We start from the raw sequence: 57671 nt of genomic DNA on the forward strand, positions 1-57671 counted from the left end.
TGAACTGATATCGGTCAATTGGTTTTGTTGAGAGCCTGCCAATTTAAAAGACTCAGGGATCTGATTGAGAAATTGCTCATAATCGGGCAGGTCGGTTTGCTCGGGCAATGGCTCGACATTGAGATTAAGCTGGCAAGCCACACTAAAAAAAGATGTTTCATCACTCATTTGAGCCAGTGCTCCGAAAATTAACCTAGATCGACATCATAGCAAATTTCTTAAAAAAGCGGGTATTAGGTTTGTTGCAAAAGTTTTGCCACGGTATGATAAGCGCAATTTATTCGAAGGCTTAATATTTGTGCAACGTACTTGGCAATTAGCATTTAAAATAGCGTGGCGTTTTTCAAAAGGTAGTCGCAAACAGCGGTTTGCCAGTTTTGTCAGCGGTTTTTCAACAATCGGTATTACTCTTGGGGTCGCGGCACTCATTACAGTTATCTCTGTGATGAACGGGTTTCAAAATCAGTTAGAGCAACGTATTTTAAATGTTGTTCCTCATTTGCAAATTCCAGCTCAGAGTAAAGTTCCTGCGCCCTTATCCAAGTTACCGAAAGCCCCCTTGGTGAGCGCAAAAGTTGTTTTACAAAGTACATCCGGTTTACATGCCGCTCAATTGCAGGGGATCGATCCAGCATTAGAGCCAGATAGGGCGTTGCTGGAACGTCATATTTTACGAGGGCATTTGAGTGCGCTGAAAAGTGGTAAATTTAATGTCATCCTCGGCTCGGAGATCGCTCAGCAACTGGGGGTTAATGTTGGGGATAATGTCCGGATCATTGCAACTGACACTTTAATTTATACGCCATTCGGTGAAATGCCCTCACAGCGAACGTTTCATGTGGCAGGAATTTTTCAGTTCGCTTCTGAGGTCGATAACCAGTTTATCTGGGTCAATGATGCAGATGCTGCCCGATTGCTACGCAAACCACTTTCGCAGGTACGCCAAACCCGTTTGTTTGTTCCAGATCCGCTTAATATCGAACATTATAGCCAATATTTACCTCCCCATGGGCTTGATTGGCGACATTATTACGGGCAGTTGTTTTCGGCTGTCAAAATGGAAAAAACGATGATGAGCTTTCTATTTTGCCTTGTTATCGCTGTCGCGGCGTTTAATATCCTGTCGGCACTGGTAATGATGGTGGGTGATAAACAGTCCGATGTGGCTATTTTGCAGACATTGGGAATGCCTAAATGGTTATTATTGCGAATATTTATGATTCAAGGTGCTTGGAGCGGTTGTTTAGGAGCATTTGTCGGAGCTGGAGCCGGTATTGTGTTGACGCATCATTTGAATCCTTTATTGGAATTATTAGGGTTGAATATGGCGCTTGGTGTAGGGGGGGTTCCCATTGTGATTGAGCCGATGCAAGTTATCGAGATCACTGTTTTAGCCCTCGTATTAAGTGTTCTTGCTACTTTATATCCCGCATGGCAGGCCAGTCGAATTCAACCCGCAGAGGCATTACGCTATGAATAATCACATTTTAAGTTGCCGAGAGCTCACCAAGTATTATCAGGATGGTGAACAAAAAACGACCGTGCTCAAAGGAATTGATTTAGACGTCCTTAAAGGGGAGTCTGTTGCGATTGTGGGCAGCTCTGGTAGCGGCAAAAGTACTTTGCTTCATCTGCTAGGCGGATTAGATAAACCTTCCAGTGGTGATGTTGTACTTACGGGGCAGTCACTAACGTCGCTCTCTTCACGAAAATTGGCGAGTGTGCGAAATCAACGTCTTGGATTCGTCTATCAGTTTCACCATCTGCTGGGCGAATTTAGCGCGCTTGAGAATGTGGCTATGCCACAACTGATTGCAGGCAAAAGCACGAAGCAAGCTCAAGCTAGTGCGCGCCAGCTTTTGGAACGCGTTGGCTTAGAACATCGCCTCGATAGTCGTCCTAGTGAAATGTCAGGAGGCGAGCGCCAGCGAACAGCTATTGCGCGTGCATTAGTGAATCAACCAGATGTGGTGCTTGCAGATGAACCCACTGGTAATTTGGACAGCCAGACCACTGACTCGGTTTATGAATTACTGCTAGAGCTTAATGAAGAACATGGCACTGCTTTTGTGGTTGTCACTCATGATCGTGAGCTGGCAAGCCGCTTTAATCGGCAGCTCGAGATGAGCGATGGTGCATTGGTCTCGGCACAATCAAGGGTTTTTATTTGATGCGACCATTTTTAGCTTTTTATATCGGACTTCGATATCACCGGTTTGGGCAGCGCCGTGGTTTAGTGAAGTTTATCTCTCGTTCTTCAACGATAGGTATTGCCCTTGGGGTTGCAGTTCTGATTATTGGTTTATCGGTAATGAATGGGTTTGAAAGAGAGCTGAATCAGCGATTCTTGTCGGTGGTTAGTCAAGGAGAGTTGCCCGCTGTACATCCACCATTGCGAAATGCGAGTAGATTGACCCAGATAGCCCAACATACACAAGGTGTAGTGGCTGCAGCCCCTTATATCAGCCTAACCGGACTCGTGAGTTATAACGGTCAGGTGGATGCAATTGCTGTTCGCGGTATTTCGCCAAAATCGCAACTGAAGGTGACGAATATTAAGCCTTATGTGCAGCCTCAGGCCTGGCAAAGCTTAATTGCAAATCAGCCTGGGATTATATTAGGTTCTCAGGTGGCGGCAAAGCTTAAGATAAAGCAGGGGCAATCTTTGACACTCATGTTGGCTGAACAATCTAATAATGGTCAATTTAAAACGCCTAAGCGAATTCGCTTAAAAGTTCTTGGGACATTCTCTGTAGGTGGACAGATCGACGGTCAGCTTGCATTTATGAATTTAAAGCTGGCTCAGCAAATAAAAAAATGGTCGGCTGAGGATGTCAGTGGGATTGCGCTGAAAGTCACTCATCCTTTGCAAGCGAATGAGGTGGTACGACGAGTTGGGTTACAATACCCACAGCTCGTTTACGTGCAAAGCTGGACACGTAATTATGGCTATCTTTATCAAGATATTCAGATGGTTCGAACCATTATGTATGCCATTATGCTACTGATTGTGGTCGTGGCATGCTTTAACATTGTTTCGACATTGATTTTGGCGGTTGCTGATAAACGCCGTGATTTGGCAATCTTAAAGACACTCGGAGCACAGGATACTCTGCTGATTCATTGCTTTATGATCTATGGTGCTTACAACGCAATCATGGGATGTTTTTGGGGGATTGTTTTTGGGGTCCTTGGAAGTTGGTGGTTACCTGATTTTGTCGACATACTGCAACGTATCACCGGACATCGATTGCTATCTCCCGATGTTTATTTTATTGATTTTTTGCCGAGTCAATTACACGTTAGCAATGTTCTCGTGGTTAGTGCTACTGCGGCATTGATCGGAATTGTTGCGACGATTTGGCCAGCTAGCCGGGCGCGTTTGATTCGCCCAGCAGATGAACTATCTCATTAAATTAAGGTGCGGCGATTAACGTCGCCGTCTATTTTGGTAACGCCGGATGGTTGAATAGCGCCATAATTGGCTAATACTTAGATATCCAACTAGCGAAAAAAAGATTCCGCAAACCAAACATCCCAATAAAAATGGTGGGCCAATACGAGACATTGTTTCGATGACCCATTGCCAGGTGAGTTCAAAATGGAACGCTTCTGCCGGCGTTTGTAAAATATAAGCACCAACGCGATAACAAAAATAAAATAGTGGTGGCATCGTCAATGGGTTAGAAACCCAAACTAACGCAACTGACAATGGCAAATTAACTCGAAATAGCACGGCTAACGCTGCGGCCATAATCATCTGCGATGGCAATGGAACAAATGCCATAAACAAACCAACAGCAAAAGCTCCTGCTGCTGAGCGACGAGTCAGTCGCCAGAGATTTCCATCTTGTAACCATCGACCCAAAAACCGTAAATTTTTGTTGGCTTTTAACTGCTCAGGGTCAGGCATGATGCGCTGTAATAATCTTTTTGGCATGTTATTATACTAATAAATATATCAATAAAGTTATGAAACTGTTTATTTGGGGTTGGTTAGTCGCGCTGAGCTCTTCGCTCATCTGGCCGAAAGTTCCACCGTATTGGATTACCTTCATTTTACTCACTATTGCGATAATAGTACTGTATTTTCGGCACTATTTTATCGCAGGGATATGCTTGGCTATCTGTTACTTTAGCTGGCAAGCAGCCGCGTACCAAAACGCCGTCCAGCAACTGGCTAAAAGTCCTTACAACCATACCATAGATGGAAGAATTAGCGCAGTATCGAATGACCCATACCGACGAAAAATTATTTTACAAATAACCCATTTAAACGGAGCTGATAACCATTTGGTACGAGCAAAGTTTGTTCGTTTGAATCAGTACTGGAATGGTTCAAAACCTGATGATTTGTCACTTTTCCCTGGGGATTTCATACAGGTTCGTGCAAAACTGAAACCAGCACATAGTAGTTTAAATGAAGGAGGGTTTAATTATCAACGCTATTTAGTCAGCCATCAGATTATCGCACAGGGAACCATTCGACATCTTACACTGATGAGCAGGGGCAGTTCTCTTCGAGCACATATTGTCAATCAGTTAGAGCCATACTGGCAAGATTTATCTCAACGTGGAATCATTGAAGCATTGGTGTTTGGCCATCGTAGTAATATTCCTTCTATTGAGCGAGATTTATGGATGCATTCAGGAATTGGGCATCTTCTTGCGATATCGGGCCTGCATCTTGGGATACTGAGTTTTTGGGGGTATCTGATTGGGGCAATGCTAGCGTGTGGACGAAGTCGAATTAAGCGTTATCTTGCACCCACGTGTGCTTTGATTTTTGCATTTAGCTATGGTGTGCTCGCCAATTGGCCAGCATCGGCCCAACGAGCGATGATGATGCTCTTGATCTGGTGGGGATTGCGAGCCCTACACTTGAACTTTACTCGGCTAGAGGTGTGGCTAATTGCGGCATTTATTTTAACCGCTTTATGGCCCTTATCGATTTTAAACACCGGATTATGGCTCTCGTTTTTTGCGATGTTGTCGCTGATCATGTTGCTGTGGTTCCCTGTGAAGTCGAGAGTTGTGCGAATGATCCTTTTGCAAGTTGGACTTCTTATTTTGTTGATGCCGTTGCAAATCTTGTTATTTGGTTACTTACCACTGTGGTCGGTATTCTTAAATTTACTGTTTATTCCTTATTTTTCATTTGTTGTTGTGCCTTGTCTGTTTATCAGCTGCTTAAGTGGGCTTTTGGGATACTCTGATCTCGCTCACTTAGGGTTCAATGTCGTTAATTATTTCATCGCATATGTAGAGAGAATTTTAATCACATTAAGTCATCATCTGCCTTTATTTATTCAAGTACCGCACCATATTTGGTTTATTGTTCTTTTTATTGGTTTGGTTTTCATGGCGGGTTGGATGGTGCGCAAACCATGGTTGAGTGCTGTGGCCTTTATGAGTGGCTTGTTAGCAATAGTATTGCCTTGGGCAAAGGCGATTTGGCGCATTGACTTTTTAGATGTGGGGCAGGGACTAGCAGTGGTTGTCGAACAGGGGCAAGATGCGATCATTTATGATACAGCCAATCGTTATCCAACCGGTTTTTCATATGCTCAGGCAGTAATTATCCCCTTTTTAAATGAAAGGAATCTTAGTGTTGATGAAATTGTTGTGAGTCATGCCGATCAGGATCACTTTGGTGGGTATCCAATTTTACATCGTTATTATCCGCATGCTGACTCGGTTTTTGGCGCTGATCCACGTTTTAAGCAGCATAATTGCCGAGGGGTTAAACAATGGCACAAATTAACCCTTCAATATATTCAGCCCCCAGCTACATTAAAACCCGTGAATAATTTATCTTGTATGGTGTTGGTTAGCGATGGTATTCATCGGGTGTTACTGACGGGTGATATTGAACAGAAAGCCGAAGAATGGTGGGTTCAAAAGTTTCACAACAAGGTCGACGTGATCAGTGTTCCACATCATGGGAGTAATAGCTCATCTTCATTAAAATGGTTAAAAGATGTTCATCCTCATTGGGCTATCATTAGTAGCGGTTTTCATAATAGTTACCATTTCCCTCGTACGCAAGTTGTATCCCGTTATCAAAAAGAGCATACGGTGCTACTTAATACGGCTAAACTTGGGCAAATATCAATGTCATTTACACGTACCCATGAGAAAATTCTTAGCTACAGGAATAATATTGCACCTTTTTGGTACAATCGTTTATTAATTACGAACAACGGTTGGTGATCTGTATCTTAACCGTTAGAATGACTGTCATTTTTTTAAATAGATACGTATATGGCTCAAGAGAAATCAACATCGCTTAAAAAGTCCAACTTTACTCGTTTATTAGCCTATGTTTCTGAGCGAAAAGCTGGGCTTTTTGCTGCAATTATTGGAATGATTGGCTATGCATGCGTAGATGTTACCTTTATTTATTCAATTAAACCGTTAATTGATCAAGGGTTAAGCGGCAAAGACCCTTCTATTCTGAAAATTATGCCTTTTTTCGTCGTCGGTATTGTTCTTTTAAGAGGGGTCTGTAACTTTATTTCTTCTTATTGTATGTCCTGGGTGGGCAGCCATGTTGTCATGAAAATGCAGCAGCAGATTTTCGCTCATTTAATGAGTATGCCTATCTCTTATTTTGACCGACATTCAATCGGTACGTTGCTTTCTAAAATCACCTACGATACCAACCAGATTGCAGATGCTTCTACTAAAACATTGGTGACGATGGTTAAGCAGGGAGGTTTAGTCATAGGCTTATTGGGAATGATGTTTTATAACAGCTGGCAGTTGTCACTTATCTTCCTGATTATTGGCCCAATTGTTGCCATTGCTATTCGGATTGTGAGTCGTCGGTTCCGACGCATTAGTAAAAATCTACAAGATGCTGTGGGCAATGTGACCGCAGTTTCAGAACAGATGCTCAACGGCCATCGGGAAGTGCTAGCCTTTAATGGGCAAGATAAAGAAACCGAGCGTTTTAAAAAGGTTAGTAATGCGATTCGCCGTCAGCAGATGAAAATGTCGGCAACATCGGCCATCGCTAACCCAGTTGTGCAGGCCGTGGCTGTTTCTGGATTGGGGGTTGTTTTATATATCGCTTCTTTCCCAGAGATCATGAATCAGCTTTCAGCTGGGACGTTTACGGTGATTGTGACATCGATGATGATGCTGCTGCAACCGATTAAACAGCTTACACAACTCAATACAAACTTCCAGCGTGGAATGGCTGCTTGTACTAGTATTTTTACCGTTTTAGATGAACAAATCGAAACTGACAGTGGAACTTATGCTCCAGATCGCGTGAAAGGTGAGATTGTATTTGATCAGGTTACTTTTAGTTATCCAACAAAATCTGAAGCTGTGCTGCGAAATATCAGTTTTGATGTTCCTGCGGGGAAAACTGTGGCATTAGTCGGCCGTTCAGGAAGTGGTAAAACGACTATTGCGAGTTTGTTGCCAAGGTTTTATGAAATTACCCAGGGAAGTATTCGTATCGATGGATACTCTGTTGATGAGTTTAAATTACCATCGTTACGTCGTCAGTTTTCCATGGTATCGCAAAATGTCCATTTGTTTGCTGGTTCCATTGCGGAAAATATTGCATATGCTCAGGAACAAGCTACCCGCGAGCAGATTACTCAAGCCGCAGAAATGGCTAATGTTATGGAATTTGCCGAACGTCTTCCTGATGGGTTAGATACCATTATCGGAGAGCGTGGATTGATGCTATCAGGTGGTCAGCGCCAGCGAGTTGCAATTGCCCGAGCATTACTAAGAGATGCCCCGATTCTGGTGCTTGATGAAGCAACTTCGGCTCTTGATACCGCCTCAGAACGTAAAATTCAGGAAGCAATCGAGCGGGTTTGCCAGGATCGCACTGCGATTGTTATTGCCCATCGTTTATCTACTATTGAGAATGCCGATGAAATTATGGTCATTGATGATGGTCATTTAATTGAACGTGGTGATCATAAGCAATTAATGGCTAAAAAAGGTTCCTACTACCGACTTTATCAGATGCAATTTGGTGGTGAGAGTGCTTGAGTCCATTTGGTATAAGCGAAGTATCTTAACTTGGATTTTATGGCCGTTAAGTTGCTTGTTTGCCTTCGTGGTCAAGCAGCGCCGCAAGCGCTATATGTTACAACCACAGCAGAGCTATCGAAGCCCTGTTGCGGTCATCATTGTTGGTAATATAAGTGTGGGGGGGAATGGCAAAACACCAGTTGTTTTGGCGTTGTGTGAATTTTTAAAAGCTAATGGCTATAACCCTGGAATTGTTAGCCGTGGCTATGGCGGTAATGCAAAAGGTCCTCTAGAAGTGACCCCTCAAACGCCGGCCTCATTATCCGGAGACGAGCCTTTGTTACTTCGGTTACGCAGTGAAGTTCCGGTTATCGTATGTGCGGATCGCTCAAAAGCTGCTCGTTTTTTAATCGAGCAACATCCGCAATCTGATGTGATTATCGCTGATGATGGAATGCAGCATTATCCTCTGGCTCGCGATATTGAGATCTGTGTTGTTGATGCCAAGCGCCAATTTGGTAATGGTTTTTGCTTGCCCGCCGGACCACTCAGAGAACCTTTATCTCGATTAGATAGTGTGACTCGGATTGTGACTAATGGTGGAACTATTGAAAACTATCCAAGTGATGTGATGACGTTGATTCCGACACAGTGGCATCGAGTGCTAGATGGCAAAGCTATTGAAGAATCATCAGCGCCTCGCAATGGCATTGCTGTTGCTGGGATAGGGCATCCAGAACGCTTTTATCACACATTACAAAATCAGGGAATTTCGCTGAATGAATGTATTGATGTTGGTGATCATGGCCAATTGAGTCACGCACAGATCAAGCAGTATCAGAACCAGCAAGTGCTGATGACAGAGAAAGATGCTTTAAAGTATCGCAATAAGGCTGGAGAACACTGGTATTATTTATGTGTTAGTGCACAATTACCAGATGATTTTTATCAATTTATATTGCAGCGGTTGGAGAGTTTTTATGCCACTAGAAAGTAATTTATTAGAAATTGTTGCCTGTCCTATATGCAAAGGGAAATTGGTTTATGATAAAGAGCAGGATGAATTGATCTGTAGAGCAGACCGTTTAGCCTACCCTGTCGACCAGGGGATCCCGGTATTATTAGAAGATAAAGCTAGAGAATTAACGAGCGAAGAGTTACCTAAATGAGTTATACCATTGTGATTCCGGCCCGATATGCATCGACTCGGCTGCCAGGAAAGCCGCTGTTGGATATTGCTGGTAAACCGATGATTCAGCGGGTTTATGAACAGGCGCAAAAGACACAAGCTCAAACAGTTGTGGTAGCCACTGATGATGAACGTATTCAACAATGTGTGCTTGATTTTGGTGGTAAAGTTTGTTTAACGGCGGAATCGCATGAATCGGGTACAGAGCGTTTGGCTGAAGTAGTTAGTGTGTTAAATCTTAGCGATGAAGAAGTCGTGGTTAATATTCAAGGGGATGAGCCGTTGATTTCACCACTGATCGTTGATCAAGTTGCTAATCTTTTGTTGGGGGATACACAGGCTCAGATGGCGACTTTAGGTGCCCCAATTACTGAGCAAGCCAGTATTATGGACCCAAATGTTGTGAAAGTGGTTTGTAATAAAAAAGGGCAGGCCATTTATTTTAGCCGTGCGCCTATTCCATATTCGCGAGAAGGGAGCTGGCCATTAAATGACTATCTTCGCCATATTGGTATATACGCGTATCAGGCAGGCTTTATTCGGCATTATGTTACGCTCACTCCTTCTCCACTTGAGATGAGTGAAAAACTCGAACAGTTGCGAGTGCTCTGGCATGGCTATGCAATTAATGTCGCCAAAGCATTAATTGAACCAGGAGTAGGAGTTGATACCGTAGAAGATTTAGAAAAGGTTCGAAAGATTATTTTAGATAACTCAGAAAGTTGTTAGATATTGAAACGACTAGAGTATGAGTATGCTGATCTGTAGATATTTTAATTAGCCTTCATGGGCAACTCATCATCCAAATACCAACGCGACAAGAATTTGACAATTTCTGGCCAGTTAAAAAGTACTGTGTGGCAATGGTACAGTACTTTTTAACTTTTAGAGATGCATGTTCAACCAAATTACGATATCGATGTAAACACTAATCAATATCGTCGTTACTTTGTTTGATATTCCTTTTTCTTGAATCACATGTTGAGTATTACGACCCTTCATTAAGTCTTGCAAAGCTTGGCTATTGTAACCCTTATCAGCGACTGCACCTCCGAGTACCGAGCTCCGTAGGCCGGTTGCGTCAAAGAGTGCCTGCTCTCATATGGTATAGAATACTTTCTAAGGGTATTTGATGAGTCGGTTACTTTTCTTTTTGCTGAACTATGTATTAGGCTGGGTAAGTTCGTGAACATTATTTGACCATCACTGTGGCCGATTTTACGAATATATTTAGTTTCGATCATATACTCTCTTTTTCAGGAGAACACTATCACTATGCACATGGACCACTTCAAAGAACCTTTTCAATCGGTATCCGACCAGTGCCAGAGTGCAAAAATCACTTATGGTCTTTTTGAGGTCCTATTCGGCTCATTATGCGAGTAATTGCTGGTGCGAGAGGCTGGTTTGATATTTGTGAATACCTTCTCAGCCGTCATGTTTGGTTTAAAGGCAATAGTTAAATAGTATTCCAGCTGATGACACCATTGCTCGTATTATCTCTACTATTGAACCTGTTCAATTCCATAAGTACTTCGTCAATTGGATGTCATCGGTGCATCTCTCACTGAAGGTCAAGTCGTGGCGATAGATGGTAAAACACTTCAAGGTTCATATAACCGTAAAGATTGAGCGAGTACAATTGACATGATCAGCGCTTATGCGTTCGCTCTGATATATTAGGTTATCTAAGTTTAATATCTAAAAATGTTGCATTGTTTAAAGCCCAACTCGGATAAAGTGTCCTATTCATTCTACATGTCTTTTTTATGAAATTTGGGGATTGAGTTAAAATCCATAATTGTAATTATAGTGAATTTATTCACTAATAAAATATCAGGTTAACCTGACTATTAAATAGGATGAAAGTATTAATCTTTTTTAGTAAGAGAAGGTTATTTTTGAAGTGTTTAATTAGTGATATAGAATAATTCGTTGGTGATATGGTTGAAAATGGTATGAATTAAGATTCATACCATTTGTAGGTAGATAATTACCTTTAATTTATTCTTTTTGGCGCGATGTTGTTGGAAAATCACGCATTGCTTCACCTGTGTAAAGTTGGCGAGGACGACCAATTCTCTGACCTGGCGTTTGCAACATTTCAATCCAGTGAGCAATCCAGCCAACAGTACGCGCGAGTGCAAAGATTACGGTAAACATGCTTGTTGGAATACCGATTGCTCGCATAACGATTCCTGAGTAGAAATCAACATTAGGATAAAGTTTCTTCTCAATAAAATAGTCATCAGTTAATGCGATATGTTCTAGTTCCATTGCAATGTCTAGTAGTCGATCATCAATTTTCAGATCTTCTAAAACATCATGGCAGGTTTGCTGCATAACTTTTGCTCGAGGATCGTAGCTCTTATAAACTCGGTGCCCAAAGCCCATGAGTCGGAATGGATCATCTTTGTCTTTTGCCCGCTCAATAAATTCTGGGATTCGTTCAACTGAACCTATTTGTTCAAGCATGGCTAAGCAAGCTTCGTTTGCTCCACCATGAGCTGGTCCCCATAAACAGGCTATGCCAGCAGCAATACAAGCAAACGGATTAGATGCTGAAGAACCTGCTAGACGAACTGTTGATGTGGACGCATTTTGCTCATGATCTGCATGCAACATAAAAATACGATCCATTGCTTTTTCAACAATAGGATTAACAATATATTCTTCAGTCGGAACCGAAAACATCATATTTAAAAAATTACCAGCATAACTTAAGTCATTACGCGGATAGACAAACGGTTGGCCCATTGAGTATTTATAGCTCATAGCAGCCAATGTTGGCATTTTAGATAAAAGTCTGTATGCGGCTATTTCGCGATGACGTTCGTTAGTCACATCTAATGAATCATGGTAAAAAGCAGACAATGCTCCCACAACAGCAACCATAATTGCCATTGGGTGAGAATCGCGTCTAAATCCTTGGAAAAAATGGATTAATTGCTCATGAACCATCGTGTGACGGGTCACTGTCTCTTTAAATTGTTCGTACTGTTTTTCCGTTGGCCGTTGACCAAATAAAAGTAAGTAACAGACTTCTAAATATTCTGAATTATCGGCCAATTGTTCAATAGGATACCCCCGGTGTAGCAAAATTCCTTTCTCACCATCAATAAAGGTGATTTGTGATTCACACGCAGCTGTTGCTAAAAACCCGGGATCAAAGGTGAAATAGCCTTTTGAGCCTAACTGTCGGACGTCAATCACGTCGTTCCCAGCGGTGCCAGACATGATTGGAAGTTCAATAGGTTCCTGTCCGGGCAGATGTAAAGTGGCCACTTTCTCAGCCATAGCACTTCTCCCTTGTTCTATAATTGGTTATTAATACCGTTTAGACATGAAATTAGTATTACCCTGATGTGGAGGGTTGTCAAACGAGTGGGAATGAATATCAATCAATACATGAGGTTAGCTATTTGTTAAATATATGTATGTGATATGGTCCTCATAATTGAAAAAAACAATACTTTAAATAGTTGTTAATTGTATTTACAACCTGCGCTCTTTATACTAGCTGCAGTACGAGTTGTTCAACTAAATGATTTAGATTAAGTATTTAGCTGTGAAGGTGCAGCCTTCTAATTTAAGTAAATAATAGTAATTTATCTTAACAAATAAGAAACATTTAAATATTCTTGATGTAAGATGTTTCTCTTAGATAATGGACACAAGTGGATAAATATCGTGAATAAACAATCCAGACCTGTAAATTTACAGTTACAAAGCATCCGTTTACCGGTGAATGCAGTTGCCTCTATTTTGCATCGAATCTCTGGTGTCGTAATTTTCTTTGCCTTAGCTATTTTACTGAGCTTGTTAGCGAAGTCGTTAGGCTCAGCTGACGGATTTGCAATGGTTGCAAGTTGGTTTGATTCGTTTTTTGTCAAACTGATCATATGGCTAATTTCAGCTGTATTCTGTTACCACTTAGTATTTGGGATCCGCCATATGATAATGGACTGCGGTTATTGGGAAGAACTCGCCAGTGCGAATTCTAGCGCTCGTATCTGTTTAATCGTTGCGTTGGTTTTGGTCATTTTGATGGGGATAATAATATGGTAAACAATGCTGCAACACTTGGTCGCAGTGGAACTCATAGCTACCTATTAGTACGTGCATCAGCAATTGTGCTGGCTTTGTACTTTATCTATCTAGTGAGTTTTATTGCCAGTCATAATCTTAGTTATGACGTTTGGTTGGGTTTCTTTGGCCAGATTAGTACGAAAGCATTCACATTGTTAGCTCTCGTTTGCATGTTAGTACATGCATGGATTGGCCTATGGGGCGTGTTGAGTGATTATGTTCATCATACATATTGGCGGATGTTCCTTCAGGGCGTCCTTAATTTGGTCGCTTTATTTTATGTTGCCGCCGGTGTTGTGATTTTATGGAGTGTATAAAGTGACTATCTCTATTCGTGAATTTGATGCTGTTGTAGTGGGCGCTGGTGGAGCAGGCATGCGGGCTGCTTTGCAGATCTCACAACAAGGTAATAGTTGTGCATTAGTTTCTAAAGTATTTCCGACACGTTCTCATACTGTTTCAGCCCAAGGGGGGATTACTGTTGCTCTGGGAAATGTGCACCCAGACAATTGGCAGTGGCATATGTACGATACGGTAAAAGGTTCTGATTACATTGGTGACCAGGATGCGATTGAATACATGTGTCATGAAGGTCCTGAAGCGATTATTGAGCTTGAACATATGGGACTGCCATTCTCTCGATTGGATAATGGTAAAATTTATCAACGTCCGTTTGGTGGACAGTCGGTCGATTTTGGTAAAGAGCAGGCAGCTCGGACAGCAGCAGCTGCAGACCGTACTGGGCATGCTTTATTACATACGCTTTATCAGCAAAATATTAAGAATAAGACGACGGTTTTTTCTGAATGGTATGCACTAGATTTAGTGAAAAATAGTCAAGGTGATGTAGTTGGTGTGACAGCTATCTGTATCGAAACTGGTGAACTGGTTTATTTTAAAGCTCGCGCAACAGTTTTAGCGACGGGTGGTGCAGGGCGTATTTTTGCTTCGACCACCAATGCGCATATCAATACTGGCGATGGCATTGGGATGGCAATTCGAGCTGGTGTGCCCGTTCAAGATATGGAAATGTGGCAGTTCCACCCAACTGGTATCGCCGGAGCAGGGGTCTTGGTCACTGAAGGTTGTCGAGGTGAAGGTGGCTACCTTCTTAATAAAGACGGCGAACGCTTTATGGAACGTTATGCTCCTAATGCTAAAGATTTAGCCAGCCGTGATGTGGTTGCTCGCTCGATGATGACCGAAATCCGCGAAGGTCGCGGGTGTGATGGCCCTTGGGGAACACATCTTAAATTGAAATTAGATCATCTTGGTCAGGATGTTTTAGAGTCGAGACTGCCAGGGATTTGTGAATTATCGCGCACCTTTGCGCATGTTGATCCAGTCAAAGAACCTATTCCAGTTATTCCAACCTGCCATTATCAGATGGGCGGGATACCAACCAATATTCATGGTCAGGCGATTGGCCTTGATGAAAATGGTAAAGATAAAATCGTCAATGGTTTATTTGCTGTGGGTGAAATAGCTTGTGTTTCAGTGCATGGCGCAAATCGTTTGGGCGGTAATTCGCTACTTGATTTAGTCGTATTTGGTAGAGCTGCTGGTAAATATTTAGGACAGTACCTTGCCGAAGCAGCAATGCCTCAGGATGCTGTCAGCGATGACATCGAGCACGCACTTGCTCGTTATCAGCGTTGGGAAGATTCATCCGCAGATGGGGAAGATCCTGCAGTTATCCGTAAAGAGCTACAGCATTGCATGCAAATGCATTTTTCTGTCTTTCGCGAGGGAAGCGTTATGGCAGAAGGCTTTGAGCAGTTAAAAGAGCTTAAGGTGCGTTTAGCAAATGCCCGTCTTGATGATAAATCACGTGATTTTAACACTCAGCGTGTGGAATGTTTAGAACTGGATAATTTGCTCAGCACTGCGTTGGCAACTGCTAGCGCCGCTAATTTTAGAACAGAGAGTCGCGGAGCGCATAGTCGTGAAGATTATCCTGAGCGCGATGATGAAAATTGGTTGTGCCACAGTGTTTATAATCCGCGTACAAATCAGATGCAGCGCCGCAGCGTAAATATGCACCCACATATGCGCGAAGCCTTCCCTCCTAAAATTAGAACTTATTAGCAGAGGCTATCATGAATGTGAAATTTTCCATTTATCGTTACAATCCAGCAGAGGATCGTAAACCTTATATGAAGGATTACTTGTTGGATGTGCCAGAAGGTTCTGACATGATGGTGTTGGATGCATTGCTGAAGATAAAAGAGCAAGATCCTTCATTGGCTTTTAGACGTTCATGTCGCGAAGGGGTATGTGGTTCTGATGGTGTGAATATGAACGGCCAAAATGGTCTTGCATGCATTACGCCGCTGTCAGATCTACTCAATCAGGGTGAGATTGTGATTCGCCCATTACCAGGATTGCCTGTCATTCGTGATCTAATTATCGACATGAATCAGTTTTATGAAAACTATCAGCGCATTAAGCCTTATTTAATTCATCAAGATGGGGTCAATCCCCCTCCTGCGCGTGAACATTTGCAAACACCTGAGCAACGAGCGCAACTGGATGGTTTGTATGAATGTATTTTATGCGCCTGTTGTTCAACAGCATGTCCATCGTTTTGGTGGAACCCTGATAAATTCGTTGGGCCAGCAGGTCTATTAGCGGCATATCGATGGTTGGCTGATAGTCGAGATAATGCTGAGCAGAACCGGTTGTCAGAACTTGATGATGCCTTTAGCGTTTTTCGTTGTCACAATATTATGAATTGTGTCAGTGTTTGTCCTAAAGGGCTGAATCCGACCAAGGCTATCGGTAAAATCAAAACGATGTTGATAAAAGAAGCTCTCTAAAGCAATTGTTGGATAATCATTGAGATAGTCTTTCTATTTAGCTTTTGTCGGGCTATTTTAAGAAAGCTTAACTTAACTAATAATTGAATTGTCTAAATTAGACAAGTATAAGGGAAAGTTTAATGCAAAACAGCATGATGAAGGATTGGCTCGATTCTTCTCACTTATATGGGGCAAACATTGCCTACGTTGAAGATCTATATGAAATTTATCTTGAAGATCCTGAATCCATTCCTGAAGACTGGGCAGAGGTGTTTAACGAGCTACCTCGACTTAAAAATGTCCCTCAAGAAATACCTCTTTCGCCTTTAAAAGAATATTTTAAGCACCTAGCCAAAGACAGTTCGCGGTTTAATTCTGCTGCTCGAGATCCGTTGACCGGATCGAAACAGGTTAAAGTGTTACAGCTGATTAATGCCTTTCGTTTTCGTGGCCATCAGCATGCCAACCTTGATCCATTGGAGCTTTGGAAGCAACCTCGAGTGCCAGACCTTGACCCTGCATTTCATAGTTTAGATGAGGCGGATTTTTCTCAGTCTTTTAATGTCGGTTCATACGCTATTGGTAAAGAGACCATGCAATTGGATGAGCTGTATCGCTCATTACAGAAGACTTATTGCGGATCTATCGGTGCTGAATACATGCACATTACCGATACCGAAGAAAAACGTTGGATTCAGGCGCATCTTGAATCGGTTGAGGGATGTGGAACATATACACAAGATGACAAAACTCGTTTGTTGAAAAGCCTAACTGCGGCTGAAGGTTTGGAGAAATACCTAGGGGCCAAATTCCCAGGAGCAAAACGTTTTTCACTGGAGGGCGGGGATAGCTTAATTGTTTTGCTTAAAGAGATGGTACGCGCCAGTGGTTTAGGTGGTATTAAAGAAGTAGTTATCGGGATGGCTCATCGAGGCCGTTTGAATGTTCTGGTAAATGTATTAGGCAAAACTTCAGCTGAGTTATTTGATGAATTTGCTGGACGCCATGATGACACATGGGGAACCGGTGACGTGAAATATCATCAAGGATTCAGTTCAGATTTTGCAACACCAGCGGGGAATGTTCATTTGTCGTTGGCATTTAACCCCTCTCATTTAGAGATTGTAAATCCTGTGGTGATGGGGTCTGTGCGGGCACGTCAAGATCGCCGTGGTGAACAGTGCTTACCTATCACTATCCACGGAGATGCAGCGATAGCTGGGCAAGGGGTTGTTCAAGAAACCTTTAATATGTCACAAACTCGTGGTTATAGTGTCGGTGGTACGGTGCGGGTAGTTATCAATAATCAGATTGGTTTTACTACCTCTAATCCTCGAGATTCTCGCTCAACTCAATATTGTACTGATATTGCTAAAATGGTTCAGGCTCCTATTTTCCACGTTAATGGAGATGACCCGCAGGCCGTCGCTTTTGTGGGGCAATTGGCGCTTGATTTTCGTAATACCTTTAAGCGCGATGTCGTGATTGAACTGATTTGTTATCGTCGTCATGGTCATAACGAAGCTGATGAACCAAATGCTACGCAGCCATTGATGTATCAGAAAATTAAAAAACATCCAACGCCACGAAAAGTTTATGCAGACCAGTTGATTGGCGAGGGCAGTTTGACTGATTCTCAAGTCACTGCATTGGTAAATGGCTATCGTGATCAATTGGATCGCGGTGAATGTGTGGTTGAAGAATGGCGGCCGATGACAGGGCATTCCGTGAACTGGAAGCTCTATCTAAATCATTCGTGGAATATTGAATACGATACGCGAATGGACTTGGAGCATTTAAAAGAACTTGCTGCAAAAGTTGCTCATTATCCAAGTAACCACACACTGCATCCACGAGTTCGCAAAGTATATGAAGATCGAGAACTCATGGCCCGCGGAGAAAAGCCCGCTGATTGGGGGTTTGCAGAAAATCTAGCTTATGCCACATTACTCGATATGGGCGCCGGAATACGCTTGACTGGGCAGGATTCTGGTCGTGGCACGTTTTTCCATCGTCATGCGGTATTACATAGTCAAGATGATGGTTCTGTCTATATGCCGCTTAAGCATATTAGTGATAAGCAAGGTATGTTGTCATTGTATGATTCTGTGCTGTCAGAAGAGGCTGTTTTAGCATATGAATATGGCTATTCAACGGCACAACCTGAGTTTTTAGTGTTATGGGAAGCTCAGTTTGGTGATTTTGCCAATGGCGCACAGGTCGTCATAGACCAATTTCTCTCTTCTGGAGAGCAGAAATGGGGAAGAATGTGTGGATTGGTGATGTTGCTTCCTCATGGCTATGAAGGGCAGGGACCAGAGCATTCTTCAGCCCGTTTAGAACGTTATTTGCAGTTGTGTGCTGAAGAAAATATGCAGGTTTGCGTCCCATCTACGCCTGCGCAGGTCTATCATATGTTACGTCGTCAGCATATTCGTAAAGTGCGTCGACCACTGATTGTAATGTCCCCTAAATCGTTATTACGACATCCACTTGCTGTTTCGTCTCTGGAAGAACTAGCGCATGGCCGCTTCCATAATGTTCTTGGCGAAATTGATGACATCAATCCTAATGAGGTTGAACAAGTGGTCATGTGTTCAGGTAAAGTTTATTACGATTTACTTGATACCCGAAGAAAAGCACAGCAGAAAAATGTCGCCATTATTCGTATTGAGCAGTTATATCCATTCCCTTATGAAGAGATTCGAGAAGTCTTAGAGCCATTTCAACATGTAAAACATTTTGTCTGGTGTCAGGAAGAACCTCTGAATCAGGGGGCTTGGTATAGCAGCCAGCACCACTTCTTGGCGGCTATTCCTAAAGAGGCAAGTTTATCATACGCAGGTCGACAGGCTTCTGCTTCACCTGCTGTAGGTTATATGTCATTGCATCTTGAGCAACAGCGCGAATTAGTCAATGATGCGCTGACAATTAAAACGAATGAATAGTATAGGAATTATGGAATGACCATCGAAATTAAGGTACCTGATCTTCCCGAATCGGTCGCTGATGCAACTATTGCAACCTGGAATAAACAGGTAGGCGATTCAGTTGAAAGAGACGAAGTCATTGTTGAGATTGAAACAGATAAAGTTGTCCTTGAAATCCCAGCTCTGGAAGCCGGTGTTTTAGAAGAAATTGTTGAAGAGGAAGGGGCAACTGTTCTGGCACAGCAGGTGATCGGTAAATTGCGAACCGATGTTGTTGTCGGTGAAGAAACGAAAGCCGTTGAGCCAGCTCCTGCTCAAGAGGAAGTTCCCGTTGAGTCAGATGAGCAAAATGCAACTGATGCTGATGCTGTGGGACCATCGATTCGTCGACTTTTGGCTGAACATTCCCTTGATGCCAGTCAGGTTAAAGGCTCTGGGAAAAATGGGCGCATCACTAAGGCTGATATCGAAGCTCATCTTAAAAATGCCTCACCAAAAGCAAAAGAAAGCCCCGCAACTAACAGCCCTCAGGTGGATGATGTGTTAGCTTCTAGCCGAAGCGAAAAGCGTGTCCCGATGACTCGATTACGCCGACGTGTAGCTGAACGCTTATTGGAAGCTAAAAATAACACGGCCATGTTAACGACGTTTAACGAAGTTAATATGAAGCCAATCATGGAACTGCGTAAAAAATATCGTGATGCTTTTGAAGAACGACACGGTGTTCGTTTAGGGTTTATGTCTTTCTATGTCAAAGCTGTTGTTGAAGCGCTCAAACGTTTTCCTGACGTTAATGCTTCGCTCGATGGTGAAGATATTGTCTATCACAATTATTTTGATGTCAGTATTGCAGTATCGACCCCTCGGGGGTTAGTGACTCCAGTTTTGCGCGATTGTGATCGAATGGGGTCAGCTGATATAGAGAAGAAAATTAAAGAATTAGCGATTAAAGGCCGGGATGGTAAGTTAACCGTTGATGAGATGATGGGAGGTAACTTCACCATTACTAATGGTGGTGTATTCGGCTCTTTAATGTCGACTCCGATTATTAATCCGCCACAAAGCGCGATTTTAGGGATGCATAAAATTCAAGATCGCCCAATGGCAGTGGATGGTAAAGTCGAGATCTTACCTATGATGTATTTGGCTTTATCATATGACCATCGGCAAGTTGATGGCCGGGAGTCTGTGAGCTTTTTGGTTACGATTAAAGAGTTATTAGAAGATCCTGCAAGATTACTTCTAGATGTATAACTATAGCCAGACAAGCATTCATATTCATATTAGTTAATTTAGAGATGCAAACAGAACGGAAAAAACACCATGAATCTTCACGAATATCAAGCAAAACAGCTGTTTCGCGAGTTTGGCCTGCCTGTTCCTGAAGGGTATGTTGCTGAAAACCCTCAGGATGCAGCTCGTAATGTTGACTCGTTAGGAGGCAGCAAATGGGTTGTAAAATGTCAGGTTCATGCTGGTGGACGAGGCAAAGCTGGTGGTGTAAAAGTCACTAGTAGTAAAGAAGAAATTCGACAGTTTGCTCAGAATTGGTTAGGTAAGAATTTAGTTACTTATCAAACCGATGAGAAAGGACAACCAGTTCATAAAATTTTAGTGGAGCAAGCTTCTGATATTGCTTCGGAGTTGTATTTAGGGGCGGTTGTCGATAGAGCAAGTCAGCGCATTGTATTTATGGCATCAACAGAAGGTGGTGTCGAGATTGAAAAAGTAGCGAGTGAATCACCAGAGCTGATTCATACTGCGGCAATTGACCCATTAACGGGTCCTCAACCGTACCAAGCTCGTGAGTTGGCTTTTAAACTTAATTTAGCCGCTAATCAGCAAAAACAGTTCGTAAAACTGTTTATGGGGCTAGCGACGCTATTTCAACAATATGATCTGTCACTGATTGAAATTAACCCGTTAATTATCACTCAGCAGGGCGATTTATTATGTTTGGATGGCAAAATTAATATTGATAATAATGCCCTTTATCGCCAGCCTAAACTGCGTGATATGCAAGATTTGACGCAAGAAGATGAACGTGAGGCGCGAGCCGAACAGTGGGAGCTAAACTATGTAGCTCTTGACGGTAATATTGGCTGTATGGTCAATGGTGCTGGGCTTGCTATGGGAACTATGGATATTATTAAAATCCATGGAGGAGAGCCAGCTAACTTCTTAGATGTCGGGGGCGGTGCAACGAAAGAGCGGGTTGTTGAGGCATTTAAAATCATTCTCTCTGACAGTAATGTGAAGGCTGTATTAGTCAATATTTTTGGGGGAATTGTTCGTTGCGATCTAATTGCTGAGGGAATCATTGGTGCAGTTGCCGAAGTAGGTGTTCATGTTCCGGTTGTGGTTCGCTTAGAAGGCAATAATGCTGATGTCGGTGCTAAAAAACTAGCCGATTCGGGGCTTAATATTATTGCAGCAACGAGCTTAACTGAAGCTGCAAGTCAGGTGGTTAAAGCCGCAGGGGGACAGCAATGAGTATTTTGGTTGATAAAAATACTAAAGTAATCTGCCAGGGCTTTACTGGTGGTCAGGGAACATTTCACTCTCAACAGGCGTTGGAATATGGGACGCAGTTAGTGGGAGGTGTTTCTCCTGGGAAAGGTGGAAGTGAACACTTAGGTTTACCTGTATTTAATACCGTCCGAGAAGCAGTAGATACAACTGGAGCAACCGCATCGGTTATTTATGTTCCTGCACCTTTTTGTAAAGATGCTATTTTAGAAGCGGTTGATGCAGGGATTAAGTTGATCGTTTGTATTACCGAAGGGATCCCAACACTTGATATGCTCGTTGTTAAACAAAAAATTGAGCAAGCTGGTGTTCAGATGATCGGGCCTAACTGTCCTGGGGTTATTACTCCTGGAGAGTGCAAAATTGGTATCATGCCGGGCCATATTCATCTTCCTGGTAAAGTGGGTATCGTATCACGCTCTGGAACTTTAACTTATGAAGCTGTAAAGCAAACGACTGATGAAGGTTTTGGTCAGTCTAGTTGTGTTGGTATTGGTGGCGACCCGATTCCAGGATCTAGTTTTATCGATATACTTGCATTATTCGAAGCTGATGATGCAACACAAGCGATCGTCATGATCGGTGAAATTGGTGGTTCTGCTGAAGAGGAAGCGGCTGCTTACATCAAAGCCAATGTTACTAAGCCAGTGGTCTCCTACATTGCTGGAGTAACCGCACCGGCTGGTAAGCGAATGGGGCATGCTGGTGCGATTATTGCTGGAGGTAAAGGAACTGCTGCTGAAAAATTCGCTGCACTTGAAGATGCGGGTGTTAAAACGGTCCGTAGTCTAGCCGATATAGGGAAGGCATTAAGGGAAGTTACACACTGGTAATATGTTGCTTTTTTAAAATTAATATCGGTATAAAAGAAAAGTCCACATTATTTGATAATGTGGACTTTTTAGTGGCTAAGATCGAATCGAATTAATTATGAGTGGTCAACGCTTTTTCTAGCGACCAGTGAGCTTTTAAACGTTTCTGAACAATATTCGTTTCAATATCGTAAATTTCAGCAAGTTCACTGATAGTCACATAGGGTGCATCATTACAGATTATTGATAATGGCGCATTATTCTTGGGTTGGCTCTCCTCAGCTGAATTCGTAGACATACTCATTAATTCTGACCTCATTTTGATATTAGCTAAAAGATATACAGGTACACCAAAGCACCACCTTTTTCCTAGTGGAGAAAACAAATAGGTGTTATTTAACTTTGGTTGATTTTTGTTCGATTTGCAAGTTTCTTCTGATAGTCGGTCTTAACGATTTCTAACGCTTTTAAGACTACCTCATCTTCGACCTGATTTTCTTCTAACAACTGGATCAAATCGACTGCCAGTTTGATTTCTGGAGGAGCGTTATCGAGAGACATAAAATCCGCACTATTGAAACCTACCGGTTAATTATAACACAATTAAACGGTAGGTTGCAGTTGAGCTAACTCAAACAAATACTAGATGTATGCTGATTACTGTAATAACCAGACTTGGAATGCTTTACGTTGGGCTTTACTTGCTTTGTTATACCAGAACTTAAGCATATTAAACGGCTCATTTTTGGCCTCAGCCGGTTTATGTGAGTGGTCAATCATCCAGATACGAATATCTTTGCGGGTCTGAACATCCGATTTGTTGTACCAGAATTTCATCATAGTAAATTCATTCGAGTCTGCTATCTCTTTCGGCGCTGGTGCTGGAGCATCATAACCGTCAGTAGTGTCTCCTTCGAAACGGCGAATCTCTTGAACATAATTACGAGTCGGCTGGAACCCTGGTTTTAACGGCAGCATCTGTTGATGATAATTTGCTTTTTTGCCATCGGCTGTGACAATCGTAAAATCAGGTTTATCAGCGAATTTTTTAGCTTTACGTTGGAAATAAAAATGTGGTGCTTTAAGTGTTAAAACAGCATCTTTACTCACCTTGGTTTCGATAATGATGGGTTGAGATTGGAAATTATTGCTGTCTTTGCCATGGCGAATCGTTTGATTATAACGCACAACAAATTGGTGGTGACCCGCTTTGACATTAACTTTAAAATCACCGCCAAAATTATTTGCAGGTTGTAAATCAACATACATAATTTGAAAAGATGTTGGGACTTCAAATGTGGCAGCAACTGCGGGTATGGCAACACTTCCCAATATAATGGAACTGAATAAAATTGCTTTGTGATTAAAGCGCATACATAACTCCTAACTAGCGCGATTGTTTTTGATTAATAAGTTGTTCTAGTTGCCAGGTCGTGCGTTGGCACCGTCCGTAGCGTGTTTTTAGATCAAGAATGCTTGTTTGCAATACAGCACTTTGCTCGATACTGGTTGACCGATTTAATTGTAGAATTTTCACATCGATTTCTTCTTTTAAACGGTGCTCAAATATATGCTGCTGTTCTAATTTAGCATAAAGCTGCGTTAAATTGCCCGAATCCACTACCTTTTTTACTTTCGAGCGCCAAACATCCACTTTGGCTTTTGTTCTTGTTTGCTGATGGGATAGTCGGTTTATCACCCCTTGAAGCATGATAAATTTACCACATAATCGGTCACAATAAAGTTGCAACAAGTCGGTATCCGCTGTTTTTTGACTCAGACGCTGTAATCGACTGAGATCATCAAAGAGTTCATCCGCATAATCGCAGAATAGATCTGAAAGACAGTGAAAGCGCTCATCTTTGCGAGCTAGAACCTGATAAGCACGTCTGCCTTGTTGATCAGCAAGCTTGGCTTGCTCGCGTAAGATGGTTAGTTGCCTTTCTAGCTTTGAGATTTGTTCTAAAACCAAGCTTGCCATGCTAATTTCCCTGCTAAGATAATGACAATAACAACAAATACCGGACGAATAAAATTTTCGCCAAAGCGGATCGCTGAGTGGGCACCAACCCATGCCCCTATCATCATACTACAACCGAGCATGATCCCAATTGACCAATTTACATGGCCGAGATAAACAAATGTCAGCAGCGAAACAAAGTTGCTGGTGAAATTCATTGCCTTGGCAATTGCGGCACACAATAACATGCGAAAGCGATACAGCGCCAGAGAAGAAACTAACCAAAAGGCGCCAATGCCAGGGCCTGCAAATCCATCATAAAACCCTAGAGAGAGACCTTGTAGCCATTGTTTAGGATGAAAATGCGAGGGCAATTGTATTTGTGGCTTATGTCGCTGACGGTGTTGCCATATTGTATAGATTGCGCTTGTTATAATGATCACGGGTAGAAACTTTTCTAACCAGTAACGACTGACTAAATTAACAATGAAGACACCGCTGATAGCGCCAATAGTGGTCGCTAAAAAGCAGCGCCACCAAAGTTTGGGGCGAAATAATTGTTGTCGATAAAACGTAATGGTTGCGGTGCTTGATGCAAAACTCGCTGCCAGTTTATTTGTTCCTAATGCCAGATGGGGCGGAAGTCCAAGGCCTAATAAGGCTGGAATCGTTAATAGACCTCCACCACCGGCGATGGCATCGATAAACCCAGCCGTCAGGCCTGTGGCAACGATGAAAAATAAATTAATTGAATCAATCATTGATATAGGATAACTGATAACTCGGCAGTGCTTTTAATAGCTGTTGCCCATAGCGACGAGTCACCATACGTGAATCAAGGATGGCGATAATACCTGAATCCGATTCATTTCTCATCAATCGGCCACAACATTGAATTAATTTTCGGCTCGTTTGCGGTAATGTGAGTTGTAAAAATGGGTTCAGTCCTTTGCTTTCAAGTAATTCTGCATGGCTTTGTGTAACTGGGTCGGTTGGCACAGCAAAAGGGAGGCGGGGAATCACTAAATGCGTCAGATAATGTCCCGGTAAATCAATGCCTTCTCCAAATCCTGTGGTTGCAATGAGTAACCCTTGTTTATACGCGTCAACATGCGCTCGATATGATTTAAGCAATGCTTCATTCGATTGTGTGCCTTGAATGAAAACTCCGTTTGGATGAAGCCGATTGACACTATCGGCTAAATCATCAACCAGTTGATACGATGTACAAAGTACGACCATTGCGGTCCCTGTTGTATAATTGTTGATTACATAAGAGGCTAAGTGCTCAAGATAATTCTGTTCTGTAGGAGCAGGGAATGTTTTGCTCAAGCGCAGTGTGACCTGACTATAATTAAATGGTGAAGGGTTGCGCAATTGTTGTTTGTTCTCTAACCATCGATATAAACCGGTCTGGATTAAAAAATAATCAAAACGCCCCAGCGCCGAAAGAGTGGCAGATAATGCCACGGCAGCAAAGGCTCGTTGCCATAAAATGGCTTGTAATTTACTTCCCACTACTAAAGGCGATAACGATAATGTGCAATCCTGATCGCTGCGCTCATACCAATAAGCAAAAGGCGTTTGATCTGATTCCCTTTGGCAGTGATAAAGCGTGTTCATAATATTCTCGGCCAATACTTGAAATGGCCCCAGCTGCGATAGTTTTGTTTCAGCCATTCCCTGCGTGATCTGTCCATCACTGGCGGCTTCTTGGAGTTGTCCCGCAAATTGTTCGAGTGTTCGCTGAAATTTTTGGGCACTGCTCTGATAATTATGGGCTAAATCTTTGATTGATTTAGGCAGATTTCCGGGGGAGAACCGCCAAATTTTATCTTCAAAAGCATGGTCATTTTGGGACTGAAAATCATATAGGCGATTTAATAATTGCATCAAATCTGCAATGGCTTCGAGCGCCGTTAACCGCGATTGAATAAACCCTCCGTTGTTCAGTTTTTCATTGATCTGGCTAATCCACAAGCGGACTTGTTCTAACTGGTTTAATGAATATTTTAATGGTAATTGACAAAGACTGGCCTCACGCGTGATGTCAGCAATTAAGTGGGCTTCGTCAAAGATATAAATAACTTCTTCAGGCTCTGGTAGCACAATTCCGCCACCGCGCTCCAGATCAGCAATTAATAAACTATGGTTGGTGATAATGACATCTGTTTTTTGCAGTGCCTGGCGTGCCTTAGAAAAAGGGCATTGTCGGTGCCGTGGCATAGTATTGTTGCAACTAAAGCTATCACTTTGGATTTGCTGCCAAATAGCTTCGGGAATTGGTGTCGGCCAGCTATCTCGATCGCCGTGCCATTGATTTGTTTTTAGAGCTTGCCAAAGTTGGTTGATGACGATTGCTTGTTGTTGTCGCTTGGGGGCGAGTGATAATCGTTTTAATTTATGTTTGCAGCAATACCGTTGCCTTCCCTTGGCCAGATGAAACGAGAATTTTCCTTCTAAGGCCCGGTGGACTTTTGGAAGTTCTTGGGTCATGAGCTGTTGCTGCAGGGCAACGGTTGCTGTTGAAATCACTAGTTTACGGTGAAATTGCAGCGCTAAAGGAATTGCAGCTAATAAATAGGCGAGTGATTTGCCAGTGCCGGTTCCTGACTCAACCAGCAATATACGTTGTTTGGGGTTGATTTCGCCTGCTATAGCCTGAGCAATGGCTGCAATCAGTTTGTTTTGTGCCGCTCTCGGGGAAAAACTCGGGTTCTGTTCTCTAAGATTTTGATACGTTTTGCGAATCAGTTTTTTGTGTTGGGCACTTAACATAAATGAGATTATTCTGTGGGCGAGCTATTATGATAGCGGCTTTATAGAGTAAAAGCAGGTCACCTCAAAGTATTTTAGCGTGGATGAAATTTGTTTGGGGAGGGTAAGTGCAATTGATAAGAGGTTTTACGCTGCTGTTGACTTAAGCTCGTCATTCGACGCACAAGAGGCTAGCGAACGAGCGAATCTATTAAAATAAAGGATTCAGGTAGAGTCATATTTTGATGGCCACAATAAATATTTTTTAATCTACGGTTGCTTGTTTTGATAACAAAATCCAATTAATAGATTGTAAAGCGTCAGTAATTATTAGAAACTGACGCAGTCTTTGTTTATACTAAAAGCTCATTGCTGGTTTAAACATAAACGTTTTTTTTTGTTGTATATGTAAGCTATCATTTTTTACATCGGAATCTTACCGATTCTCATAATTCGCTCAGTTAAATTTAATTCGTTTTCACGCTGTTAAATTTTGACATTCATCACATCTTTTTGCTGAATGACGATTCAAAAATCCTCTAAAAATCGAGTATTTACATTATTTGTAAAAAGTTCAATTTTTTATTGCGAAAATTAAAAACCGATGGTAGGCTCAGTAGCGACAGTTAGTTGATTTAACTGTTAGACTGCGAATACTAAGGATTATGTGTTTAATTGCTTAAAAGGCACAGGACAATGAAAAAAACTATTCTAGCTCTGGCTGTACCTGCTCTTCTGGCAGCCTCTGCCGCAGCAACCGCTGCAAACGTTTATAAAACTGACTCTCAGTCTATGGACGTTTATGGTCGTGTTGAAGCTGATCTGACTAATGCTGGTCACGACAACAGCCAGGAAAAAACTACCGATCTTAATACTTCTGCTCGTTTAGGTATTAAAGGCACCACTAAATTAACCGATAGCCTGAGTGCATTTGCTCGTGGTGAGTGGCAGGTTAATGGCGAAAATTCTGACTCAGATCAATTCAAATCTCGTCACGTTTATTTAGGTTTGGATGCTGGTACTGCTGGGAATATCAAATTTGGTCAGACAGATACTCCTTTATACACCAGCTTAACTCACGTGATCGATATCTTCGACCAATGGGGTATGGAAGCACAGCAAGGCCTTTATGGTGAGTCTCGCCAGCAAAGCCAGGCTATTTATTCTAATACCTTCGGTCCAGTATCTGTTCAGTTGGGTTATCAGTTCCACACTACTGGTGCTAAAGATGCTTTAGGTTTTGGCGGTGGTTCCAGCAATCCAACAGATAATCAGAATGGTGCATACTCTGCTGCTGTTGTTTACAATACTGGTATGGGGCTGAATGTACACGCTGCATACGCGCGTCAGAACTTTGATGGCGCAATCAAAGGTAATAAAGATAACTACGGCTTTGGTTTAGATTACACCAACGATAACTTGTATGCAGGTTTTGTCTATTTAGGTGCTAAATCTAATCCAGATGGTAGCGGTAATGACTTGACTGTTAACTCTTATGACTTGGTTGGTGCATATACTATGGGCCAGACTCGTATCTATACTGGTTGGGGTATCCAACGTCAGTCAGGCGATGGTGCAGCTAGTACATTTGCCGCTCATGATGGAACAGCAATTAACTCATACAAATTGGGTGTTGAATATAACTTCACTTCAAACTTCCTGAGTTGGGTTGAATACCGTCATAATAACGGTTCTGATGCTGGCGATACAGCCAATGCATTTGCAGCAAACGAAGTTGCAGTATCTGCACAGTATAACTTCTAAGTTTTGCTTAAATGCTTGAATTTAAAAACCAGCCTTTATGGCTGGTTTTTTATACGATTGAAAGCCCATTGCCCATGTTAAGCTTTATCAATTTAAACTTGTCTGTTTTAATAGGTTGGCGCGCTTATTTCAAGCGGCGTTAACTTGTGTTATTGCCGCCTTACCTGGCGGTTTTGTCTATAGACTGCCTTGGTAGGTCAGCTACAAAGGAAAGTCATTCATGCAAGATTCTATTCTTACCGGTGATCGCCCAACAGGGGCTTTGCATCTTGGTCACTTTATCGGCTCTCTAAAGCAACGTGTTGCCCTGCAGGAGCAGTATCCCCAAACCGTTTTAATTGCTGATATGCAGGCTTTGACCGATAACGGTACTGATTTAAAAAAAGCATCACAAAATATTGTTGAAGTCATGGCGGATTATTTGGCGGTTGGTATTGACCCAACTAAAACGACGATTTGTCAGCAATCTGCACTGCCGGCTTTAGCTGAACTGACCATGTTTTATGCAAACTTAGTGAGTGTTTCCCGTTTAGAACGTAACCCGACTGTGAAAGCTGAGATTGCCTCAAAACAGTTTGGCGACTCGATACCCGCTGGTTTTTTAACTTACCCAATTAGCCAGGCTGCCGACATCACTGCTTTTAAGGCGACATTAGTGCCAGTTGGCGATGACCAGTTACCGATGCTTGAACAAACCAATGAGATTGTTCGTAAGGTGAATCGTCTAGCTAACAAGCAAATTTTAGTAGAATGTAAGCCGCTACTTTCTAATATTTCTCGACTGCCTTCCGTGGATGGTAAAAATAAGATGTCTAAGTCGTTAGGCAACACGATTATGCTTGGCAGTGATGAAGATTCCATTCGCAAAGCGGTTAAATCAATGTATACCGATCCAAATCACCTGCGAGTTGCAGATCCAGGACAGGTGGAAGGCAACGTTGTTTTTACCTATTTAGATGCTTTTTATCCAGATCAAAGTTATGTTAATGAATTAAAAGAGCATTATAAAGCGGGGGGGTTAGGCGACACCAAAATCAAAGGCATTTTAGAAGAGTGTCTGCAAGAGCTGATTCGGCCAATTCGTGAGGAGCGTCAGAAATTAATAGCCGACCCTCAATACTTGATAAGCGTGTTGAAAGCTGGAACAGAAAAAGCACGGAAAGTCACCGATGAAGTCGCTGTTGCTGTAAAAAACATGTATGGATTAATGCTTTAGCTGCTGATAGGCTTGAGTGATCTTTTCAAATTGTTTTGCATCTCCCCCGCGATCGGGATGGTGTTTCAAAGCCATTTCTTTATAGCGTTGCTTGATCTGGCTTTGGTTTGCGCCACAGGGGAGTTGCAAAATAGTTAAAGCATTATCATGATTGACAGCAAATCCATTCCAAAAATCATTGAGTAATTTTTCAACGTCAGCTACCTGTGTTTGAGCGAGCTGTTCCCAGTCTAAATAATAGTCTCGCAATGCATCGTGCTTTATCACGTGGGATCTATTATCAGCTCGATGCTGTTTTAATAGTTCAATATTTAGTGCTCCAATCGCAAGGGTAAAATCGTAATTTAGCAACATATCTCGTAGCTGATATAAAGCATTCATCACTACGAAATGGTGCTGAAATAGTTTCAGCTCTGAGTTTTTCGGATCAAACTGAACTAAAAAAGAGTGGTTTTGCAGTTTTTTCATTAGTTGATATTCGCTGATTGGAACCAGCTCGTAAGAGAGGATCTTCAAGACATCGCTATTGAGTGGATTACATTTTAGCTTGTTCATCTCTTTACTGTGGTGAATTGTTTATCATTTGTCAAAAATTAATGCTCCTGATTGGCTAATCGATATGCCCCTTGATAATCAAATATTCGTGCCTGTATTTTCCAAAAGTGACCTTTTTTCCGAGCAATCACAAAATCGGGGGGACGATAGTTTCGCTCATTGGCCATGGCTTGCTCAAGATTTTTGATCCATTTGGGGTCAAGCCACTGACGTTTTGCAAAGATCAAATTAAATTGCTTGAGAACCCTCGTTTTTTTTAAATCGAATTTTTCACTTAATTCGACTCCATCTTCATCATAATAGCGTATAACTAATTGGTTTTGCTCATTAAAAAAACGTATTCCAGCACAACGAATAACTTTAGCATCTTTTAGGGATAACGCTTTTTTTAATTGCTCATCGGGGTCTATCAGAGTCTCTCCACATTGTTGACATTGTCTGGCGGCAATATCATTTTCTCCCAAGCAATGGGGGCATTGTTTATAGCGAAAGCGGTAGTTGCATTGTTGTTGGACATGATCTATTTCGATTAATCCTTGACAGCGACGACCATAATGTTCCATTAGCTGACCATCAGCATCCAGCTTTCCCCAAAAGGTATTGGAAAATCCACATTCAGGACAGGGCACCATAACGGGGACACTATCTGAATCTGGTTTAGGTTGACCGACTTCAGGTTGGTAAAGGTTGAAGCCATTTCCCGCATAATCAATCACTAAACAATCTGATTTATCAGGTGAAAGTCTCAACCCGCGGCCAACGATTTGTTGAAATAAACTGAGTGATTCTGTTGGCCGTAGCAGTGCGATCATGTCAACATGTGGGGCATCAAATCCAGTCGTTAATACCGATACATTCACTAAATACTTAATCTTTTGCTGTTTAAATTGCTTAATGGTCTCGCTGCGTTCATTCGCTGGAGTATTTGCTATGACAAGTGCTGCGGATTGTTCACTAAGATATCCCATAATTTCTTTGGCGTGTCGAACTGTTGCGGCAAAGATCATCACGCCTTTTCGTGTTTCGGCAAGCTCAATGACTTGGCCGATAATTGCTTGAGTGACTCGTTTGGAGCGAACCAGTAATGTATTCATTGCTGCTTCCGGGAATAGCCCTTTTGAGTCACGACACGCGTCAAACGGATATTGTGCAATCGGGGCATCGATCATCTTAGGCGGTGTTAAATAACCGCGTCGAATCAGTGTGGCAAGTGTCAGTTCATAAATACCATGAGTGAATGCGGGTTGCTTGGTCGGCCTGACAAATCCCCGGTAGTCATATTGGTAGCACCATCCTTGATTGAGCCGATAAGGGGTCGCAGTTAATCCCAGAACCTTCAGTTTTGGGTTAAACGTGTTTAGATGCATTAATAATTGCTGATATTGGCTATCTTTATCGCAGCTGACCCGATGACATTCGTCAATAATAATTAGGGAATAATAGCGATTAAAATCATCTAAGTTTCGAGAAGCGGATTGGATACTGGCAAAACAGACTTTTTGGTCAGTTTCTTTTTCATTTAATCCCGCAGCAAAAATAGAGCATGACTCGCCCAGCAGGCGATATTTCGCAGCATTTTGCTCAACCAATTCACTAACGTGTGCTAACACTAAAATTGGATAGTGTGCGAGTCTGGCAAGTTCAGCGATCACCAGACTTTTGCCGGCTCCAGTGGGCAGGACAATTAGGGCAGATTCGTCACTTTTTTGAAAATGATGGATCACTGCATCCACTGCTTGGCGTTGGTAATCTCGAAGTTTAAACAAAAAATCGGGTATTAATGAGTTGGATTTGCCATCTATTCTAGCGACTGGCACTATATAACGCTACACTCAACGATTTACATTTACGTATTAAGCCTGAGAGTCAATTATGAAAATTGCTGAAAACAAAGTAGCGCTCATCCACTATACCGTGTCAGCCCAAGGTGCTGAGCTCGATAGTTCCGAAGGTAAGGAGCCTCTGGCTTATATTGCCGGACAGGGCTTTTTAGTTCCAGGCTTAGAAGATGCGCTGATGGGACATGAAGCAGGAGAAACGCTTGAAGTTGAAGTCCCAGCTGATAAAGCATATGGACAGCGTGATGACCATTTAATGCAGGCTGTGCCTAAAACGATGTTTGAAGGCATGGATGTGGAACCGGGGATGCAGTTTCGTGCCACTACTGATAATGGCGAGCAAACGGTCATGGTTTTGGAAGTACAAGATGAAGAAGTCGTGATTGATGGCAACCATCCTCTTGCTGGAATGGATTTGTTTTTCAATGTACGGATTGAGCAAGTTCGTGATGCGACTGAAGAAGAGCTGCAGCACGGTCATGTTCATGGTGTTGGGGGACATCATCACTAGGATTACATTGCTCATTAATATAAACTTTAGTGATAAGAAGATGCCTATATGGCATCTTTTTGATATAAGATACAACGAATCTTTATTGGTGCTGATGGCCAGATAGGCGTTTAATAAAGTGGTACATTCACCAAGTTTATCTGGAGTCACTTTATTATTTATGACGCATATTTATTTAGTACATGGTTATACGGCATCGATCGATTCGCATTGGTTTCCATGGCTTGAGCGTTCGTTAGCCAGAGAATTCCCACAAGTTACATTGACCCGCATAGCGATGCCAAATTCGAATGCACCAGAGGTTGAGCGTTGGCTCGGTACGTTAAATCAGCAGTTAAATTGCGATCCATCGACGATTTTAATCGGGCATAGCTTAGGTTGTATCACGTTGTTACGATATTTAGCACAAAGTGGAAGTCCGATTAAAGGACTGTTGTTAGTCTCGGGATTTGCTGCTTCTGTCGCTCATTTAAAAGAGCTCGATCCTTTTGTGGATGTTGAATTACCTTATATGCAATTGCAAAAGCAAATTCCTCATCGAGTGATGCTTCTGAGTGACAATGATGATGTTATACCGCCTTCTTATAGCGAACAATTGGCAAGAGATTTGCGGATGAAGCAGGTAAAAGTAAAAGGTTATGGTCATTTTGTTGCAAGAGAAGGTGTCACCTCGCTCCCACAGGCTTTGCAGGTGATCTCAGATATCTTACACACTGATTGATGACTCTAATAATTAACGGGTAACGAGCGTAGATAACGATGAATAAACGCCGTATTGATCCCCTTAATGCGCATTCTTAATTCAAGTTGTTGTAGCTTTTTATAGTCAGGGTGCTCAATGAGCTGATCTTTGGATTCAAATCCGACTGATTTGAGCAAATCACATAGTTGCAGTGCATCCTGATGCTGTTGTAGCTCTGGGGGAATATATCCTGCATTTTTTAAAAGTCGATATCCAGCACGCAACTGCTGTGGGACTTGACTATCGTCATCTAGCCGCAACGGTTTACCTTTGCCGGGCAGATTGGAGAGGTCTCCCTGAGCAAGTGCTTTAGAGATATATCCTTCTGCCATCTGATCGAAGATATTCATATATTTTCTAGTTCTATCATTGCCAATTTAATTTATCTTAGCGCCTTTGTTCATCTATTGCGAATCATGTAATTAAGCGCTGGCATTGTATATTTTAGCTTTAACCATATGTCGGTATTCACTGGGGGTGATTTGGCAAATTTGTTTAAAGCGCACCGAAAATAGGTAGCTGTCCTTATAGCCCACTTGTTCAGCGACATCCTGAATCGACATACTAAAGTCTCTTAAAAGTTGTTGAGCGGTATTGATGCGCTGTTGCTGAAGGTACTGGTGTGGTGTTTGTCCGACTTGCTCTTTAAATTTACGATTAAAAGTGCGTAAAGGAAGTCCACATTGATTAGCGATAGTTTGCGAGGTCATGCTCAATGCAAGATTGCGTTTCATCCAGTCCTGAGCCAATGCAATGGATTCGTCAAACTGTAATTGCCCGCCAATTTGGTAAAAAGGTTGTTGTGATGTCCGCGAAACTTCATGACCATATTGCGTTTCAATAATACTAGCGATTCGTTGACCAAAATTTTCGGTAATCAGATAAAGTAACATTTCGGCCTGCGAGTTGATACTCGCTGTGCAGTAGATACCATCTGCAGCGGTAATTGAAGCTTGCCGGTTGAGTTTAATTTTGGGATAACGAGCCGCGAATTTATCGTAATAGTACCAGTGTGTCGTTGCGACTTGATTATCTAATAATCCAGCCTGGGCGGGCCAGACAACGCCCGTTCCGGTTGCAATGATCTGGCAACTTCGCTGATAGTTATCGATGAGCCACTGGGTTAATCCCGGTGTTTGCTTTAACGCAGAGAGCGGGTTTCCCCACATTGGCGGGAGCACAATAATGTCGGCGTTAAAATTATCAGCAAAAGTCATGTCGGGTTGGAGTGTGAGTCCGCCAGTGAGCGGAGGACTTTCGTGCGTTGCTGCAATCAGCCTAATATTTAAAGGGGCCTCTTTTTGAAGTTTTCTATCGCGCAAAATTGCAGCACTGGTTAACATTTCGACAGGTAAAGAGATCCCCGTGATCAGAGCTCTTGGATAAAGTACGAATGCTACATTCATATTTGGCCTAAATTTTGTATTTTTTGGCATTAATTACAGGTTACAGCGTAACATAAATTGGTAATCTTAGCGTCATATTTATTTGGTTCAGGCAGTAGTATGACAAAAATTCCTGTAATTGTTGGTTTCGGTGGTATGAACGCCGCAGGGCGCAGTTCTGGTTTTCATAGTTACAAACGTATGATTGCCGATGTGTTAAGTACCCAGCAGATGGCTTCCACCTGGCAAGATCTTGCTTTACGCATGGGACTCGATGGTGAACATATTAATGATGATGTTATTGAAGCAATTAAACAGGGAACGTTAGTGCGACGGGTCGAAACTTTCGATCCTGACCATTTGCTTTATCAATCAAGAGCGACATTAGCAAGCAATGATGGCGAATTGCATTTCACGATTCGCAAAAGCAAATTGCCGACTTCTATCCCAGAGAATTGGCAGCTTGAGGAGCAAGGTAGCAAAGTTAAAGTTATTGTATCTGGAAATTTAGAGGCGCTCCTTCCCGAGGAGGTCTCATTCCCAGTGAGTAGTGCAGCAAATATACCAAGCGGATTTGATCCGGGCACTCTTTACAATGCACGGTTTCACCCGAGAGGCATTAAACTCAGTATTTATGGTGCTTCAGACTTAATTAACTCGCTGGGTATAGAGTGGGAAGCAATCCTCTCTTGTATTACGCCCGATCAAGTCAGTGTGTATGCGGGCAGTTCAATGGGGCAGATTGATCAGCAGTCGATGCAAGGAATGATGGGAGCCCCATTAACTGGCGGACGAGTGAGTTCGAAAATGATGGCTATGTCGTTCGCGCAAATGCCTGCCGATTTTATTAATAGCTATGTTTTAAACTCTATTGGTAACACCGGGACGAATATGGGCGCCTGCGCAACGTTTTTATATAACTTGCGTCAGGGAATGATGGATATTCAAAATGGCTCAGCCCGTATTGCGATTATCGGCAATGCTGAGGCCCCAATCGTTGCTGAGTTAATGGAAGGCTACCGTGTCATGGGAGCTCTGGCTGAAGATCGTCAACTATGTGCATTGGACGGTTCTGATACGCCAGATAATCGCCGAGCTTGTCGGCCATTTGCAGAAAATGCTGGCTTCACGATGGGGGAATCAGCACAGTTTATTGCGTTGATGGATGATGAATTGGCTGTTGAACTCGGAGCGACGATTTATGGCAGTGTTGCTGATGTATTCGTCAACGCTGATGCCAATAAAAAATCGATTTCTGCTCCTGGGGTAGGGAACTATGTCACTATGGCGAAGGCTACCGCGTTGGCTAAGGCTATTCTGGGGGATGAAGGTTTACAACAAACTTATGTGCAGGCGCACGGAACTGGAACACCACAAAACCGGGTGACAGAAAGTCATATTCTCAATGAAGTGGCTAAAACCTTTGGGATTAAGGATTGGCCGGTCACGGCAATTAAATCATATGTGGGTCATTCAATGGGGGTTGCTGGTGGTGATCAATTGATTGCTTCTCTTGGGGTTTGGCGTTACGGCTATATTCCGGGGATTAAAACGATCGATCAGGTCGCTGAAGATGTTCATCGTTCAAATCTGAATATTCTGACTGATCACCACTTTGTGGGAGAACAAGGAAAAGACTGCCAGGCTGTGATTATTAACGCTAAAGGATTTGGTGGCAACAACGCCTCGGCCTTAGTTTTATCGCCAGTAAAAACGATGACCATGTTAAGTCATAAGTATGGTTCTGAAAAGCTCACTGCTTATCAGCAGAAGAATGCTCAAGTCGTTCGCAATTGCCAGCAGTATGATCAACAAGCGTGTCAGGGCCATGAGCCAATGTTGTATCACTTTGGGGAGGCAGTGATGGATGAAAGTCACATAACTCTAAGTGCTTCGCAAATTCGCTTAACTAAGTTTGCCCAAGCTATCCCGCTCCCCACTCATAATCCATTTAAAGATTATTGTTAGGGCTTTGTATAAAAAAGAAAACCACCGAATTTCGGTGGTTTTCTTTTTACAAGCAATCTATTTAATTTATTAAGACGCTGCTAATTTCATCGTTGTAAAAGTACCTAACATGGGTGTCTCCAAATGGCTGGCGATCACCAGTATTGCCGGGGCATAGGTGCCTTTTAGTGCTTCTGAGACAGTTTCAATAGTTTGTTTATCCAACCCCTCAAAAGGCTCATCTAACAACATCAAAGTCGGGCGCTGTAATAATACTCGAGCTAAGGCGAGCCGTCTCGCTTGTCCGCCCGAAATATCATTGCCTTGTGGCCCTAATAAGGTATGAATACCTTTCGGAAGACTCTTGACCCAGTGATCCAGTGCAACAGCTTCGAGTACTGCTAAAAGATCGTCATCACTGGCACTAGGTTGTCCCAATCGCAGGTTGTTTGCTAAGCTCTGGTTAAAGATATAAGGTGTCTGCGATAGATAGCCAATTTGTGCCTGATAGCTAAGCCGTTTTTCTAAACTGACTGGCGTTTCATTATAGATGATTTGACCTTTGTCTGGATTAAGCTGGTTTGCTAAAGCATCCAAAAGAGTACTTTTCCCAATTCCACTAGGACCTTTAAGCCAAATTTTACTCCCCAATTCAATTGTAAAAGTCATATCTTCTAAGCCGTTAACAGCACCGGCTTTACGAATAGAAGCCTGTTCTAGACGGATCTGTTTTAAAGGCTCGGATGGTGTATTAACATCGGGTGGAATAATGCTTTCTTGTGGCTGCAATTGGTTAAGCCGCTTAATTCCCACTTGTGCCTGTGCTGTTCCAATGAAGGCCGTTGCTAGGTTAGATAAGACCTCATTTAACCCTAACAAAGCAAATAACAATCCGGCGAAGACAGAGCCATTTATTTGGCCACTTTCTAGGTTGTTCATGGCCAATAGGCTGCTACTCATAATGGTCAAGGCGATAATTGCCAGCATCATATGGCGGGTACCGGCTGCAATTAATTGCATGCGATATTCATAGGCAAACTGTTTTTCATCGAGATGAAATAAGCGTTGCGCATAATTTTGCCAGCGGCCACGAATTAGGAGTGTTACTAATGCCCCAAACAAATTAATAAAGCGGGTTCGGCGGTACACCCCAATCATCTGTAACCGCCAGACCAATTTGCGTCCTAACCGGTAACTTAACCAAGGCAAAACAATCGCATTAATGAGTAACCCCGATGCCATTGGAATGAATGTAACCGGTGCCCAAAAGTAAATCACAAGCAGATAAGTGGCACAACATACATAAGCGTAAATTCTTGGCATCCAGACCTTAAGTGGCCAGCTGTTAATCAAGTCCACATCATTGACAATTCGCTGTAAAAGGGCACCAATTTTTAAGTGCTGCACAAATGGATGTGCAGTAAGCTGTTGCCATATCCATAAGCGCAAGTCTTTGAGCAGGCTAAGTAAATGATGGTGGGCGGTAAGTTGCTCAAAATAACGGCCGCTTGTTCGTAAAATAGCCATTAAACGAATCAATGCGCCCGGTGTGAAATAGTTAAATGAGATAGTTATTCCCATGACTCCCGCTAGACCTGCGGCAGTAATGAACCATCCTGATATGGCAAGCAGAAAAACCCCAGATAAGGTCGAAATAACTCCCAATGACAGGGCTAACCAGAGCATCCCACTTTGATTTTTTGTCAACGAGCGAATTGTTAACTTTTGATTAGCTTTCATCAATTCCTCCTTGTTGGACGATTTCACCGTGGCGCATCACTAATGCTTTATCACACCAGTCAACAGGATGAGTATCATGACTAATCAAAAGCGTCGTTTTATTACGCGTTACTTTTTCTAGCGTCTTATACAGTGCTTGACCCGTTTCACTATCTAAATGAGAGGCCGGTTCATCCAGTAACCAGATAGGCGCATCCGTCAAAATGGCTCTGGCTATTGATAACCGCTGTAATTGTCCGCCAGATAACCCAGAGCCTAATTCGGAAATGGATGTATCTAAACCTAACGGCAGAGCCTTGATAAAGTCAGCTGCTTCGGCCTGAATCAGAGCATTGGCAACATCAGTATCATTGACTGGCCCTAAACCTAGAATGAGATTTTGAGCTAAAGTTCCACTTACCCATTCAGGCATTTGAGGGATCCATGCTAACGTTTTACGCCAGCTATCTAATGTGAGATGTTTAAGTTCATGCTCACCAATTAAAAGTTTGCCTTGATAGTCTAGATGAAATCCGAGCAGGATATTCAACAAAGACGATTTACCAGCCCCCGATTCACCGCTTAACCAGATGCGCTCATTGGGTTGAATCGTTAAATTGACATTACTCAGTAGATTTCGCCCATCAATCGTCCAACGTAAATTCTCAAACGTAATTGGTTGATTCGTTTGGGCTTCGAACAACGACTTTTCTTTAGTGGGTTGGACGAGCTGAACATCTAAAATTTCTAAGATCTGCTCGGCTGCGGCAAGCGCTTTTTGCTTAGCGTGATAATCGGCACCGAGTTGGCGAAGTGGTAGATAAAATTCTGGAGCGAGTAATAACATGAATAATGAATCATGCAAATTTAAAAATATTTCACCATGAAAGCCCGGTACTTGTTTGATTAAACCTAAGCCAAGAATCAAAGCAACAACTGCAATGGATATGGAGGCAAAAAGCTCCAACGTTGCAGTTGATAAAAATGCCAAGCCGAGTACTTTCATCGTTGTATTTTGATAAGCTTCGGCGCTATCTTTAAGGCGCTGTTCTGCCTGCCTTTCTCGGCTAAGTAGCCGTAACTGAAACAAGCCTCGGGTCAAATCAACAAATTGATTAGATAATACGGCTAACACTGAAAACTGCTTGCGGTTGGCATTCGCCGCCTTTTCTCCTACAAGGATCATAAAATAAATAACGAGCGGAGCGGTCACCATAAAAACTGCAAATGCAAACCATGAAACAACCATCGCACAGATTAAAATTGCCAATGGAATGAAAACGCACATCATGGCCTGAAGCTGATAGCGACTAAAATAATCATCGAGCGCATCTACTTGTTCATAAATGGTCGTTGATAGTCCACCGTCCTGATCGATTATGTTTCGAGCTGGACCAAGTTGAGCTAAATGATTAATTAAACGTTTTCGAAGAGAAGCTCGAATATTAATGCTTGCTTTGGCACTAAATTGGTCTTTGACAAATCCGGCTGCCGCGCGAATAAGCATCGTGACCATTAGCCAATAAACTAAATGAATAGGGAAATGATGGGTCAGAATTAACTGACTGATGATTGTTGCCAATAATGCTGCTTGTATGACGACAGTGACTGTAATCACACCACCTGCAAAAAGCGCAGCAACGAACGGTTGCCGTTGCTGCGCTTGCAGATTTTTGAGCAGGTCTTTGGACTTATTCGCCGAAACCTTCTTGCTCAACATCTTCACCTTTATAACCGTAGAATTCTAGCCAAATTGCATTGATTACACCAAAAGAACAGGCCAGAAGTACACCTAAAATCCAGGCAAAATACCACATAATTGTACTCCTTTAATACAGTGAATGACTATTGTCTTCGATATGTTTGGTATCTAACCGACCACGCATAACCCAGTAATTCCAAAGGGTATACAACAAAATCAATGGTACAAATATACAAACGACAACAAACATAACGGTCAGTGTTCTATCGCTTGAGGTTGCATCCCACATGGTCAAGCTCATGTTCGGGTTAGTTGATGAAGGCATCAAGAATGGGAACATTGAGCCGCCAGCAGTTAAGATGACCCCAACAATACCTAGTGAAGAACATAGGAATGATTGCCATCCTTTGTTTTTCAATGAGGCCAACGCGGCTAATAACATCCCGCCAATACCGAGTACAGGAGCTACGATTAAAATGGGGTATTTACTATAGTTAGTTAGCCAAGCTCCAGGCTGAATAGAAACAGTTTTCATCAGCGGAGTAATATCGGCGTTAGCGTTAATTGAACTAGTTACAACATAACCGTCAATACCATAAGCGAGCCAAACACCTGCTAGAGCAAATAATACGGCACATAACAGACCCGTAATGGCTGTTGATTTACATGCACGGGCACGCAGTTCATCTGTGGTTTTCATCTGTAACCAAGCGCCGCCTTGTGTTGCGACCATCATGACACTGACTAAACCAGCTAGAACACCAAACGGATTTAATAGGCCAAAAAATGAACCTGTATAGTAAGACTCCATTAGGTCATTAAAATGGAATGGAACCCCTTGTAAAATGTTACCAAATGCGACACCGAAAATCAGTGGTGGAACAAATGAACCAAAGGTAATTCCCCAATCCCAAGCATTACGCCATCGACTATTTTCTAATTTAGACCGATAGTCAAAGCCCACAGGGCGGAACCAAAGACCTGCCAATGCTAACAACACTGCAAGATAAAATCCAGAGAATGAAGTTGCATAAACGACTGGCCATGCGGCAAATAATGCGCCACCAGCAGTAATGAACCAAACTTGGTTCCCATCCCAGTGAGGCGCCATACTATTGATCATAATCCGGCGTTCAGAGTCACTCTTACCGAGAATGCGCAGTAAGATCCCAACCCCCATATCGAAACCATCAGTGACTGTGAAACCAATCAACAGTACACCCATCAATATCCACCAGATAAATTTAAGAGTTTGATAATCCATCGATTAAATCTCCTTGGCTGTCGCAGAAGCTTCTTGTTCCAGCGCATAACGTCCGGTATGTAAGCTAGATGGTCCTTGTTTCGAGAATCGAATCATCAGATACATTTCGGCGACGAGGAAGAGAGTATAAAGTCCAATCATACTAATCATTGTGATGAGTATGTCTGTTTCTGATAAATTAGAAACAGCTAGACCCGTTGGTAATATTTCCCCAATTGCCCATGGTTGGCGACCAAATTCGGCAACAAACCAACCGCACTCACAAGCAAGCCAGGGAAGAGGGAGTGCCAGCACGCAGATCTTTAAGAAAGTTCGATTTAGACCAATTCGGCGACGAGCATTTTGGTAAAAAGCTGCTGCAAATAGTAATAACATCAAACCACCACAGGCGACCATGATGCGGAATGCCCAGAACAATGGGGCGACCTCTGGTACGCTGCTGTTGACGGCTGCGTCAATCTGGGCTTTAGTGATGTTTTTCATTTCGGGGTTATAAACTTTAACTAATAGCCCGTAACCCAGATCATTTTTCACTTTATCAAAATTGGCTTTCTCTGCAGGAGTCGCTGTTCCTGCTTTCAATTTTGTCAAAAGTTGGTAAGCGTAGATCCCATTGATAATGCGCTGGCGATGGTATTTCATCAAGTCATCAATGCCAGTTACTTTTTCATCAAGAGAACGTGTCGCAATTAAACCTAGAACCCCAGGAATTTTAATCGAATATTCGGTTTCTTTGAGTTTCTGATTTGGGAAACCAATCAATGTCCAGGCTGCTGGAGCAGGGGCTGTTTGCCATTCACCTTCAATTGCAGCAAGTTTGGTTTTTTGAACATCACCCATTTCGTAACCAGACTCATCTCCGAGGACGATCACGCTTAAACTCGCAGCCAAACCAAATGCAGCAGCGATGGCAAAAGAGCGTCGAGCAAAAGGTAAATCACGTCCTTTGAGCAAATAGTAACTAGAAATCACTAATACAAATATGGCACCGGTGCAATAGCCTGCAGAAACTGTATGCACGAATTTAACTTGTGCCACAGGGTTAAATAACAGTGTAGAAAAGCTAGACAGTTCCATGCGCATGGTTTCATAGTTGAAGTGCGCACCTACTGGGTTTTGCATCCAGCCATTGGCGATCAAAATCCACAGTGCTGACAAGTTTGACGCTATCGCTACTAACCAAGTCACTGCACAGTGTTTAGCTCTGCTCAATCGATCCCAGCCAAAGAAAAATAGGCCAACTAACGTAGATTCGAGGAAAAACGCCATCAACCCTTCAATTGCTAATGGGGCACCGAAGATATCACCTACATAGTGAGAAAAATATGACCAGTTCGTCCCGAACTGGAACTCCATGGTTAAGCCTGTTGCAACGCCGAGGGCGAAGTTAATTCCGAAGAGCTTCCCCCAAAACCGTGTCATATCTTTATAAACTTGCCGTCCAGTAATGACGTAGGTTGTTTCCATGATGGCCAATAAAAAGGACATACCTAGTGTCAATGGGACGAACAGGAAGTGATATAGCGCGGTAAGAGCGAACTGCAAGCGCGAAAGCTCGACCACCGTTTCGTTAATCATTATCTGCTCCTTAAGTAACGAATTATTGTTTTGTTGAAATCTCGGGGCAGATGGACACCTTTGCTCAACAATGTACATACCCTGAGATAAAGGCGGTAGGCGTTGCGACGTCACCGCAGTTTAGTTGTTTGGTTTTTAAGCATAAAGTTTTTAACAATAAATACTCAATAACCACTACAATATTATGCCATTAATTGATCTTAAATAAGAGTTAAAACACGCATTTTTCATCAATTATTTGATCGTGTTATAAACCAAATATGAAATGTTTCAAAAATGTTTTAATATTGTATTAATATAGTTTTTTATGTGTGTTTTTATGTGATCATTTCGCATACAAATGAAAACAAAAATTCAAATTTTTTAATTTTGATCTAAATCAAATAAATACAAGAAGTCTCAGTTTTAATTAATATACCCCGTAAATATAAACATATATTTAGAATATTTCATATATAAATGACCCAATATAAATATGATTTAGATCAATTTATTTAGAGTTTTTTGCAATGATATGAATATATCGACCGAGTTCAATATAAGTGGAGTGGGTTGAATATTGAAGCTCCATCTCAATCAATTCTGAATCGCTAAACTGTTCTTTAGCTCCCGCCTTTAGATAGTCGTGAATGACTCGAACACCACTGGTATGGAGTAGGTTGAACTGCCATTGGTTAATAATCCAGTGTTTAATGGTGGATAACGTATAGGCATGTTGCGGTGTAAGGCGGACGGTCTTCTTGGCTTTGAGGCCATTTTTAATATAACTGAAGTTACCACAAACCAATGCATGAAAGCGTTGTGCTTCTATATTATAGAACATTAATGAAAAATATCCGCCAGGGCGAATGAACTGCCTAAGCTGATTGAGAGTGGCATGGCCATTCTCTAACCACTCCAGAACGGCATGGCACAAAACTAAGTCAAATTGACCTAATTCGTCTGGTAAATCTTGAATGGCACATTGGATGAGTTGGATTGAGAGCTTTTTCGAGCTTCTTTGAATATCATCGCGAGCTTTATTCAGCAATTGCTCCGAGATATCGCATAAAACGACTTCATGGCCCATTGCTGCTAATCGTTGACTGAGGTAACCAAAGCCGCCGCCAGCATCAAGAATGCGGAGTTTACGTTGTGTTAATGCACAGTGTTTTTCTAAATCTCGCATTAAAATAGCAATACGAATTTGTCCCTTCACTGTGCCATAAATATTGCGAGTAAATTTCTGAGAAAGAGTATCGAAATTCTTATCGCTCATGAGCAAATAGCCACTAAATCTAGGCACTATAATCGTAACCCAAGGACAATACAATGCTATTTGCGAGTCCCCAGTCAGTACTTGACTGGGAACTATATGATTTTAACTTTTACTTAAATCATGAGGGCGAGCAATCAAATCGGCTCGGAAGTTTTTTTGCCAAGCATGGATATTGTTGCGTTCTAAAACCGTCATCATCTGTTTCCAGCGATCAATCCGTTCATCTAATGGCATCTCTATTGCGTCCGCTAGACTTTGCGCGACAGCTTCGGTGTCGTATGGATTGACAATGACCGCTGAATCAAGTTCTGCTGCTGCACCTGCCATCTTCGATAACACCAAAACCCCCGGGTCGTCTGCATCTTGTGCCGCCACAAATTCTTTCGCTACGAGGTTCATTCCATCTCGTAAAGGTGTTACAAACCCAACATGTGACAGATTATAAAGTGCTAACACGGTGTTACGTCTGAATCCTCGATTTAAATAACGAAGTGGGGTCCAATCAAAATCGGCATAAGTTCCGTTTACATGCCCGGCAGCTTGATCAATTTGTTGAGCTAATTGCCCATAAGCATTGACATCCCCTCGGGAAGTGGGTGCAACCTGCATATAAACGATTTGTCGGTGCAATTCGTTATGATTCTTCAATAATTGTTCATAAGCTTTAAATCGATGGAATATGCCTTTGCTGTAATCAAGTCGATCTACACCAATCAACAGTTTCCGGTCTGCTAATTCTTTTTTCAGTTGTCGATATTCTTGGGAACGTTGCCCACTCTTAACAAGCTGTGGCATTTCGTCGGTTTCAATGCCAATTGGATAGACACCTGTTTGCGTCTGATGGCCCATACAATCAATCAATCCCGAAGGTGAAATATCACCTTTCAATGTGTATCGTATTGATTCATGAAAACCACGTTCATCCGTTAATGTGTGAAATCCAAGTAAATCATAATGGAGCATTTCTAATAGCAAATCATGGTGATCAGGAAGTGCTCGTAATAAATCTAATGGTGGAAAAGGGGTGTGCAAGAAAAATCCAATCGGGGATTTTACACCTGCTTCTCTCAGCATTCTGGCCATCGGGATCAATTGATAATCATGGATCCAGATTGTGTCATCTTCTTTCAGATAAGGGAGTAAATGGTCAACGTATTTACGGTTAACACCTAAATAGCCCATTCGAAAGTGATGGCGATAATTCATCAAATCTGGACGTTGGTGAAATAACGGCCATAACACACTATTGGCATAGCCACGGTAAAAGTTGTTGTATTCATTTTGCCGTAATCCAATAGTGACAAAGTCGATATTTTTCCGTCTCTCTTGTCTTATTTCTGAAACTGGGCGATTTTCAATTCGTCCGTTCCAGCCAAACCAAAGCCCACCGGCTTCAGCCATCGCCGCAAGTACTCCAACAGCTAACCCTCCCTGAGCGCCTTTGCTTAGAGATTCTGGCCTTGCGACTCGATTGGATACAATGACAAGTCGACTCATAGTTCATCCTCCCAACGTTTACTTAACATTCTGGCACAGTTGATGATGCCAACCATGCTATAGGTCTGTGGGAAATTCCCCCAGAGCTCGCCGCTGTCGGGTTCTATATCTTCTGAAAGGAGTCCAACATGGTTTCGTCTTTCGAGTAAATCTTCAAATAATTCTCGAGCTTGTTCGTCGCGACCAATAGAAGCCAATGCTTCGATATACCAAAAAGAGCAAATGGTGAAAGCAGTCTCTGGTGCGCCAAAATCATCTTCAATCACGTAGCGGAATATGTATTTACTGCCTGAAGGCCGTAGTTGTTGTTCGATTGACTCGACGGTTCCAATGAAGTTTGGATCATCGCCCTGAACATAGCCCAATGTGCAAGCTAATAGTAAGCTTGCATCCATCGTGTCGCCCCCCCAAGTGGCGGTGTAGCTGTTTAATTTCTCGTTAAATGCATTTTCCTCGATATCTTTACGCATGGTCTGTGCATGACTTTGCCAGTATTGTTCCCGTTGGGGGAGTTGTAATTTACGAGCAATCTGCCCGAGTCGGTCGGCGGCTGCCCAACACATCATGCTGGAGAACGTATGGACGTGCTGGCTGCCTCGCAGTTCCCAAAGGCCGGCATCAGGTTGATTATAATATTGAACAGCTTTTTCTCCGACCGCTTCAAGCAGCTGGAATAAACGCTGATCGCCAGGTCGGCGAATTCGTTCATCAAAAAACATCTGTGTTGCTGATAAAACAATTGCCCCATAGACATCATGCTGAATTTGATCGGCAGCCTGATTCCCAAAGCGAACCGGGCCCATTCCTTGATAACCATCTAACGCATCAATAATGCGCTCTTGCATGTGTTTATCACCATTGATGCAAAATACGGGTTGTAAATATTCATCATCAAGTGTTGCCGCTAAATTAACCAGATATTGTAAATACTGTTCCATCGTGGCGGTGATCCCAAGACGGTTTAGAGCATGCACTGTAAAATAACTATCTCGCAACCAGCAGAACCGGTAATCCCAGTTTCGTTCAGTATTTCGTGCTTCGGGAATTGAAGTAGTCATGGCAGCGACAATGGCACCTGTATCTTCAAATGCACTTAATTTTAAGGTGATTGCTGCCCGGATAACCGCATCTTGCCATTCAAATGGAATCGACAGGTTTCTAACCCAGTCCTGCCAGTTGCTCATGGTTTGGTTTAAAAAACGCTGTGTTAATTGCTTAATCGGCTCTTCAATACTCTCGTCACTTCCAAAAATCAGGTAACGTTCCTGATCCAGAATAAACCATTTTTCATCATGAATACTGACAACCGATAAATCAGTCGTTAATCGCAGTGACTGAGTTTCACCAATAAAGCTAATATGATTACTGCCTTCAATACGCTGGTACGGGACGTTTCGCTCATTATCAGCAGGACGTAGTCGAACTCGGATTTTTGGCGAGCCAATTGGCGTTAAAATACGCATGATAGTAATTGGGCGATGGGTTCGTCCATATAGCCAGAACCGCGGAGCAAAATCGGTAATGATCAGCCCATTCCCGCGTTGGTCATACAATGTTGTTTTTAAAATAGCTGTATTTTTAATATATTCTTGCTCACTATAGGAAAAATCAGCTACATCAACACCATAAGTCCCTGTAAGAGAGGCTTTATCACCTACTTTGAGCAATGAGGCAAAGACTGGATCACTATCAAAACGAGGCATACAAGACCAAACAATTTCACCCATCTTATTGACTAATGCACTAATCGTACAGTTGCCGATTAAGGCTAATTCCAAATTATTATCGGGCATATTATTCCTCGCAATATAAGCTTGAACTTAGAAATGAAAAAACATCCTGAGGAGATTGTAGGTGATAATCAGCAATTGTTTCGCCTTCACCAACTTTAACTGCAATGCCATTATGTTGCTTCACCCATGAAAAGGCATCTTCATCAGTAGTATCATCACCAAAATACCAAGGCGTTTTGTGTGTAAAGTGATGGTTTTGCATAAAGAATTCAAGAGCTGATGCTTTATTTACGCCCTTCGGTTTTAATTCTCGGATATATTTACCTCGTTGAATATTTACTCCACTATATTGATGCACTAGAGTATCTAAATATTCGTCGATCTTAATTTCTAATTTGGGGTTATTTCGGTAATGGATGGCTGAAGATAAAGGCTTGGCTTCCCATAGCAACTGATTGTTTTCACAGAAAGCCTTACATTGAGACATCAACTTATCAGGTAGAGGAGTAACATCAGGGTGAATAACAATATCACCAAACGGAACTTTTCTGAATTGCATTCCGTGGCTTCCCCCCATCAAAAGAAGGGGTAAACGGAGTAGTTTATCCAGTGATTCGATGCTTCGGCCACTGATAATAGCAAGCGCATGATTGGTTTTGCTATCGAGGGTTGTCAATAGGTTGCGCAGTTGCTCTGTTACGACAACTGCATCCGGGGTCGGCTGCAAGTCTACTAAGGTGCCGTCAAAATCTAAAAACATTGCAGATTGATTTAATATCAATTCAGGCAATTTGTTCTTCATATAACAGCTCTCCAGTTAATAGTATTATATAAACATAACGCGAATTGAAAAATAAAACAAGTCTGCTAATTTTCCTGGATGTTATGTTCTAAGATGAAAAATAAACAAAAACACTTAATAAATAAATTTAAATATTAAAGATAAAACTATATTAAGGTTAAAGTGAATTAACAATGAATAATAGAAGGTTATTTTTGAATATGAATTAATACTAGTAATTTAATGTCAATTATTGAAAAGATTATATCTAATTTAATGATTATATATTTTACTAAATAATCAATTGTTTCAAATAAAGGCCCATTAAAGGGCCTTATTATTTATTTTACTCTCATTCCTGGTTTGGCACCATCATCGGGGGAGAGTAACCAAATATCATCGCCTCCAGGGCCTGCTGCGGCAATCATCCCTTCTGATAGACCAAATCGCATTTTTCGGGGAGCTAAATTAGCTACCATAACGGTTAAGCGACCTTCTAAATCCTCAGGAGAATAAGCTGATTTTATGCCTGCAAAAACCTGACGCGTTTCGCCTCCTAAATCGAGCTGTAATTTCAGAAGTTTACGAGCTTCAGGGACGTGTTCTGCTTTGATGATGCGAGCAACTCGCAGATCAATCTTAGCAAATGTATCATAGTCAATCGTTTCACTAATTGGCTCATCAATTAATGGCCCCGTTGCTTTGGGTTGTTGCATTTTTGCTAAATCCTCTTTAGAGCTTTCGATCATGGCGTTGATTTTATCCATATCCACGCGCTGCATCAGAGGTTTAAATGAATTTATAGCCTGACCAAAGATAGGCTGATGAATTCCTTCCCAAGTGAGTTTGGAATTGAGTAACTGTTCAGTTTGCTCACCGAGCTCTGGAAGCACAGGTTTAAGATAGGTAATGAGGATTCGGAATAGTTCAATGGCTAATGAACAAACCTGATGAGCCTGTTCTAAAGTTTCGTCATTTTTTACTAACTGCCATGGAGCCTGTTCCGCAATAAATTGGTTGGCTTTATCAGCCAGAGCCATGATTTCACGAATGGCTTTGCCAAATTCACGCGTTTCGTAAAATTGTGCAATTGTTTCTTCGGCAGCAACAAATACAGAAAGTAACTGTGGATTTATATTCTCTTGGGACAGTTTACCGTCAAACCGTTTTTTTATAAATCCGGCGGTTCGGCTGGCAATATTTATGACTTTACCCACTAAATCAGCATTAACTCGCTGAGCAAAATCTTCAAGATTTAAATCCAAGTCATCGATCCGACTATTGAGTTTAGCGGCATAATAGTACCGCAGATAGGCTGGATCGAGATGTTTTAGATAAGTTGAAGCTTGAATAAATGTCCCCTTAGATTTGGACATTTTTTCGCCGTTTACGGTGACATAACCATGTGCAAAGATATTAGTTGGTTTGCGATAGCCAGCACCATCAAGCATTGCAGGCCAAAATAAGCCATGGAAATAGATAATGTCTTTGCCAATAAAGTGATAAACCTCAGCAGTGGAGTCTTGTTTCCAAAATTGGTCAAAATCAACATCATGCTGAGCGCAGTAATTTTTAAATGCGCCCATATAGCCAATTGGGGCATCTAGCCAGACATAAAAATATTTGCCCGGAGCGTCGGGAATTTCAAAGCCAAAATAAGGCGAATCTCGGCTAATATCCCATTGCTGGAGACCTTGCTCGAACCACTCGCGCAGTTTGTTTGCGATTCCTGCTTGAAGTGAGCCAGAATCGATCCACTCTTTGAGCATTGTTTCAAATGCTGGCAGGTCAAAGAAATAATGTTCCGATTCACGGAGAATTGGCGTTGCCCCAGAAACCACTGAGTGAGGGTTGATTAATTCTGTCGGGCTATATGTTGCACCACAGGAATCACAGTTATCACCATATTGGTCATCTGAACCACAACTTGGGCAAGTTCCTTTAACAAAACGGTCCGGTAAAAACATCTGTTTTTCCGGATCATAAAGCTGAGAGATAGTACGAGTTTTGATATAACCGTTATCGCGCAGCATTTTATAAATATGTTCAGAATAAAGGCGGTTTTCTTCACTATGAGTAGAGTAATAATTGTCAAAACCGATGCGAAAGCCAGAAAAGTCAGCTATATGTTCTTGACGAACTTGGTTAATAAGTTCTTCTGGTTTGATCCCAAGTTGTTGAGCTTTAAGCATAATAGGAGTGCCGTGAGCATCATCGGCACAGATATGATAACAGCTGTGCCCTCGCAGACGTTGGAAACGAACCCAAATATCAGTTTGAATGTGTTCGAGCAGGTGACCTAAGTGAATGGCGCCATTTGCATATGGCAGAGCACTTGTCACAAGTATTTGTCGTTTTGTCGTTGTCATGCTGGTTTAACTACTGTAATTAAAAAAGAAAGTTACGCTATTGGTTAATATTCACGTGAATCATAAGCAAAGCCCCTACCAAATAGTTGTTGATAGGTCTGCGGTGAGACCGTTCGATACCTTGTAATTGAGTGATACCCTTGGGACGACCCGTATATCATGACGAAAATATTTGATCTGACATCCTACCTGATTGGACCAAGTTTTCCTAGCCACCCCATCGCGTGAATGATGTAAATGCGTATAATACGTGCAAGCGAATGCAAAAAGGTAATATTATGGAAAATCAGGTTTTTCGACATCAACCAGAATATTGGTCAACAACGATTGAGCAATCCGGTTGGTTAACTCGCGATGAGAATAACCCCAATGGGTGGGTTTTTGCACCGCCGTTTTTTTGTCCACAAGTATATGCATATATTCATGAGCAGTTAGGGGAAGTTCGTTATTCACCTAAAGTGAGCGCAAGGGCTTTAAAAGGGAAAAATCAGACGCCCGTTAAGGGGGTTAAAAATATGCTGGCTGTGAGCTCTGCTAAGGGCGGGGTAGGTAAGTCGTCGGTGACTGTTAATTTAGCAACGGCGCTAGCTAAAGCAGGAGCTCGGGTGGGGATACTCGACGCAGATATTTATGGCCCTTCAATTCCGCTATTACTGGGCCTTGAAGGAGCGCAACCAGAGTCCAATGATGGTAAAACGATGGAACCGCTGGTCGCGCATAACGTCTATGCAAATAGTATTGGTTTTTTGCAGCCCCCCGAAGAGGCGGCTATTTGGCGTGGTCCGATGGCCAGTAAAGCGCTAATGCAACTTCTTGCTGAAACCAATTGGCCTGATTTGGATTATCTACTAATTGATATGCCCCCAGGCACTGGTGATATTCAACTAACAATGGCACAGCAAATGCCTGTAACGGCGAGTCTTGTGGTTACTACCCCACAAGCACTCTCATTAAGAGATGCACATAAAGGCATTTCAATGTTTTTCCATGTCGATGTTCCAGTGCTCGGAATTATCGAAAATATGAGTTATTATGTCTGCTCGTCTTGTGGGCATAGACATCGGTTATTTGGTGAGCAGGGAGCAGAAATGTTGTCGCAGGCAACGAAGCTACCGTTGCTAGCTAAATTACCATTTGATCAGAATGTTAACGTATGCAATGAAAAAGGGAATGATCTTCAGCAGCTTGATTGCCCAAGTGCTGGTATTTATCTCTCTTTGGCTGAGCAACTATCAACACGCCTGTATTTTAATTCAGGTGAACGTGCTGAGCCCATTGCCGTTGAAGTACTCTAAAGTGGGATGGATTCAATTAGAGTACTAATTTAACAAACTGTTAACCCCGTACGTTATAAACGCACGGGGTTTTGCTATATGTAATGTAAATCATTTTCAATTAACTGCTTTTGTATAAATATAATCATATGTCTAAATCGTCTAAGTGTGTGGTGATCGGGATAGCCGGAGCTTCCGCATCAGGCAAGAGTCTGTTTGCTAAAAGTGTCTATCAAGAGGTGAGTGATGAAATTGGTGCAGGTTGTATCAGTGTCATCTCCGAAGATTGCTATTATAAAGATCAATCGAATATGTCGATGGCGCAGCGCGTCCGCACTAATTATGATCATCCTCAGTCGATGGATCATGCGCTGCTTGTTGAGCATCTTAAATTACTTAAATCGGGGACCGCTATCGAGATGCCACAGTATTCGTATACTGAGCATACCCGTTTACCAACAACTAAGCATCTTGGACCAACCAGAGTTATTTTACTTGAGGGCATTTTGTTGTTTACTGATGAAGCGATTCGCTCCCAGATGGATGCAAGCATCTTTATGGACACGCCGTTAGATATCTGTTTAGCACGACGAATTGAGCGAGATGTTCGAGAGCGTGGACGAAAATTGGAGTCCGTTCTGGCCCAATACCATTTAACAGTTCGGCCAATGTTTAAGCAATTTATTGAGCCTTCTAAACAATATGCGGATGTAATTATTCCTCGGGGCGGTAAAAATCGTATTGCAATTGATATTATCAAAACGCGAATTCGCCACTTATTAGCCCAATCAGAGGAGAAACACTAATGCGATTATGCGATGTCGATATTAAACAGTGTCTGGCTGACGGTCGCATTGTGATTGCTCCTGCTCCTTCTGAAGACATGATTAGTGGTGTCACTGTTGATATCCGCTTGGGTCATGAGTTTCGAGTATTTAATGATCACACTGCACCGTATATTGACTTAAGTGGCCCAAAGGCAGAAGTTACTGAGCAGTTGCACAAAGTGATGAGTGATGAGATTTACATCTCCGATAGTGAAGCGTTTTTCTTGCACCCTGGGGAACTTGCCTTAGCCGCAACTTATGAGTCGGTGACTTTGCCTGATGATTTAGTCGGGTGGTTAGATGGGCGTTCATCACTTGCGCGACTTGGCCTCATGGTCCATGTGACGGCACATCGAATTGATCCAGGATGGTCCGGAAAAATAGTTCTTGAGTTTTATAATTCAGGTAAGTTGCCATTAGCGTTACGCCCGAAAATGGCTATCGGAGCTTTGAACTTTGAAACATTATCGGGTCATTCGGCCAAACCGTATAATAAACGTGCCAATGCTAAGTATCGTAATCAACAGGGCGCAGTGGCAAGTCGTATTGATGAAGATGAACAAGCGTCCTGAGGATTTAAAGCATGCGTAAATGGATGATTGCGCTGGTCGCATTAATAGCTGTGACTTGTGCTGCAATTCTGACGGTTGTATTACAGATCAATCCAAACGATTTTAAATCGGTGATTAGCCAAGAAGTAAAGGCTAAAACAGGGCGTACCTTAACGATAGCTGGCAATATGCACTGGCATTTTTGGCCGTTAACGCTCTCTGCCAGTGATATGTCATTGAGTGATGATCCCGATTTTCGGGATGGGAAGTTGTTGTCGATTGGCCAGATGAAGGTGGCTGTTTCACCTTGGGGACTGGTGGAAAAGCATCTTGAGTTAGGCAAAATTGAACTATCCCAAGTTTCTGTGCATTGGCTACGTAACGCGCAAGGACAGACTAATATACAGTCATTATTAAATGATGTGCGACGTGCATCAGGCACTCATATTGTTGATCCATCTTTGTGGCAAGTTTCGACTCAGGGCATTGAGATCCATGATGCCACTTTGGATCTTACGGATCAGTTAGATCACCAGCATATTCAGATAGCTCCGCTCAATATTTCATTGGGTTCAAAAAGCGCTGATCAGTCTCGTCCTTTAGATATATCGTTGCATTTTAATGATGGCGTTCATCAATTACAGAGCAGTCTCAAAGCTTCTGTCCGGGTGACGAATAATTGGACCAACTGGACATTGATTGATTTTACCCAAACGACTCATTTTCATGGACTATTTCAAAAGCAAGGTTTAGAGAAGTTGACCCTTTCAGGGGCTGCGCATTTTGATTCAAAATCGAAGCAATTAGTCATGCGCCCCTTATCGTTCAGCTTTAATAAGCAACCTTCAATGGATGGAGAATTAGACTTTGATGGCCAGCACATCCCTTATAATGTGACCTTTAACGTCACTGGAAGCGCATTACAGCTCCCTCGTTTTGAAACGTTACTCAATCGATTTGGCCATCAGCATATTCAAGGACTTGATCTCGTTAATGCACAAGGCCAGTTCAAGCTAGATCAATTAAAAATGGGGCGTGTTACGCTTGATCATCTGTTATCAAAAGTTCTTGTCAAAAAAGGGGCAATTAAGTTCCAGCAACTGACGGCGGATTTTTATGAGGGGAATATTAGCGCCAACACTGAGCTTGATTTAAGTCAGAATCCAGTGACCTTTGCCGTCACCGGAGATATTGCTGGCGTTGATGCAAATGCTTTGTTTCAGAGTTGGTGTGCTCGCTCGCCGGTGACAGGAACATTGCGTTTGAGCACGCAATTAGAGGGAACATTGCCTATCCAATCTTTTCATAATGTCAAAGGAAATGTGCAGGTCAACTTAGCAGATGGATTGCTTCGCGGTGTTGATTTAACCTCGTTAGCAAGCAGTGGGCAAAGCAGCCTTAAACAGTTGAGCGGTCGAGCTGAATTTACCTCAGATCAATTAAACTTGCAGGCCATTCAAATGCAATTGGCAAGTGGCGTTGCACGTCATGGCTCTGGACACTGGAATGAAAAAGCTGACCAGGCCATGGTGACATTATTAAGTGGTGATAAATTTTTAAAACGGCTGAGCGTAAGTCATGAACTTTGTCAGCCACACTATTTATTTAAAAACTAGTGCTGAAGTGGATAGGTCGCAATAATTTGAGTTGGCTGGCCCAGCGAGTCGACAATTGCGATACCTATTCCGCTGATACTTCCTTCAGTTTTGGGAACCTGTTTGTGGACCTTAGTTTTAAAAATCGCTAGATTCTTATTGTTTTCATTAGCCAATAATGTCATATGAGGCTGAAAATTCTGGAATACATTTGGGCTACCGTAGCGTCTGAAAGCAGCGAGCTTATTCGGATATTTCTTGACCCAATTGGGTAACGTCGGTTGTGGGGCTCGATAATCCTCCGCAGCAAGTGTTACTGTATCTGCTAATTTTTGTAATCGCTTAGACCAGTTAATATCGATAAAAACCCAATTTCCTTTGGTAATGGTGATCCCTTTTGCTTCTATAGGCAAAGATGGGGTGTGCTGTGCTATTTGGCGAACCACTTTTTGTATCGATGGCAGTGCTCGCTCGGGAAATTCGGTTAAATATAGCGTGATATGGGGTTGCTTACCTTTGGCGTAAAATGTCGTCATTCCTAAATTAGCCAAGGTTTGGCTATTTTCTTCTACTAAATTCTGAATCCTATCTGAGGGTAGGGCAAAAATATCGACGGAGATATTTTTAGCCCATGCCGAATGGACGAACAGGCTTGCTGAAATAGCCATGGTCAGTTTCAGTGATCTAATCCAATACATAAAAGCTCCTGTAACTATGGAGATACATTATGATTTAATCACTTTACATGTGACATTTTGATGATATGCAGCTGAAATCGTTATAATTGCTCTTAAATATGGCCTGTTCTGGTAACCTATGCGGTATGCTGAGAATAGGCGGTTAAGAGTAGTCGTTCAGAGGCAACCAGATAGTCGTGCAATAAAGTGACAGCCTGATTTATCTTTCCGGCAGTGAGGAGCATCAACAGTTGGTCATTTTTCTCAATGTAGGGTGAATGCAGTCTCTCAGGAGAACCCAAAAAGTTAAATGCTAACCTTAATTCTGCCGCAATGCTATAAAACAGGTGTTGCAGTCGTTTACTGTCAGAGAGTGAGACTAATGCTCGGTGAAATTCCATATTAGCAGTGCCAACGCCCTGCCAGTTACTTTGATGTCGTAACTGTAGCGCCTTCTGAATGGCTTGTCGCATCGTGGGTAAAGCCGGATGAAATGGATAGGACTGTTTAATGGCATCGATCTCGATGACTCGTCTTACTCGATAAATATCGATGATATCTTGCACTTGCGGACACGCCACACAAACCCCTCGGTGCGGTTGATAAACGAGCAGTCCTTCTTGAGTGAGTAGCCGAAATCCTTCGCGTAGCGTGTTACGAGAAACTTCAAGCTGCTCGCTTAAATTCGCTTCACTTAAACGTTGCAGTGGTAATAGCTCCCCTTCCGTAATAAGTTCTCTGATCTGTTGATAGACGCGTTGGCTGAGGCTTTGTTGACCTAGTTTACCCTTCATGTTGACTCTTGAATCTTAGTCTTTAATGCATTCAGCATTGCACACCGCGATGGATCAAACAAGAAAACTAAAAGCACCAACTATGTGCAATATTGCACCAATAGTGTGCTTTTATTTACATTGCAGAGGCTTTTTAGCTAAAATTCAGTTGAAATACCTGAAATTTGATCGTCTATTAAGTCATTATTGTTCAACAATTATTTATTGAGTATCCACATTATTTTTATAAACCCATGATTTTGGCCCATTATTTGCTGGTATTCGTGAATGCATGAGAATGCTGCAATTGTGTCAGCTTAAGGTGGCTCAATAGTGGTTTTGCCTTGATAGTTAAATGAAGAATGTCTCTGGAATTGGAAACAGACTGTTTTGAATCATAGTGAGTTGGTACGGGATATTCCATGATGTGCTCTCAGAGTCCTTTTAAGAAATAGATTCAATTATTAGTGAGATAAGCATGGTTTCAATCGATCTAAATAGCGATTTGGGGGAAAGTTATGGAGCTTGGCGTATGGGAGATGACCAAGCCATGCTCGATATCGTGAGTAGTGCCAATATTGCTTGTGGTTTCCACGCAGGGGACCCGGCGACAATATTAACCACATTGCGCCAGGCTAAAGACGCTAAGGTTGCGATTGGGGCGCATATTAGTTATCCCGATCGCGTTGGGTTTGGCCGTCGAAAAATGGACTTAAGTTACAGTGAACTTTTTTCAGATAGCTTGTACCAGATAAGTGCCTTGAGTGGCTTGGCGCATAGTGTCAATGTTCAAGTTCGTTACGTGAAGCCACACGGTGCATTATATAATTCAATTGCTCAAGATTTAGCACAAGCTCAGGCAGTTATCGACGCGATAACTGCCTTTGATAGCTCGCTAGCGATGGTCGTTCTGGCTGGAAGTCCTCTCGTTGAATTAGCTAAACAGCAAGGGATTCGCGTGATTCAGGAAGTCTTTGCTGATCGTGCTTATCAAAAAGACGGCCAACTTGTTTCCCGGCGTATACAAGGTGCTGTGATTGCAGA

At 42.3% G+C, this 57671-nt stretch carries 51 protein-coding genes and 1 pseudogene (2 of these 52 running past the window's edge); 27 read left to right on the forward strand and 25 right to left on the reverse strand.

What is annotated here, in order from left to right; translation table 11 throughout:
* On the reverse strand, nucleotides 1-168 hold the start of the coding sequence (locus EV690_RS17170; protein ID WP_131914255.1) for a PilZ domain-containing protein. It extends 402 nt beyond the left edge of the window; 168 of the gene's 570 nt are visible here — the first part of the coding sequence; its start codon is at nucleotides 166-168; the stop codon falls past the left edge of the window.
* Nucleotides 169-298: 130 nt separating this feature from the next.
* On the opposite strand from EV690_RS17170, the gene EV690_RS17175 reads away from it, so the two are divergent.
* The 3 genes from EV690_RS17175 to lolE are packed head-to-tail and all read left to right on the forward strand — an operon-like array spanning nucleotide 299 to nucleotide 3415.
* The gene (locus EV690_RS17175; RefSeq protein ID WP_224055026.1) at nucleotides 299-1480 is read left to right on the forward strand and encodes a lipoprotein-releasing ABC transporter permease subunit; all 1182 of its coding nucleotides are present in this window, start codon (nucleotides 299-301) and stop codon (nucleotides 1478-1480) included.
* Nucleotides 1473-2171 carry a lipoprotein-releasing ABC transporter ATP-binding protein LolD gene (gene lolD, locus EV690_RS17180; RefSeq protein ID WP_131914256.1) on the forward strand — a complete coding sequence of 233 codons (699 nt, stop codon included), beginning with the start codon at nucleotides 1473-1475 and terminating at the stop codon, nucleotides 2169-2171. The genes EV690_RS17175 and lolD overlap by 8 nt, the downstream gene beginning before the upstream one ends.
* The gene (lolE, locus tag EV690_RS17185; RefSeq protein WP_131914257.1) at nucleotides 2171-3415 is read left to right on the forward strand and encodes a lipoprotein-releasing ABC transporter permease subunit LolE; all 1245 of its coding nucleotides are present in this window, start codon (nucleotides 2171-2173) and stop codon (nucleotides 3413-3415) included. Before lolD ends, lolE begins: the two co-directional genes overlap by 1 nt.
* A gap of 15 nt (nucleotides 3416-3430) precedes the next feature.
* On the opposite strand, the gene EV690_RS17190 is transcribed toward lolE, so the two are convergent.
* On the reverse strand, nucleotides 3431-3940 hold the full coding sequence (locus EV690_RS17190; protein WP_131914258.1) for a DUF2062 domain-containing protein: 510 nt from the start codon (nucleotides 3938-3940) through the stop codon (nucleotides 3431-3433).
* 32 nt (nucleotides 3941-3972) lie between these two features.
* Between EV690_RS17190 and EV690_RS17195 the strand changes: the two genes are divergently transcribed.
* The 6 genes and pseudogenes from EV690_RS17195 to EV690_RS17220 all read left to right on the forward strand — a co-directional run.
* Nucleotides 3973-6213, forward strand: a complete 2241-nt coding sequence (locus EV690_RS17195) for a DNA internalization-related competence protein ComEC/Rec2 (protein WP_131914259.1) — start codon at nucleotides 3973-3975, stop codon at nucleotides 6211-6213.
* A gap of 51 nt (nucleotides 6214-6264) precedes the next feature.
* On the forward strand, nucleotides 6265-8022 hold the full coding sequence (gene msbA / locus EV690_RS17200; RefSeq protein ID WP_131914260.1) for a lipid A export permease/ATP-binding protein MsbA: 1758 nt from the start codon (nucleotides 6265-6267) through the stop codon (nucleotides 8020-8022).
* Nucleotides 8015-9001 (forward strand): tetraacyldisaccharide 4'-kinase, encoded by a 987-nt coding sequence (gene lpxK / locus EV690_RS17205; RefSeq protein ID WP_165872804.1) that lies wholly within the window; start codon nucleotides 8015-8017, stop codon nucleotides 8999-9001. The genes msbA and lpxK overlap by 8 nt, the downstream gene beginning before the upstream one ends.
* Nucleotides 8985-9173 carry a Trm112 family protein gene (locus EV690_RS17210; RefSeq protein WP_131914262.1) on the forward strand — a complete coding sequence of 63 codons (189 nt, stop codon included), beginning with the start codon at nucleotides 8985-8987 and terminating at the stop codon, nucleotides 9171-9173. Before lpxK ends, EV690_RS17210 begins: the two co-directional genes overlap by 17 nt.
* Nucleotides 9170-9922 (forward strand): 3-deoxy-manno-octulosonate cytidylyltransferase, encoded by a 753-nt coding sequence (kdsB, locus tag EV690_RS17215; protein ID WP_131914263.1) that lies wholly within the window; start codon nucleotides 9170-9172, stop codon nucleotides 9920-9922. The genes EV690_RS17210 and kdsB overlap by 4 nt, the downstream gene beginning before the upstream one ends.
* Nucleotides 9923-10468: 546 nt before the next feature.
* A pseudogene (locus tag EV690_RS17220) lies at nucleotides 10469-10822 on the forward strand (ISAs1 family transposase); the annotation flags it as partial.
* A gap of 375 nt (nucleotides 10823-11197) precedes the next feature.
* Here EV690_RS17220 and EV690_RS17225 read toward each other — a convergent pair.
* Nucleotides 11198-12490 carry a citrate synthase gene (locus EV690_RS17225; RefSeq protein ID WP_131914264.1) on the reverse strand — a complete coding sequence of 431 codons (1293 nt, stop codon included), beginning with the start codon at nucleotides 12488-12490 and terminating at the stop codon, nucleotides 11198-11200.
* Between the two features lie 354 nt (nucleotides 12491-12844).
* On the opposite strand from EV690_RS17225, the gene sdhC reads away from it, so the two are divergent.
* The 8 genes from sdhC (at nucleotide 12845) to sucD (ending at nucleotide 22375) form a co-directional block, all read left to right on the forward strand.
* Nucleotides 12845-13261, forward strand: coding sequence for a succinate dehydrogenase, cytochrome b556 subunit (gene sdhC / locus EV690_RS17230; RefSeq protein WP_131914265.1), 417 nt, complete (start codon nucleotides 12845-12847; stop codon nucleotides 13259-13261).
* Nucleotides 13255-13599: a succinate dehydrogenase, hydrophobic membrane anchor protein gene (gene sdhD / locus EV690_RS17235; RefSeq protein ID WP_131914266.1), complete on the forward strand. Its 345-nt coding sequence runs from the start codon at nucleotides 13255-13257 to the stop codon at nucleotides 13597-13599. The genes sdhC and sdhD overlap by 7 nt, the downstream gene beginning before the upstream one ends.
* Nucleotide 13600: 1 nt before the next feature.
* Nucleotides 13601-15370 carry a succinate dehydrogenase flavoprotein subunit gene (sdhA, locus tag EV690_RS17240; RefSeq protein WP_131914267.1) on the forward strand — a complete coding sequence of 590 codons (1770 nt, stop codon included), beginning with the start codon at nucleotides 13601-13603 and terminating at the stop codon, nucleotides 15368-15370.
* Nucleotides 15371-15381: 11 nt separating this feature from the next.
* The gene (locus EV690_RS17245; protein ID WP_131914268.1) at nucleotides 15382-16101 is read left to right on the forward strand and encodes a succinate dehydrogenase iron-sulfur subunit; all 720 of its coding nucleotides are present in this window, start codon (nucleotides 15382-15384) and stop codon (nucleotides 16099-16101) included.
* A gap of 122 nt (nucleotides 16102-16223) precedes the next feature.
* Nucleotides 16224-19031 (forward strand): 2-oxoglutarate dehydrogenase E1 component, encoded by a 2808-nt coding sequence (gene sucA / locus EV690_RS17250; protein ID WP_131914269.1) that lies wholly within the window; start codon nucleotides 16224-16226, stop codon nucleotides 19029-19031.
* Between the two features lie 15 nt (nucleotides 19032-19046).
* On the forward strand, nucleotides 19047-20267 hold the full coding sequence (odhB, locus tag EV690_RS17255) for a 2-oxoglutarate dehydrogenase complex dihydrolipoyllysine-residue succinyltransferase (protein WP_131914270.1): 1221 nt from the start codon (nucleotides 19047-19049) through the stop codon (nucleotides 20265-20267).
* Between the two features lie 69 nt (nucleotides 20268-20336).
* A complete protein-coding gene (sucC, locus tag EV690_RS17260) occupies nucleotides 20337-21506 on the forward strand; it encodes an ADP-forming succinate--CoA ligase subunit beta (protein WP_131914271.1) in 1170 nt (389 codons plus the stop codon).
* A complete protein-coding gene (gene sucD, locus EV690_RS17265; RefSeq protein WP_131914272.1) occupies nucleotides 21503-22375 on the forward strand; it encodes a succinate--CoA ligase subunit alpha in 873 nt (290 codons plus the stop codon). The genes sucC and sucD overlap by 4 nt, the downstream gene beginning before the upstream one ends.
* 91 nt (nucleotides 22376-22466) lie before the next feature.
* Here sucD and EV690_RS17270 read toward each other — a convergent pair whose 3' ends face one another.
* From EV690_RS17270 to dinG, 6 genes are all read right to left on the reverse strand, one after another.
* Nucleotides 22467-22652 carry a hypothetical protein gene (locus tag EV690_RS17270; RefSeq protein WP_131914273.1) on the reverse strand — a complete coding sequence of 62 codons (186 nt, stop codon included), beginning with the start codon at nucleotides 22650-22652 and terminating at the stop codon, nucleotides 22467-22469.
* Between the two features lie 98 nt (nucleotides 22653-22750).
* Nucleotides 22751-22915, reverse strand: a complete 165-nt coding sequence (gene rsmS, locus EV690_RS17275; protein WP_131914274.1) for a pleiotropic regulatory protein RsmS — start codon at nucleotides 22913-22915, stop codon at nucleotides 22751-22753.
* A gap of 96 nt (nucleotides 22916-23011) precedes the next feature.
* Nucleotides 23012-23728 carry a YccT family protein gene (locus EV690_RS17280; protein WP_131914310.1) on the reverse strand — a complete coding sequence of 239 codons (717 nt, stop codon included), beginning with the start codon at nucleotides 23726-23728 and terminating at the stop codon, nucleotides 23012-23014.
* A gap of 13 nt (nucleotides 23729-23741) precedes the next feature.
* The gene (priC, locus tag EV690_RS17285) at nucleotides 23742-24335 is read right to left on the reverse strand and encodes a primosomal replication protein PriC (RefSeq protein ID WP_165872805.1); all 594 of its coding nucleotides are present in this window, start codon (nucleotides 24333-24335) and stop codon (nucleotides 23742-23744) included.
* Nucleotides 24317-25075, reverse strand: coding sequence for a sulfite exporter TauE/SafE family protein (locus tag EV690_RS17290; protein WP_131914276.1), 759 nt, complete (start codon nucleotides 25073-25075; stop codon nucleotides 24317-24319). The genes priC and EV690_RS17290 overlap by 19 nt, the downstream gene beginning before the upstream one ends.
* Nucleotides 25068-27092, reverse strand: coding sequence for an ATP-dependent DNA helicase DinG (dinG, locus tag EV690_RS17295; RefSeq protein ID WP_131914277.1), 2025 nt, complete (start codon nucleotides 27090-27092; stop codon nucleotides 25068-25070). Before dinG ends, EV690_RS17290 begins: the two co-directional genes overlap by 8 nt.
* Nucleotides 27093-27767: 675 nt before the next feature.
* On the opposite strand from dinG, the gene EV690_RS17300 reads away from it, so the two are divergent.
* Together EV690_RS17300 and trpS are read left to right on the forward strand one after the other, a co-directional pair.
* Entirely contained in the window at nucleotides 27768-28835 is a 1068-nt protein-coding gene (locus tag EV690_RS17300; protein ID WP_131914278.1) for a porin, read from the forward strand.
* A 220-nt stretch (nucleotides 28836-29055) separates the two neighbouring features.
* The gene (gene trpS / locus EV690_RS17305) at nucleotides 29056-30051 is read left to right on the forward strand and encodes a tryptophan--tRNA ligase (protein ID WP_131914279.1); all 996 of its coding nucleotides are present in this window, start codon (nucleotides 29056-29058) and stop codon (nucleotides 30049-30051) included.
* Here the strand turns inward: trpS and EV690_RS17310 are convergent.
* Entirely contained in the window at nucleotides 30040-30606 is a 567-nt protein-coding gene (locus tag EV690_RS17310; RefSeq protein ID WP_131914280.1) for a DNA-J related domain-containing protein, read from the reverse strand. The genes trpS and EV690_RS17310 overlap by 12 nt on opposite strands.
* 38 nt (nucleotides 30607-30644) lie before the next feature.
* The gene (locus EV690_RS17315) at nucleotides 30645-32423 is read right to left on the reverse strand and encodes a DEAD/DEAH box helicase (RefSeq protein ID WP_224055027.1); all 1779 of its coding nucleotides are present in this window, start codon (nucleotides 32421-32423) and stop codon (nucleotides 30645-30647) included.
* A 55-nt stretch (nucleotides 32424-32478) separates the two neighbouring features.
* Here EV690_RS17315 and EV690_RS17320 point away from each other — a divergent pair, with 55 nt between their 5' ends.
* Together EV690_RS17320 and EV690_RS17325 are read left to right on the forward strand one after the other, a co-directional pair.
* Complete coding sequence (locus EV690_RS17320; RefSeq protein ID WP_131914281.1) at nucleotides 32479-32955, forward strand: FKBP-type peptidyl-prolyl cis-trans isomerase; 477 nt, start codon at nucleotides 32479-32481, stop codon at nucleotides 32953-32955.
* Between the two features lie 160 nt (nucleotides 32956-33115).
* A complete protein-coding gene (locus EV690_RS17325) occupies nucleotides 33116-33676 on the forward strand; it encodes an RBBP9/YdeN family alpha/beta hydrolase (protein WP_131914282.1) in 561 nt (186 codons plus the stop codon).
* 5 nt (nucleotides 33677-33681) lie between these two features.
* Here the strand turns inward: EV690_RS17325 and EV690_RS17330 are convergent, their stop codons facing one another.
* Both EV690_RS17330 and EV690_RS17335 read right to left on the reverse strand, forming a co-directional pair.
* Complete coding sequence (locus EV690_RS17330; RefSeq protein WP_131914283.1) at nucleotides 33682-34047, reverse strand: DnaJ family domain-containing protein; 366 nt, start codon at nucleotides 34045-34047, stop codon at nucleotides 33682-33684.
* A 72-nt stretch (nucleotides 34048-34119) separates the two neighbouring features.
* Nucleotides 34120-35103, reverse strand: a complete 984-nt coding sequence (locus EV690_RS17335; protein ID WP_131914284.1) for a GlxA family transcriptional regulator — start codon at nucleotides 35101-35103, stop codon at nucleotides 34120-34122.
* 99 nt (nucleotides 35104-35202) lie between these two features.
* On the opposite strand from EV690_RS17335, the gene EV690_RS17340 reads away from it, so the two are divergent.
* Nucleotides 35203-37050 carry a beta-ketoacyl synthase gene (locus EV690_RS17340; RefSeq protein WP_131914285.1) on the forward strand — a complete coding sequence of 616 codons (1848 nt, stop codon included), beginning with the start codon at nucleotides 35203-35205 and terminating at the stop codon, nucleotides 37048-37050.
* 69 nt (nucleotides 37051-37119) lie between these two features.
* On the opposite strand, the gene cydC is transcribed toward EV690_RS17340, so the two are convergent.
* From cydC to metG, 10 genes are all read right to left on the reverse strand, one after another.
* Nucleotides 37120-38769, reverse strand: coding sequence for a thiol reductant ABC exporter subunit CydC (gene cydC, locus EV690_RS17345; RefSeq protein ID WP_131914286.1), 1650 nt, complete (start codon nucleotides 38767-38769; stop codon nucleotides 37120-37122).
* Complete coding sequence (cydD, locus tag EV690_RS17350; protein WP_131914287.1) at nucleotides 38759-40468, reverse strand: thiol reductant ABC exporter subunit CydD; 1710 nt, start codon at nucleotides 40466-40468, stop codon at nucleotides 38759-38761. The genes cydC and cydD overlap by 11 nt, the downstream gene beginning before the upstream one ends.
* Nucleotides 40440-40565 carry a cytochrome bd-I oxidase subunit CydX gene (gene cydX / locus EV690_RS17355; protein ID WP_131914288.1) on the reverse strand — a complete coding sequence of 42 codons (126 nt, stop codon included), beginning with the start codon at nucleotides 40563-40565 and terminating at the stop codon, nucleotides 40440-40442. The genes cydD and cydX overlap by 29 nt, the downstream gene beginning before the upstream one ends.
* A gap of 12 nt (nucleotides 40566-40577) precedes the next feature.
* Nucleotides 40578-41714, reverse strand: coding sequence for a cytochrome d ubiquinol oxidase subunit II (cydB, locus tag EV690_RS17360; RefSeq protein WP_131914289.1), 1137 nt, complete (start codon nucleotides 41712-41714; stop codon nucleotides 40578-40580).
* A 3-nt stretch (nucleotides 41715-41717) separates the two neighbouring features.
* A complete protein-coding gene (locus EV690_RS17365; protein WP_131914290.1) occupies nucleotides 41718-43292 on the reverse strand; it encodes a cytochrome ubiquinol oxidase subunit I in 1575 nt (524 codons plus the stop codon).
* A 490-nt stretch (nucleotides 43293-43782) separates the two neighbouring features.
* The gene (locus tag EV690_RS17370; RefSeq protein WP_131914291.1) at nucleotides 43783-44550 is read right to left on the reverse strand and encodes a methyltransferase domain-containing protein; all 768 of its coding nucleotides are present in this window, start codon (nucleotides 44548-44550) and stop codon (nucleotides 43783-43785) included.
* A gap of 102 nt (nucleotides 44551-44652) precedes the next feature.
* A complete protein-coding gene (locus tag EV690_RS17375) occupies nucleotides 44653-46047 on the reverse strand; it encodes an alpha,alpha-trehalose-phosphate synthase (UDP-forming) (protein ID WP_131914292.1) in 1395 nt (464 codons plus the stop codon).
* Complete coding sequence (locus EV690_RS17380) at nucleotides 46044-47840, reverse strand: glycoside hydrolase family 15 protein (protein ID WP_131914293.1); 1797 nt, start codon at nucleotides 47838-47840, stop codon at nucleotides 46044-46046. Before EV690_RS17380 ends, EV690_RS17375 begins: the two co-directional genes overlap by 4 nt.
* A gap of 1 nt (nucleotide 47841) precedes the next feature.
* Nucleotides 47842-48582 (reverse strand): trehalose-phosphatase, encoded by a 741-nt coding sequence (gene otsB / locus EV690_RS17385; RefSeq protein ID WP_131914294.1) that lies wholly within the window; start codon nucleotides 48580-48582, stop codon nucleotides 47842-47844.
* A 320-nt stretch (nucleotides 48583-48902) separates the two neighbouring features.
* Nucleotides 48903-50930 (reverse strand): methionine--tRNA ligase, encoded by a 2028-nt coding sequence (gene metG, locus EV690_RS17390; RefSeq protein ID WP_131914295.1) that lies wholly within the window; start codon nucleotides 50928-50930, stop codon nucleotides 48903-48905.
* Between the two features lie 278 nt (nucleotides 50931-51208).
* On the opposite strand from metG, the gene apbC reads away from it, so the two are divergent.
* From apbC to EV690_RS17410, 4 genes are all read left to right on the forward strand, one after another.
* Entirely contained in the window at nucleotides 51209-52225 is a 1017-nt protein-coding gene (apbC, locus tag EV690_RS17395) for an iron-sulfur cluster carrier protein ApbC (protein WP_224055028.1), read from the forward strand.
* Between the two features lie 128 nt (nucleotides 52226-52353).
* Nucleotides 52354-53010: a uridine kinase gene (gene udk, locus EV690_RS17400; protein WP_131914297.1), complete on the forward strand. Its 657-nt coding sequence runs from the start codon at nucleotides 52354-52356 to the stop codon at nucleotides 53008-53010.
* Nucleotides 53010-53603, forward strand: a complete 594-nt coding sequence (gene dcd, locus EV690_RS17405) for a dCTP deaminase (RefSeq protein WP_131914298.1) — start codon at nucleotides 53010-53012, stop codon at nucleotides 53601-53603. Before udk ends, dcd begins: the two co-directional genes overlap by 1 nt.
* A gap of 11 nt (nucleotides 53604-53614) precedes the next feature.
* Nucleotides 53615-55198: an AsmA family protein gene (locus tag EV690_RS17410; protein WP_131914299.1), complete on the forward strand. Its 1584-nt coding sequence runs from the start codon at nucleotides 53615-53617 to the stop codon at nucleotides 55196-55198.
* Here EV690_RS17410 and EV690_RS17415 read toward each other — a convergent pair.
* Nucleotides 55195-55875 carry a 2'-5' RNA ligase family protein gene (locus EV690_RS17415; RefSeq protein ID WP_131914300.1) on the reverse strand — a complete coding sequence of 227 codons (681 nt, stop codon included), beginning with the start codon at nucleotides 55873-55875 and terminating at the stop codon, nucleotides 55195-55197. The genes EV690_RS17410 and EV690_RS17415 overlap by 4 nt on opposite strands.
* Nucleotides 55876-55991: 116 nt before the next feature.
* Nucleotides 55992-56648: a GntR family transcriptional regulator gene (locus EV690_RS17420; RefSeq protein ID WP_131914301.1), complete on the reverse strand. Its 657-nt coding sequence runs from the start codon at nucleotides 56646-56648 to the stop codon at nucleotides 55992-55994.
* A 457-nt stretch (nucleotides 56649-57105) separates the two neighbouring features.
* Between EV690_RS17420 and EV690_RS17425 the strand changes: the two genes are divergently transcribed.
* On the forward strand, nucleotides 57106-57671 hold the 5' portion of the coding sequence (locus EV690_RS17425) for a LamB/YcsF family protein (RefSeq protein WP_131914302.1). The gene runs 193 nt beyond the window's last position; only the first 566 of its 759 coding nucleotides appear in the window; its start codon is at nucleotides 57106-57108; its stop codon lies beyond the right edge, outside the window.

Source organism: Celerinatantimonas diazotrophica (genome assembly GCF_004339545.1).
GTDB classification, from domain to species: domain Bacteria; phylum Pseudomonadota; class Gammaproteobacteria; order Enterobacterales; family Celerinatantimonadaceae; genus Celerinatantimonas; species Celerinatantimonas diazotrophica.

Bases quoted from the DNA above. Each gene is read 5' to 3' on its own strand.
- lolD (WP_131914256.1), top strand. From the start codon at position 1,473: ATGAATAATCACATTTTAAGTTGCCGAGAGCTCACCAAGTATTATCAG.
- lolE (WP_131914257.1), top strand. From the start codon at position 2,171: ATGCGACCATTTTTAGCTTTTTATATCGGACTTCGATATCACCGGTTT.
- EV690_RS17190 (WP_131914258.1), bottom strand. From the start codon at position 3,940: ATGCCAAAAAGATTATTACAGCGCATCATGCCTGACCCTGAGCAGTTA.
- EV690_RS17195 (WP_131914259.1), top strand. From the start codon at position 3,973: ATGAAACTGTTTATTTGGGGTTGGTTAGTCGCGCTGAGCTCTTCGCTC.
- msbA (WP_131914260.1), top strand. From the start codon at position 6,265: ATGGCTCAAGAGAAATCAACATCGCTTAAAAAGTCCAACTTTACTCGT.
- EV690_RS17210 (WP_131914262.1), top strand. From the start codon at position 8,985: ATGCCACTAGAAAGTAATTTATTAGAAATTGTTGCCTGTCCTATATGC.
- kdsB (WP_131914263.1), top strand. From the start codon at position 9,170: ATGAGTTATACCATTGTGATTCCGGCCCGATATGCATCGACTCGGCTG.
- EV690_RS17225 (WP_131914264.1), bottom strand. From the start codon at position 12,490: ATGGCTGAGAAAGTGGCCACTTTACATCTGCCCGGACAGGAACCTATT.
- sdhC (WP_131914265.1), top strand. From the start codon at position 12,845: ATGTTTCTCTTAGATAATGGACACAAGTGGATAAATATCGTGAATAAA.
- sdhD (WP_131914266.1), top strand. From the start codon at position 13,255: ATGGTAAACAATGCTGCAACACTTGGTCGCAGTGGAACTCATAGCTAC.
- EV690_RS17245 (WP_131914268.1), top strand. From the start codon at position 15,382: ATGAATGTGAAATTTTCCATTTATCGTTACAATCCAGCAGAGGATCGT.
- sucA (WP_131914269.1), top strand. From the start codon at position 16,224: ATGCAAAACAGCATGATGAAGGATTGGCTCGATTCTTCTCACTTATAT.
- odhB (WP_131914270.1), top strand. From the start codon at position 19,047: ATGACCATCGAAATTAAGGTACCTGATCTTCCCGAATCGGTCGCTGAT.
- sucC (WP_131914271.1), top strand. From the start codon at position 20,337: ATGAATCTTCACGAATATCAAGCAAAACAGCTGTTTCGCGAGTTTGGC.
- sucD (WP_131914272.1), top strand. From the start codon at position 21,503: ATGAGTATTTTGGTTGATAAAAATACTAAAGTAATCTGCCAGGGCTTT.
- EV690_RS17270 (WP_131914273.1), bottom strand. From the start codon at position 22,652: ATGTCTACGAATTCAGCTGAGGAGAGCCAACCCAAGAATAATGCGCCA.
- rsmS (WP_131914274.1), bottom strand. From the start codon at position 22,915: ATGTCTCTCGATAACGCTCCTCCAGAAATCAAACTGGCAGTCGATTTG.
- EV690_RS17280 (WP_131914310.1), bottom strand. From the start codon at position 23,728: ATGCGCTTTAATCACAAAGCAATTTTATTCAGTTCCATTATATTGGGA.
- priC (WP_165872805.1), bottom strand. From the start codon at position 24,335: ATGGCAAGCTTGGTTTTAGAACAAATCTCAAAGCTAGAAAGGCAACTA.
- EV690_RS17290 (WP_131914276.1), bottom strand. From the start codon at position 25,075: ATGATTGATTCAATTAATTTATTTTTCATCGTTGCCACAGGCCTGACG.
- dinG (WP_131914277.1), bottom strand. From the start codon at position 27,092: ATGTTAAGTGCCCAACACAAAAAACTGATTCGCAAAACGTATCAAAAT.
- EV690_RS17300 (WP_131914278.1), top strand. From the start codon at position 27,768: ATGAAAAAAACTATTCTAGCTCTGGCTGTACCTGCTCTTCTGGCAGCC.
- trpS (WP_131914279.1), top strand. From the start codon at position 29,056: ATGCAAGATTCTATTCTTACCGGTGATCGCCCAACAGGGGCTTTGCAT.
- EV690_RS17310 (WP_131914280.1), bottom strand. From the start codon at position 30,606: ATGAACAAGCTAAAATGTAATCCACTCAATAGCGATGTCTTGAAGATC.
- EV690_RS17320 (WP_131914281.1), top strand. From the start codon at position 32,479: ATGAAAATTGCTGAAAACAAAGTAGCGCTCATCCACTATACCGTGTCA.
- EV690_RS17325 (WP_131914282.1), top strand. From the start codon at position 33,116: ATGACGCATATTTATTTAGTACATGGTTATACGGCATCGATCGATTCG.
- EV690_RS17330 (WP_131914283.1), bottom strand. From the start codon at position 34,047: ATGAATATCTTCGATCAGATGGCAGAAGGATATATCTCTAAAGCACTT.
- EV690_RS17335 (WP_131914284.1), bottom strand. From the start codon at position 35,103: ATGAATGTAGCATTCGTACTTTATCCAAGAGCTCTGATCACGGGGATC.
- EV690_RS17340 (WP_131914285.1), top strand. From the start codon at position 35,203: ATGACAAAAATTCCTGTAATTGTTGGTTTCGGTGGTATGAACGCCGCA.
- cydC (WP_131914286.1), bottom strand. From the start codon at position 38,769: ATGAAAGCTAATCAAAAGTTAACAATTCGCTCGTTGACAAAAAATCAA.
- cydD (WP_131914287.1), bottom strand. From the start codon at position 40,468: ATGTTGAGCAAGAAGGTTTCGGCGAATAAGTCCAAAGACCTGCTCAAA.
- cydX (WP_131914288.1), bottom strand. From the start codon at position 40,565: ATGTGGTATTTTGCCTGGATTTTAGGTGTACTTCTGGCCTGTTCTTTT.
- cydB (WP_131914289.1), bottom strand. From the start codon at position 41,714: ATGGATTATCAAACTCTTAAATTTATCTGGTGGATATTGATGGGTGTA.
- EV690_RS17365 (WP_131914290.1), bottom strand. From the start codon at position 43,292: ATGATTAACGAAACGGTGGTCGAGCTTTCGCGCTTGCAGTTCGCTCTT.
- EV690_RS17370 (WP_131914291.1), bottom strand. From the start codon at position 44,550: ATGAGCGATAAGAATTTCGATACTCTTTCTCAGAAATTTACTCGCAAT.
- EV690_RS17375 (WP_131914292.1), bottom strand. From the start codon at position 46,047: ATGAGTCGACTTGTCATTGTATCCAATCGAGTCGCAAGGCCAGAATCT.
- EV690_RS17380 (WP_131914293.1), bottom strand. From the start codon at position 47,840: ATGCCCGATAATAATTTGGAATTAGCCTTAATCGGCAACTGTACGATT.
- otsB (WP_131914294.1), bottom strand. From the start codon at position 48,582: ATGAAGAACAAATTGCCTGAATTGATATTAAATCAATCTGCAATGTTT.
- metG (WP_131914295.1), bottom strand. From the start codon at position 50,930: ATGACAACGACAAAACGACAAATACTTGTGACAAGTGCTCTGCCATAT.
- apbC (WP_224055028.1), top strand. From the start codon at position 51,209: ATGGAAAATCAGGTTTTTCGACATCAACCAGAATATTGGTCAACAACG.
- udk (WP_131914297.1), top strand. From the start codon at position 52,354: ATGTCTAAATCGTCTAAGTGTGTGGTGATCGGGATAGCCGGAGCTTCC.
- dcd (WP_131914298.1), top strand. From the start codon at position 53,010: ATGCGATTATGCGATGTCGATATTAAACAGTGTCTGGCTGACGGTCGC.
- EV690_RS17410 (WP_131914299.1), top strand. From the start codon at position 53,615: ATGCGTAAATGGATGATTGCGCTGGTCGCATTAATAGCTGTGACTTGT.
- EV690_RS17415 (WP_131914300.1), bottom strand. From the start codon at position 55,875: ATGTATTGGATTAGATCACTGAAACTGACCATGGCTATTTCAGCAAGC.
- EV690_RS17420 (WP_131914301.1), bottom strand. From the start codon at position 56,648: ATGAAGGGTAAACTAGGTCAACAAAGCCTCAGCCAACGCGTCTATCAA.